Genomic DNA, 49951 nt, shown 5'->3' with positions numbered 1-49951 from the left:
ATACGAGATACTGGTAGGTGACTGGAGTTCAGACGTGTGCTCTTCCGATCTAGTAGATCTTGTCAGTAAGCTTTTTCCCAGTAAGTTCGATTTTTGAAGCATTGATAAGAATTACATGATCACCAGTATCAACATGTGGTGTATAAGTTGGTTTATGTTTACCACGTAGAATTGATGCAACTTCACTAGCAAGACGACCAAGAGTTTTGCCTTCAGCATCAATCACGTACCATTTACGTTCGATATTGTTTGAATTCGCCATAAACGTTGTACGCATCAGTTTTCCCTCCTAATAATTCCATTCATAATCATTTTTTGGTTTATCTATTCGACACAATAAGTTCCGGGGCTTATCGTGGTTTTAATAATAATACCATATGCTATAATATAACTTTGACAGTCCAATGTCAAGCGAATGTTACACCTGGTTTAGTTGTTTTAAAATCTTTTTTTATATGAGTTTGGCTTTACAACGCGCCCTCGCGGTTCCTCAATTGTTTTTTCCAAAATTTTAATAAAAAACTTTCCACAAATATAAACCTTGGGGAGGCGCTGTTTTTCCGGCAGCTGATCTGTTTTTTTCTTTAAGAACAGATGGCATGGAATCGGGGTCTCTTTCCCCTGAGCCAACTTCAAGCAGTGTGCCGGCCAGGATGCGGACCATATTATATAAGAATCCGGTGCCTCTAAAGCGGAAGATGAGCATATCCTCTTTTTCGTGCACCTCTATCTCCTGTAGTTCCCTGACCTTATCCTCCACTTCCGTCTTAGCGGAGCAGAAGCTTGTAAAATCATGTGTCCCTATTAAATCCGCTGCCGCTTGTTTGATAGCATCCGTATTTAAGGGATAGGGGTACTGATAGGCATAAGGCCGTTTAAAAGGGTCTCTCCTGGATGAGCGATGCACGAAGAAACGATATTCCTTCCCTTTCGCATCAAAACGGACATGAAAGTCATCAGGCACTGTCTCAGCCCCTACTATGGCCACCTCATCCGGCAGCAGGGAATTAAGGGCGATTTCCCATTTTTCAATAGGAATATTCAAAGGGGAATCGAAATGGATCACCTGGCCCTTTGCATGGACACCCGCATCAGTTCTGCCTGAGGCTGTGACCTTGATGTCTTCTCCTTTATGAAGCTTCTTTAAGGCCCTCTCCAGCTCTCCTTGAACAGTCCGCTTGCCAGGCTGCACCTGATAGCCTGCGAAATGGGTGCCGTCATACGTTATAATACATTTAAATCTTTGCATAAGGTCACCTCATTACGCCCTCAGCAGGATTAACACCAGAGTCAGGACTGCAAGCATTGCCAGCATTGCCGTATCCTTCAGACCCCAGTTAAGCTGCCTGTATTTCGTTCTGCCTTCTCCGCCTCTATAGCCGCGTGACTCCATCGCTACAGCAAGCTCCTCAGCCCGTTTAAACGAACTGACAAACAAAGGGATTAAGAGAGGAATAATGGCTTTAATACGTTCTTTAATCGGGCCGCTTGAAAAATCGACTCCCCTGGCTGTCTGAGCTTTCATGATTTTATCCGTTTCCTGCATAAGTGTCGGGATAAAGCGTAGAGAAATAGACATCATTAACGCCAGTTCATGCACCGGAAACTTGATTTTATTCAATGGAGCCAGCAGGCTTTCCAGACCATCCGTTATTTCAATCGGAGTCGTTGTCAAAGTCAGAATGGAAGTCATCAGAATGAGCAGGAAGAAGCGCAATGATATGAAAATCCCCTGTCTCAAACCTTCCTCATAGATTGTAATCCATCCAAAACGGAAGAGGACTTCACCCTCTTTTGTCAAAAACAAGTGAAGGAATAATGTAAAAATAACAAGCAGAAGGACCGGCTTTAGCCCTGTATAAATAAACCGGATTGGCACCTTCGATAAAGCAATCATCAAAAAGGTGTAAACCGTCAGTAAGCCGTATGTCAGCATATTATTTGCCAGGAAGACAATGCACACGAATAAGAAAATAAGGACTAGCTTAGAACGGGGATCCATCCTGTGCAGGACAGACTCTGCCGGAACATAGCGCCCAAAAATCATTTTATCCATCATTTTGGCGTCCCCCTTTTCATCGCAGCAGCAATCTCATCCGTCAGCTCATCCATGGTCAGACATGTCTTAGAGAAACGGATGTTAAGTGATTTTTCCATTTTAAGCTGAAAACGGACAACCTCCGGAACATCGAGGCCAAGCTTCAGCAAGCCTTCCGGAGAAGAAAAGATTTCTTTAGGCGTTCCTTTTCTGTACACTTCACCGTTGTGCATGATGACAATCTGATCAGCATAGCGGGAGGCGTCCTCCATACTATGTGTCACGAGCACTGTCGATAGCCCTCTTGTACCATGCAGGCTGTAGAACATATCCATGATTTCTTTTCTGCCCCGAGGGTCAAGCCCTGCAGTAGGCTCATCCAGGACAATGACATCAGGCTCCATTGCCAGCACTCCGGCTATCGCCACCCGTCTCATTTGGCCGCCTGACAGGTCAAATGGGGACTTGTGTAAAATTTCCTCCGGCAGGCCAACCTGGCTTATGGCCGCTCTTGCTCTTTTTTTGGCTTCCTCTTCTGACACTCCGAAGTTCATCGGACCAAAGCATATATCTTTCTCGACCGTTTCCTCAAACAGCTGATGCTCAGGAAATTGAAACACGATGCCGACCCTTTGGCGGATTTCCTTCAGGGTTTTTTGTTTCTTTTGCGAGGTGATCAGACGCTCTCCAATCACTACCTGGCCTTCTGTCGGTTTAAGCAGGGCATTTAAATGCTGGAGTACAGTCGATTTGCCTGATCCGGTATGCCCGATGATTGCCAGAAACGTGCCTGATGGAATATCAATGGAAACATCCTTTATGGCGAGACGTTCAAATGGCGTATTGACCTGATACCGGTATTCTACATTTTGGAGTGAGATGTCCATAATTCTTCCACCAACTCTTCTTCAGATAAATAATGCCTTGATAGCTGCAATCCTTTTTCTCTTAATATCTTGCTTAGCTTCACAGGAAAAGGAATATCCAGGCCCAGCTTTACAAGCTCTTCATCCATTTGAAAGATTTCCTCAGGTGAGCCTTCCCGATATAACTGTCCTCTGTTCATAACCACGATGCGATCAGCCTTTGCAGCTTCCTCCAAATCATGTGTGATGGAGATGACTGTCATATGATAGTCCTGCTTCAGCTCTCTGACGGTTTCAAGCACCTCTTCACGCCCTCTTGGATCAAGCATGGAGGTTGACTCGTCCAGAATTATAATGTCCGGCCTTAGGGCGATGACGCCGGCAATGGCCACCCTTTGTTTCTGGCCGCCAGATAGATGGTGCGGCTCTTGATTAAGAAATTGTTCCATTTTGACTTTCTCCAGTGATTGCGCAACACGCTGAACCATGTCATTTCTTTCAATTCCATGGTTTTCTAAACCAAAAGCCACATCATCCTGTACAGTCGTTCCGACAAACTGGTTATCCGGATTCTGAAAAACCATGCCGATCTTCTTTCTGGTTTCCCAGAGGGTCTCTTCGGTCAATGGAATTCCGCCTACTGCAATACTGCCTTTCAGAGGAAAGTGCAGGCCATTCAGCAGTTTGGCCAGTGTTGATTTCCCCGAACCATTATGGCCAACAATAGCAAGCCATTCCCCTTTCAATATATTGAAAGAGACATTGTGCAGCGCATATCCAGCCTCTGCATCGTACTTAAACGAAACATCTTTCAATTCTACCAGCGGCTCGTTCATGTGAAGTCCTCCTCTCAGCTCTGCTTCTCTATTTCAGCTCTGCTCTAATATTTTTATCCTAATGAAAAAACCCGCCATTCTTGGCGAGCTTTAAATAGTTCGATAATAGGTTATGTTACCGGATAGCAAGCGCTGAATGATACCATTCTCCCACACTTGTAATACACAACAACATCTGGATTTCTGCTATCTAAGCTTATCGGATGCCTATTATGCCTCCCTATTAAAAGCTCATACTGACGCAGTATGGTGGTTGGTTCTTGCTATTGTATGACTGTTCAGAGACCTCGATTTCCTTATGGTTTATGAACTAACAGAATTTAAAAAAGCCTGCACCTCTTTCCGTCAGGCAGTAAAACTGCCGGGCGCAAATCTTCTTTCCGGAAGAGGTGCATGAGCTAGACAAGACAGTGTACCAGGTGAGGGGGAATCTATTACTCAACCATCCCTGTTTAATAGCTGTACATGCTCATCGTAACGCTCGTTCTTGGCCTGATATGGGCGTTTCTAACATATTAAGGAAACAGCCGGTCTTATAGAAAAAGGGCAAAGAACAAGTTCAATGAAACCGTCCCGCGCCCTTTCCTTAAAAAATTATACTAACTCGATGATTACCATTGGCGCACCGTCTCCACGACGAGGTCCAAGCTTCATAATACGAGTGTATCCGCCTTGGCGCTCTTCATAACGAGTTGCGATGTCGCTGAATAATTTTTGAACTGCATCCTGGTCAGTTTCAGCGTTGGCTACCTCATTGCGAACAAAAGCAGCTGCTTGACGGCGTGCATGCAAGTCGCCGCGCTTTCCAAGAGTGATCATTTTCTCAACAACTGAACGAAGTTCTTTTGCACGAGCTTCAGTTGTTTCGATGCGCTCATTGATGATTAGATCTGTTGCTAAGTCACGCAGCATAGCTTTACGTTGTGAGCTAGTGCGTCCTAACTTTCTGTATCCCATGAAAGTTTCCCTCCTTTGTTGAAGTCATTCAATCTGCTGAAAGCAAACATATAAAGATGATGGATCAATTCACATCAATCAATCGTCTTTACGTAAGCCCAGTCCAAGATCTTCTAATTTATGCTTTACTTCCTCAAGTGACTTTCTGCCCAAGTTACGGACCTTCATCATATCCTCTTCAGTCTTATTGGCTAATTCCTGAACAGTATTGATGCCAGCGCGCTTTAAGCAGTTGTAAGAACGTACAGATAAGTCAAGTTCTTCAATTGTCATCTCAAGTACTTTTTCTTTTTGGTCTTCTTCTTTTTCAACCATGATTTCGGCATTTTGAGCTTCATCAGTTAAACCGACAAAGATATTCAAATGCTCAGTTAAGATCTTCGCTCCAAGTGCAACCGCATCTTGAGGACCTGTACTTCCGTCAGTCCAAACATCGAATGTTAACTTATCATAGTTAGTCATTTGACCCACACGTGTATTCTCTACCTGATAAGAAATGCGAGATACTGGAGTGTAGATGGAATCGATAGGAATCACACCGATTGGCTGATCTTCTCTCTTGTTTTGGTCAGCTGGTGTATAGCCTCGTCCGCGTCTTGCAGTTAAACGCATGCGCAGGTGGGCATTCGAACCTAGGGTAGCAATATGAAGATCCGGATTAAGGATTTCAACATCGCTGTCATGAGTTACGTCAGCTGCCTTCACTACACCTTCACCCTGAACATCGATTTCCAATGTTTTTTCTTCATCAGAGTAGATTTTAAGTGCTAGTTTTTTAATGTTTAAAATGATAGATGTTACATCTTCTACGACGCCTTCAATTGTTGAGAACTCATGAAGTACCCCATCAATTTGTATCGATGTGACAGCGGCACCTGGGAGTGAGGATAAAAGGATACGACGTAAGGAGTTACCCAAAGTTGTACCATATCCACGCTCAAGTGGCTCGACGACGAACTTGCCGTATTTGGCATCATCGCTGATCTCAACCGTTTCGATTTTTGGTTTTTCTATTTCGATCATCAAAATATACCCTCCTTCAAAACGTCGAAACCCCGGCTAGCAATCTCTAACCGAAATTCCCCCATGTATACGTTCCCGTTTTGTGCACAACAACTGGAATAATTGTTCTGTATAACTAAAAATTTAGTATCATATCCCATTATAGACAAGGATACAAATTCTATACAGAAAAATTATACACGGCGGCGTTTTGGTGGACGACATCCGTTATGAGGAACAGGAGTTACGTCTCTGATAGCAGTAACTTCTAGACCAGCAGCTTGAAGAGCACGGATAGCAGCTTCACGTCCTGCACCAGGTCCTTTAACAGTTACTTCAAGGGATTTCATACCGTGTTCCTGAGAAGTTTTAGCTGCAGTTTCAGCTGCCATTTGCGCTGCGAATGGAGTAGATTTACGAGAACCTTTGAATCCAAGAGCTCCAGCACTTGACCAGGAAACAGCATTTCCATGAACATCAGTGATAGTTACGATTGTGTTATTGAAAGTAGAACGGATATGTGCAATACCTTGTTCAATATTCTTTTTCACACGACGCTTACGTGTATTAGTTTTACGAGCCATTTAAAGTTACCTCCTTTACCGATTATTTCTTCTTGTTCGCTACAGTCTTACGAGGACCTTTGCGAGTACGAGCGTTGTTTTTAGTGTTTTGTCCGCGAACCGGTAAACCACGGCGATGACGTAGACCGCGATAGCTTCCGATCTCCATTAGACGTTTGATGTTAAGTGATACCTCACGGCGAAGGTCCCCTTCAACTTTCAATTTGTCGATGATGTCACGGATTTTGTTAAGTTCATCTTCTGTAAGATCACGAACACGAGTGTCTTCAGAAACACCAGCTTCAGCCAAAACTTTTTGAGCTGTAGATTTACCAATACCAAAGATATAAGTTAATGAGATTACTACACGTTTTTCACGTGGAACATCTACACCAGCAATACGTGCCATTGTATAAGCGCACCTCCTTCAAATTAACCTTGTTTTTGTTTATGTTTAGGGTTTTCACAGATAACCATTACTTTTCCACGTCTGCGGATAACTTTACACTTTTCGCAGATTGGTTTAACTGATGGTCTTACTTTCATTATCCTAACCTCCTTAATAGTACGGAGTGCAATGATTATTTAAAACGATATGTGATTCTACCGCGTGTTAAATCATATGGAGATAGCTCAACTGTTACTTTATCTCCAGGTAAAATGCGGATGAAGTGCATACGGATCTTACCGGATACATGAGCTAGCACTGTATGACCATTTTCTAATTCTACCTTAAACATTGCATTTGGCAAAGTATCAACAACTGTGCCTTCTATTTCAATTACATCGTCTTTCGCCATTGAACGATTCTCCCTTCTTCATGTCATATACGAATTCATTTGCATACTTTGCAAGCGCAAAGCGCAACTTTCCGTTTGTTACACGGCCGGTCTCCTTGAGACTGGTCTGAACTTCTGGAGAGATATAATTAAGCAATTGCAGATGCTGAATGTTCTTTTTCTTCGGGCAATCGAATTTCTTCCTGCCGCCGTCAGCAAGCATAACAAACCTTTCATCCATCAACCTTATAATTATAGCATATTAACCAGCGTCACGCCCGCTTTTGATCAAAACAATTTGACCAGGCTGCGGATTCGTATCAGAACCAACCAATGGAATCACCTGCACCTTAGGCTTTTGTTAATATTTCATAACCGGATTCAGTGATCGCTATTGTATGCTCAAAATGGGCACACCTTTTACCGTCAACAGTCACAACTGTCCAGTTATCGGTTAAGGTTTTAACATAACGACTTCCTGCATTCACCATAGGTTCAATAGCAAGTACCATACCCGGCTTTAAGCGCGGCCCTCTGTTAGGCGGTCCATAATGAGGAATTTGAGGATCCTCATGTAAGTCTTGCCCTACTCCATGGCCGACATACTCGCGTACAATGGAAAAGCCATTAGATTCCGCATACGTTTGGATAGCATGGGAGATGTTCGACAAGCGCTCACCCGGTTTTGCTTCTTCAAGACCTTTATATAATGATTCCTCTGTAACATCCATCAGACGCTCGGAGTCCTCATCAATTTGGCCAATAGCATAAGTCCAGGCTGAGTCACCATGATAACCGTTATATTTAGCACCGATATCAATGCTGATTATATCACCGTTATTTAAAACTCGAGCACCAGGAATCCCATGAACAAGTTCATCATTAACTGAAGCACAAATGCTGCCGCGGAAACCATTATACCCTTTAAAAGACGGGATTGCATCGTGTTTACGGATAAACTGATCAGCAATATCATCCAGTTCGCGGGTTGTGATGCCGGGTACAATATGTTTCTTCAGCTCCTGGTGTGTAAGTGCTACGATCCTGCCGGCCTCACGCATTATATCAAGTTCACGCGGGGTTTTGCAAATGATCATTGTAAGCCCCCGAGCAAAGCATCAAGATCAGAAAATACTTTATTAATATCTTGCTGACCATCAATATTGCGCAGATATCCTTTCGTTTCGTAGAAATCGAGCAACGGTTTTGTCTGTTTAATATTGACGTCAAGTCTATTCTGAACAGTAGCTTCATTATCATCAGCACGCTGATACAGCTCACCGCCGCAGCGATCGCACACTCCGTCCTTCGCTGGTGGATTGAATACTAAATGATAAGTAGCTCCGCAGTCTTTACAGATACGGCGTCCGGTAAGACGTTCCATTAGAATGCTCTGATCAACATCAATATTAATGACATAATCAATTTTCTTATTCAAATCAGAAAGGATGTTTTCAAGGGCATCTGCTTGGGCAACTGTTCTTGGGAACCCATCCAGCAAAAAGCCTTTTTCGCAATCATCCTTGCTTAAACGTTCACGGACAATGCCGATTGTTACTTCATCAGGAACAAGCTCGCCTTTATCCATGAATGATTTTGCTTTAAGGCCTAGGTCCGTTTCGTCTTTAATAGCCGCACGGAACATATCTCCAGTAGAGATATGAGGGATGCCGTATTTTTGGACGATCTTCTCGGCTTGTGTACCTTTTCCGGCACCAGGGAGCCCCATTAAAACTAAATTCACGTCAATTTCCCCCTAGTCTCTAAATGGTATAAGGGAACATGCTGTCCCCTACAACCAAGTTATTTAATGAAACCTTTATAATGACGCTTAACGAGCTGTGCTTCAAGCTGCTTCATCGTTTCAAGTGCAACACCGACAACGATCAGCAGGCTTGTGCCTCCAATTTGCGCAGATTCAGGCAATCCGGCGATATTAATGAAGAATACCGGCAGGATTGAAATGACTGTCAGGAAGAGCGCACCGACCAATGTTAAACGGTATAAGACGCGAGTTAAATATTCCTGCGTGTTATTTCCTGGACGGATGCCCGGGATATAACCGCCCTGCTTCTTCAGGTTTTCCGCAACTTGTTCCGGATTTACCTGAATGAAAGCATAGAAATAAGTAAAAGCAATGATTAATGCACTATAAATGACCATTCCGATTGGAGACGTGTAGTCAAATATTCTTTGAATCCATAGCGTTACATCATTCTGCTCGAAGAAACCAGCAATGGTTCTTGGCGTGATAATGAATGAAATCGCAAAGATTACTGGAATTACACCAGCTGCATTAACTTTTAAAGGAAGATGAGTTGATTGTCCGCCAGCAGAATTTTTTCCTGCTGTTACACGCTTAGCGTATTGAATAGGAATCTTTCTTAATGCCTGTTGGATGAAGATCGTTCCCACAACAATAGCAATGACTGCAACCAGAATAAGCACGACTGTCACAATGCGAAGGAATAGCTGCTCTCCTGCATTTTCAAATTGCTGAGCATAGATCTGGTTAACCGTTGAAGGAATACCAGCTGCGATACCAGCAAAGATAATGATGGAAATGCCATTGCCTACACCTTTTGATGTAATCTGCTCACCAAGCCACATTAAAAATGCAGTTCCGGCAGTCAAAACTACAGCAATCAATAGATAAGAGGTAATTCCCGGATTCTCAATCAGCATTCCGCCTGCTAGGTTATTAAACCCATAAGACATACCGAGAGCCTGGATAAAACCAAGCACGATAGTAAAGTAACGGGTAAACTGAGCTAACTTACGGCGTCCAACCTCACCCTGCTTTGACCATTCCGTAAACTTGGGAACAACATCCATCTGCAGAAGCTGCACAATAATGGATGCCGTAATGTACGGCATGATGCCCATCGCAAGAATCGAGAAGTTTAGGAGCGCCCCGCCGCCGAATGTATTCAGAACACCGAATACATTAAGTTCATCCTGGGCTTTTAATAGATCTGCATTTACGCCCGGTACAGGGATAAATGTACCGATGCGAAATACAATCAGCATTAAAAGGGTGAAAATAATCTTTCGTCTTATATCACCCACACGCATAAAATTGGAGATTGTCTGAAACATTAAATCACCTCAGTTTGACCGCCGGCAGCTTCGATAGCTTCCTTCGCAGCAGAGGAGAATTTATGAGCTTTAACTGTAAGCTTTTTCTCAACTTTGCCTTTTGCAAGAATCTTGATTCCTGCTTTTTCGTTGCTTACTACACCAGTTTCGATAAGAAGCTCAGGAGTTACTTCTGCTCCATCTTCGAAACGGTTTAAAGCATCAAGGTTCACAACCGCGTATTCTTTACGGTTGATGTTAGTGAAACCGCGCTTAGGCAAGCGTTGGAATAAAGGTGTTTGACCACCCTCGAATCCAGGACGGACACCGCCGCCAGAACGAGCGTTTTGACCTTTATGACCCTTACCAGCAGTTTTACCATTACCGGAACCGATACCACGGCCTTTGCGTTTGCGTTCCCCACGAGAACCTTCTGCAGGCTTTAATTCATGAAGTTTCATGTTGGCACCTCCTTATTTGTAGAAGAATAGAATTATTTTTCTTTTACCACAACAAGGTGAGCAACTTTGTTGATCATTCCGCGGATAGCAGGATTATCTTGATGCTCAACTGTTTGGTGCATTTTGCGTAAGCCAAGAGCCTTAACTGTTTCGCGCTGGTCTTGCGGGCGACCAATCACGCTGCGAGTGAGGGTTACTTCTAGTTTATTCGCCATTTGATATCCCTCCTTATCCTAACAGTTCTTCTACTGATTTACCACGTAATTTCGCTACGTCCTCAGCACGTTTTAATTGAGTTAAACCGTTCAAAGTGGCGCGAACCATGTTGATTGGTGTGTTAGTACCTAAAGATTTAGATAAGATATCACCAACACCAGCTAATTCCAGAACCGCACGAACAGGACCTCCGGCGATTACTCCAGTACCTTCAGAAGCAGGCTTAAGAAGGATTTCTCCAGCACCGAAGTGACCGATTACCTGGTGAGGAATTGTAGTTCCAACCATAGGTACTTCGACTAAGTTTTTCTTAGCATCTTCAATAGCTTTGCGGATTGCTTCAGGAACTTCCTGTGCTTTACCTGTACCAAAGCCAACGTGACCGTTTTTGTCACCTACTACTACAAGAGCAGAGAAACGAAAACGACGTCCACCTTTAACAACCTTTGCTACACGATTAACCGTAACTACGCGCTCTTCAAGTTCAAGTTTGTTCGGATCAATACGACGCATCTTTTTGTGTCCCTCCTTTGTCTATTAAAATTCTAAACCATTTTCACGTGCTGCATCAGCTAATGCTTGAACACGTCCATGATATAGATAGCCACCACGATCGAAAACGACAGCTTTAACGCCTTTTTCGACTGCGCGCTTTGCAACTAATTCTCCGACCTTAACTGCTGCATCAACGTTGCCAGTTGCATCAAGGTTTACTTCTTTATCTTGTGTAGAAGCACTTGCTACAGTAACTCCGTTTACATCATCAATAAGTTGAGCATAAATGTGCTTGTTTGAACGATACACATTTAAACGAGGACGAGCCGCAGTTCCAGAAAGTTTCGCACGCACACGAGCATGTCTTTTCTTACGAACTGCATTTTTATCAGCCTTCGTAATCATTTCGGTCACTCCTTTCGTTTACCTAAGCGGCATTACTTACCAGTTTTACCTTCTTTACGACGAACATATTCGCCTTCATAGCGGATACCTTTACCTTTGTAAGGCTCTGGAGGACGAACATCACGGATGTTGGCAGCCAATGCGCCAACACGCTCTTTGCTAGTACCTTTAACAATGATCTTTGTGTTAGATGGCACTTCAACTTCAATACCTTCTTCAGGCTCGATTTCAACAGGATGAGAGTAACCAACGTTTAAAACAAGCTTTTTGCCTTGTTTTTGAGCACGGTAACCGACACCGATAAGCTCTAGTCCTCTTTCGAATCCTTTTGACACACCTTCAACCATGTTAGCTAGAAGTGCGCGAGTAGTTCCGTGCAATGCGCGGTGTTCTTTCGCATCAGATGGACGGGAAACGTTGATTACGTTCTCCTCCACCTTGATTTCGATATCCTGGTTGAATGAACGGGAAAGTTCACCTTTAGGACCCTTCACAGTAACAGTGTTATTGTCATTAGTAACAGTAACACCAGATGGAATTTCGATTGGTTTTTTACCTATACGAGACATTTAATTGCACCTCCATTCATGAAAAACTCTATTACCAAACGTATGCTAATACTTCTCCGCCGACTTGTTTAGCGCGGGCTTCTTTATCAGTGATAACTCCTTGAGAAGTAGAAACTAGTGCGATTCCAAGACCGTTAAGTACGCGAGGTACTTCATCAGCCTTTGCGTATACACGAAGACCAGGCTTACTGATACGCTTAAGACCAGTGATAACGCGTTCGTTGTTTGAACCGTATTTTAAGAAAATGCGGATGATGCCTTGCTTGTTATCCTCGATAAGCTCAACATCACGTACAAAACCTTCACGCTTTAAGATCTCTGCAATTTCTTTCTTGATGTTAGAAGCAGGAACTTCTAATTTTTCGTGACGAACCATATTCGCATTACGGATGCGAGTTAGCAAGTCTGCAATTGGATCTGTCATGACCATTGTTTTTACCTCCTTCCCATGCTTGGGGTTTACCAGCTAGCTTTTTTCACGCCAGGAATTTGTCCTTTATATGCTAATTCACGGAAACAAATACGACAAAGCTTAAATTTACGGTATACAGAATGTGGACGTCCGCAGCGTTCGCAGCGAGTGTACTCCTGTACCTTGTGTTTAGGCGTGCGTTTTTGCTTCGCAATCATTGACTTTTTAGCCACGTTTTCGCCTCCCTCTATTTAGCGATTACTTTTGGAATGGCATTCCAAATTGAGTTAAAAGTTCACGAGCTTCTTCATCAGTGTTAGCTGTAGTTACGATAACGATATCCATACCACGAACTTTGCTTACTTTATCGTAATCAATCTCAGGGAAGATCAACTGTTCTTTGACACCTAGAGTATAGTTACCACGGCCGTCAAATGACTTCTTAGAGATACCGCGGAAGTCACGTACACGTGGAAGAGATACAGATACTAACTTATCAAAGAACTCATACATGCGCTCTCCACGAAGAGTAACTTTCGCGCCGATTGGCATACCTTCACGAAGACGGAAGCCAGCGATAGATTTCTTAGCGCGAGTGATAACCGGCTTTTGACCAGTGATCAATGTTAATTCCTCAACAGCTTTATCTAGTGCTTTAGCGTTTTGAACAGCGTCACCAACACCCATGTTGATAACGATTTTTTCAAGCTTAGGTGCTTGCATAACTGATTTATAGTTAAACTTGCTCATTAGAGCAGGAGTAATTTCTTTTGAATGCTTTTCTTTTAGGCGGTTCATCCATTGTACCTCCCTTCTTCTTTGAACTATTTATCTAGAACTTCACCGGATTTTTTTGCAACACGTACTTTTTTGCCATCAACCGTTTTATAGCCTACACGAGTTGGTTCACCAGATTTAGGATCGACAGGCATAACGTTTGATACATGAACAGGTGCCTCTTGGCTGATGATTCCGCCTTGCGGGTTCATCTGAGAAGGCTTAGAGTGTTTCTTTACAATGTTAACTCCTTCAACAAGCACTCGGCTTTGTTTAGGGAACGCTGCAAGAATAACGCCCGTTTTGCCTTTATCCTTACCAGAGATGACCATAACTTTGTCACCTTTTTTCACATGCATCTGTGCGCACCTCCTTAAAGGCAATTTAATTTGTTATTTATAATACTTCTGGAGCTAAAGATACAATTTTCATGAAGTTGTTTTCACGTAGTTCACGGGCAACTGGTCCGAAGATACGAGTTCCGCGTGGTCCTTTGTCATCACGAATAATTACACATGCGTTTTCATCGAAACGAATGTAAGTACCGTCATTACGGCGTACACCGCTCTTAGTACGAACAACTACCGCTTTAACAACATCACCTTTTTTAACAACGCCACCTGGTGTTGCTTGTTTCACTGTACAAACGATAACATCACCGATGTTAGCAGTCTTGCGGCCAGAGCCACCAAGAACTTTAATTGTAAGTACTTCACGAGCACCAGAGTTGTCAGCAACTTTTAAACGTGATTCTTGTTGAATCATGTGTGTAACCTCCCTTCGGGATAAACCTTATTCCGAACAATTAGATAATAACTGCTTTTTCAACTACTTCTACAAGACGGAAGCGTTTAGTCGCAGATAGTGGACGAGTTTCCATAATACGAACGATATCGCCAGTTTTTGCTTGGTTTTGCTCATCATGAGCTTTGAACTTTTTAGAGTACTTAACGCGTTTACCGTAAAGTGGATGCTTTTTGTAAGTTTCGACAAGAACCGTTACTGTCTTATCCATTTTGTCAGAAACGACGCGTCCAGTGTAAACTTTGCGTTGGTTGCGTTCACTCATTGTGCGAACCTCCTCTCAATATCACTTGCTAAAGCCGATTTCTCTTTCACGAATAACAGTTTTCATGCGGGCAATCGCTTTGCGTACTTCACGAATGCGAGCTGTGTTTTCAAGTTGTCCAGTCGCCAATTGAAAGCGAAGGTTGAAAAGCTCTTCTTTTAATGATTTTACTTTTTGTTCAATTTCGGCAGTGGTAAGGTCACGAATTTCATTAGCTTTCATTTGATTCACCACCAATTTCTTCTCGTTTTACAAACTTGCACTTAACTGGAAGTTTGTGTGATGCAAGACGTAATGCTTCACGAGCGATCTCTTCAGATACACCAGCGATTTCGAACATTACTTTACCAGGCTTAACAACTGCAACCCATCCTTCTGGAGCCCCTTTACCGGAACCCATGCGGACTTCTAGAGGCTTTGCAGTGTAAGGCTTATGCGGGAAAATTTGAATCCAAACCTTACCGCCACGTTTCATGTAACGAGTCATTGCAATACGTGCAGATTCAATTTGACGGTTAGTGATCCAAGAAGCTTCAAGAGCTTGAAGGCCATATTCACCGAAGTTTACTTCAGTTCCGCCTTTTGATTGACCACGCATTTTTCCGCGGTGTACACGACGATATTTAACGCGCTTTGGCAATAACATATTATTTGCCTCCTTCCCCAGTTTTCTTCTTAGTAGGAAGGACCTCTCCACGATAGATCCATACTTTTACGCCCAATTTACCGTAAGTTGTATCAGCTTCAGCTGTAGCATAATCGATATCAGCACGAAGAGTATGAAGTGGAACTGTTCCTTCGCTGTATGATTCTGAACGAGCGATATCAGCACCGCCTAAACGACCAGATACCATTGTTTTGATACCCTTAGCGCCAGCGCGCATTGCACGTTGAATAGTTTGTTTTTGAGCACGACGGAAAGATACGCGGTTTTCTAATTGACGAGCAATGTTTTCCGCAACCAATTTCGCATCAATATCTGCTCTTTTAATTTCAAGAATGTTGATATGAACACGCTTGCCAGTTAATGAGTTAAGTGACTTGCGAAGTGCTTCAACCTCAGTACCACCTTTACCGATAACCATTCCTGGTTTCGCAGTGTGGATAGTGATGTTCAGGCGATTAGCAGCACGTTCGATTTCTACTTTAGAAACAGAAGCATCGCTTAAGCGCTTTGTGATGTACTCACGAACCTTAAGGTCTTCGTGTAAAAGATCAGCATAGTCTTTGCCTGCGTACCATTTTGACTCCCAATCACGGATGACACCGACACGCAAACCGACTGGATTTACTTTTTGACCCACTGATTATCCCTCCTTCTTTTCTGATAAAACGATAGTAATATGGCTAGTGCGCTTGTTGATTTGGCTTGCACGGCCCATAGCGCGAGGACGGAAACGTTTTAAAGTTGGTCCTTCGTCTACGAATGCTTGAGCAACTACCAGATTGTTAACGTCCATTTCGTAGTTGTGCTCAGCGTTAGCTAGTGCAGATTTTAAAACTTTCTCTACGATTGGAGAAGCAGCTTTAGGTGTAAGGTTTAAAATCGCTACTGCTTCGCCTACTTGCTTTCCTCGAATTAAATCTACGACTAAACGAGCTTTACGAGGAGCAATACGAACTGTTCTTGCAACAGCTTTAGCTTGCATTAGAATGCCCTCCTCTCATTAACGTCTTGTTTTCTTATCATCATTGCCATGGCCTTTGTACGCACGAGTTGGAGCAAATTCTCCAAGCTTGTGGCCTACCATGTCTTCAGTGATGTATACAGGCACATGTTTACGACCATCATAAACTGCGATTGTGTGTCCGATGAATTGTGGGAAGATCGTAGAACGGCGAGACCAAGTTTTTGTAACTTGCTTGCTTTCTGTTTCGTTAAGCTTTTCGATCTTTGTCATTAAATGTTCATCAACAAAAGGTCCTTTTTTTAAGCTGCGACCCATGATTGAACCTCCCTTCGTGATTGCTCTACGGTTCTAATTTGGAACCGTAGTACAATCCCGTTATTTTTTACGACGACGTACGATAAATTTGTCTGATTTGTTGTTTTTCTTGCGTGTCTTGTAACCAAGTGTTGGTTTGCCCCAAGGAGTCATTGGAGACTTACGTCCGATTGGCGCACGTCCTTCACCACCACCGTGTGGGTGATCGTTAGGGTTCATTACAGATCCACGTACAGTTGGGCGCTTGCCTAACCAGCGTGAACGACCTGCTTTACCAATGTTAATAAGTTCGTGCTGCTCGTTGCCAACCTGACCTACAGTTGCACGGCACTCAGCAAGAATCATGCGAACTTCACCAGAGTTTAAACGAACTAATACATACTTGCCTTCTTTACCAAGAACTTGTGCAGAAGTACCAGCAGAACGTACTAATTGTCCGCCTTTGCCAGGTTTTAATTCGATGTTGTGGATTACAGTACCCACTGGAATGTTAGCTAGTGGAAGTGCATTACCCACTTTGATATCTGCTTCAGGACCAGACATTACTTCCATGCCCACCTGTAAGTTCTTAGGTGCAAGGATGTAACGCTTTTCTCCATCTACATAGTTAATTAGTGCAATATTTGCAGAGCGGTTTGGATCATATTCGATTGTGGCAACGCGTCCTGGAATGCCATCTTTGTTACGTTTAAAATCGATGATACGATATTGACGTTTATGACCGCCGCCTTGATGACGAACTGTCAACTTACCTTGGTTGTTACGGCCGCCTTTTCTCTTTAAAGGAGCAAGTAAAGACTTTTCTGGTTGGTTAGTCGTGATTTCTGCGAAATCAGAAACCGTCATGCCGCGACGACCATTAGAGGTAGGTTTATACTTTTTAATCGCCATTTCGTTTCCCTCCTCTTCTAGTTATAGTAATTAAGCTTCAAATAGCTCGATTTCTTGGCTTTCAGCTGTTAATTTAACGATTGCTTTACGGCGTTTGTTAGTGTAACCGCCGAATTTGCCCATACGCTTGAACTTGCCTTTGTAGTTCATGATGTTAACTTTCTCAACTTTTACGCCAAAGATTTGCTCAACAGCGTCTTTAACTTGAGTCTTGTTAGCTCGTACGTCAACTTCGAACGTATATTTTTTATCAGCCATAATATCAGTAGAACGTTCAGTGATTACGGGGCGCTTAATGATTTCGCGTGCATCCATTATGCAAGCACCTCCTCTACTTTTTCAACCGCTGCTTTCGTCATGATAAGCTTATCATGGTTTAAAACATCTAAAACAGTGATTCCAGAAGCAGACACAACTGTTACACCAGGAATGTTACGAGCAGATAGTGCTACGTTCTCATCTAGGTCAGCAGTTACGATAAGTGCTTTAGAATCAACAGAAAGACCAGTTAATACACCTTTAAAGTCTTTAGTTTTAGGAGCTTCGAAAGCAAGGCCTTCTAATACTAGGATGTTTTCTTCTAACACTTTAGAAGATAACGCAGATTTGATTGCCAGACGGCGAACCTTTTTAGGTAGTTTGTAGCTGTAGCTGCGTGGTACAGGACCAAATACAGTACCGCCTCCGCGCCATTGTGGTGAACGGATAGAACCTTGACGTGCACGGCCTGTGCCTTTTTGGCGCCATGGCTTACGTCCTCCGCCCGCTACTTCAGAACGAATTTTAGTTTTATGAGTCCCTTGACGTAATGAAGCTCTTTGCATAACAACAGCTTCGAATAATACGTGCTGGTTGGGCTCGATACCAAAGATCGCATCATTAAGTTCGATATCACCAACTTTAGATCCGCTTTGGTTAAACAATGCTACTTTCGGCATTCTGTTTTCCTCCTTTCCGGTTTAATTATTATGCTTTTACCGCACTTTTGATTTTTACTAATGCTTTTCTTGCACCAGGTACATTACCTTTGATCAAAAGAAGGTTGCGTTCAACATCAACTTTTACGATTTCAAGGTTTTGTACAGTCACTTGCTCTCCACCCATACGTCCAGGCAATAATTTACCTTTGAATACACGGTTTGGAGCTACAGGACCCATTGAACCAGGGCGACGGTGGTAACGAGAACCGTGAGCCATAGGCCCGCGAGATTGTCCGTGGCGCTTAATGGCACCCTGGAAACCTTTACCTTTTGAAATTCCTGTTACATCAACAGTATCGCCTTCTGCGAAAATATCAACTTTGACTTCTTGACCAACTTCATATTGCCCTAAATCAGCTCCGCGGAATTCACGTACGAAGCGCTTAGGAGCAGTGTTTGCTTTAGCAACATGCCCTTTTTCAGGTTTGTTGGACAACTTGTCGCGCTTGTCTTCAAATCCAATCTGGATTGCTTCGTATCCATCAGTTTCAACTGATTTCTTCTGAAGAACAACGTTAGCTGCTGCCTCAACAACTGTTACCGGGATAAGATCACCGTTTTCAGCAAATACTTGAGTCATACCAATCTTTCTTCCTAAGATTCCTTTGGTCATTTCAGTCACACCTCCTAAGTTTCTTATAATTATTTATTGATTAAAGTTTGATTTCGATATCTACACCAGACGGTAAGTCTAAACGCATTAGAGAATCAACCGTTTGTGGTGTTGGGTTAACGATGTCGATTAGACGTTTATGCGTACGCATTTCGAACTGTTCACGAGAGTCTTTGTACTTGTGAACCGCACGTAGGATTGTGTAAATAGACTTTTCAGTTGGTAATGGAATCGGACCAGAAACAGCCGCACCAGAACGTTTTGCAGTCTCAACAATCTTTTCTGCTGATTGATCAAGAATTCTGTGATCATACGCTTTTAAACGAATACGAATTTTTTGTTTTGCCATTATTTTCCCTCCTTTTCGCCTATTTTAATATAGACATTCTCCGTGAAAATTTCCCACACACTCGCCATGGCAAAGCGGCCGGGTGTGTCAGCAACCTTTCACATCATCGCAGTCAAAGACCAACATTGTCTATTATACAGAAACAATAAATGAAATGCAACATGTATATGTTATTTCTTTATGTTTCGCACACTTTTACTATTATAACTGCTGATTATAAAGTTTTCAATAGTATAGGAAGAAGTCTAAATATTTGCTTTAGGTACTTGGAATCTGCAGAGGGAGGATTGTTAGAAAAGGTAATTATATATAGAAGAAAGTAGATTGAAATAAAGAAATTTGTTTCATTTAAATTGGTTCAACCGCCACAGCTAGATGTGTTCAGATGAAAGGGATTTGGCAAGTTCGTTCTTTTTCTTCGGTCAGAGTGCCAAGTTGCACTATGATCAAAAAAGTGTCGTGCTATTAGGTTACCAGCGCACATACATATTTGTTATTCCGGCTTTTACAGAAATACAACTCTGCGCTCAGCGCTAAAAGACAAAAAAAAACAGATGGGTCGTCACCCATCTGTTTTTAATAATTGAGATTACTCTTGGATTGTAGCAACTACGCCAGCGCCTACAGTACGTCCACCCTCACGGATAGAGAACTTAGTACCTTCTTCGATAGCGATTGGAGCGATTAGTTCTACAGTCATTTCGATGTTATCTCCAGGCATAACCATTTCTACGCCTTCAGGAAGATTACAGATACCAGTTACATCAGTTGTACGGAAGTAGAACTGAGGACGGTAGTTTGTGAAGAATGGAGTGTGACGTCCACCTTCTTCTTTTGAAAGAACGTATACTTCAGCTTTGAACTTAGTGTGTGGAGTGATTGAACCTGGCTTAGCAAGTACTTGTCCACGTTGGATATCTTCACGTGCTACACCACGAAGTAGGGCACCAATATTGTCTCCAGCTTCTGCATAGTCAAGAAGCTTACGGAACATTTCTACACCAGTTACAGTTGTTGATTTTGGCTCTTCAGCAAGACCGATGATTTCAATAACGTCACCGACTTTAACTTGTCCACGCTCAACACGTCCTGTAGCAACAGTACCACGGCCAGTGATTGAGAATACGTCCTCAACAGGCATCATGAATGGCTTGTCAGTGTCACGAGTTGGAGTTGGGATGTACTCATCAACAGCAGCCATAAGCTCTTCGATTTTAGCTTCCCACTCAGGCTCTCCTTCAAGTGCTTTAAGAGCAGAACCTTTAACAACTGGGATATCATCGCCAGGGAATTCATACTCAGAAAGAAGATCGCGAACTTCCATTTCAACTAGCTCTAGAAGCTCTTCGTCATCAACCATGTCACACTTGTTCATGAATACAACAAGGAATGGAACACCAACCTGACGAGAAAGTAGGATGTGCTCACGAGTTTGTGGCATTGGGCCGTCAGCAGCAGAAACAACTAGGATTCCGCCGTCCATTTGAGCAGCACCAGTGATCATGTTCTTAACATAGTCAGCGTGACCTGGGCAGTCAACGTGTGCATAGTGACGGCTTTCAGTCTCATACTCAACGTGTGCAGTTGAGATTGTGATTCCACGCTCGCGCTCTTCAGGAGCCGCGTCGATTTGATCGTATCCGCGTGCTTCACCGCCGCCCTTCTTAGAAAGAACTGTTGTGATAGCTGCAGTTAAAGTAGTTTTACCATGGTCAACGTGTCCGATAGTACCGATGTTAACATGGGGTTTTGAACGGTCAAATTTAGCTTTTGCCATTTGAAAAATCCTCCTTTAGATTATAAAAGTTAAGTATTTTATGCTGCGGAGAGGTTTCCCTTCCCACAGCGCGTTTTGCCTACAATAGTAGTTATACTTTATTAAAAAGGTAAAATCAATTATTCACCTTTATTTTTTTTAATGATTTCTTCAGAAATTGATTTTGGTACTTCTTCATAGTGGTCGAAGTGCATTGAGAATGTACCGCGGCCTTGCGTATTAGAACGCAATGCAGTTGCGTAGCCAAACATTTCTGAAAGTGGAACCATTGCACGAACTACTTGAGCGTTACCGCGTGCTTCCATACCTTCAACGCGTCCACGGCGTGATGTAACATCACCCATGATATCACCCATGTATTCTTCAGGGATTACTACTTCAACTTTCATAACCGGCTCAAGAATTACAGGATTACATTTTGACGCAGCATTTTTAAGTGCCATAGAGGCAGCAATTTTAAATGCCATTTCAGAAGAGTCGACATCATGGTAAGAACCATCAAATAGTCTAGCTTTGATATCTACTAATGGGAATCCAGCAAGTACTCCTCTGTCGAGAGCATCTTCAAGACCAGCTTGAACTGCAGGGATGTATTCACGCGGAACAACACCACCGACAATGCCGTTTTCGAATTCGAAGCCTTTACCTTCTTCATTTGGAGCAAATTCGATCCATACATGACCGAATTGTCCGCGTCCACCGGATTGACGGGCAAATTTACCTTCAACCTGGGCTGAAGAACGGAAAGTTTCGCGGTATGCAACCTGAGGTGCACCTACGTTTGCTTCCACTTTAAATTCACGTCTCATACGGTCAACTAGAATATCAAGGTGAAGCTCACCCATACCGGCGATAATAACCTGTCCAGTTTCCTGGTCAGTATGTGCGCGGAATGTAGGATCTTCTTCTTGAAGTTTTTGCAGAGCAGTAGTCATTTTATCTTGGTCAGCCTTAGATTTCGGCTCGATAGATAATGAGATAACTGGTTCTGGGAACTCCATAGACTCAAGAATAACAAGATTCTTTTCATCACATAGTGTATCTCCAGTACTAGTATCTTTAAGACCAACAGCTGCTGCAATATCTCCAGCGTGAACTACTGAAATCTCTTCACGAGAGTTAGCGTGCATTTGCAGGATACGACCTACACGCTCACGCTTCCCTTTAGTAGAGTTCTGTACATAAGAACCTGAGTTCAATGTACCAGAGTAAACACGGAAGAATGTAAGTTTACCGACGTAAGGGTCAGTCATAACTTTAAACGCAAGAGCTGAGAAAGGTGCATCATCGCTAGAAGGACGTGTAACCTCTTCTTCCGAATCAGGAAGTGTACCTTTAATAGCTGGTACATCCAATGGAGAAGGAAGATAATCGATTACTGCATCCAGCATCTTTTGAACACCTTTATTTTTGAAAGCAGACCCACAGATTACAGGATAGAACTCAACGTTTACTGTACCTTGACGAATAGCTGCTTTTAGCTCTTCGTTAGTGATTTCTTCACCGCCAAGGTATTTCTCCATTAATTCTTCATCAAGTTCAGCAACCGCTTCAATTAACTTTTCACGGTATTCTTCAGCTTGATCCATGTATTCTTCTGGGATATCACGCTCTTCGATATCAGTACCAAGGTCGTTACCGTAGAACGTAGCTTTCATTGTGATAAGATCGATGATGCCTTCGAACTGATCTTCAGCACCGATTGGTAATTGGATTGCTGCTGCATTAGCTTGAAGACGATCATGAAGAGTCTTCAATGAGTACAAGAAGTCAGCACCGATTTTATCCATTTTGTTTACGAATACCACACGTGGTACTCCGTAAGTAGTAGCCTGGCGCCAAACTGTTTCAGTTTGAGGCTCAACGCCTGATTGTGCATCCAGTACAGCAACCGCACCATCAAGAACACGAAGTGAACGCTCAACTTCAACTGTGAAGTCTACGTGTCCAGGAGTGTCAATGATGTTTACGCGGTGGCCTTTCCACTGTGCAGTTGTCGCAGCAGAAGTGATTGTGATTCCACGCTCTTGCTCCTGCTCCATCCAGTCCATCTGTGAAGCACCTTCGTGTGTTTCACCGATTTTGTGGATACGGCCAGTGTAGTAAAGTACACGCTCAGTTGTTGTTGTTTTACCGGCATCAATGTGAGCCATGATACCGATATTGCGAGTATTTTCTAAGGAGAACTCTCTAGCCATTGGGTCTTTCTCCTTCCTAGTATGAGTGTTATTTTAGTTGTACTGTATATCTTACCAGCGGTAGTGAGCAAACGCTTTGTTCGCTTCTGCCATTTTGTGTGTATCTTCACGCTTCTTAACAGATGCACCAGTGTTGTTAGCTGCATCAAGGATTTCGTTAGCTAAACGCTCTTCCATTGTCTTTTCTCCGCGAAGACGCGCATAGTTTACTAACCAGCGAAGACCAAGAGTAGTACGGCGGTCAGGACGCACCTCAACTGGTACTTGGTAGTTAGCTCCACCTACACGGCGTGCTCTTACTTCAAGTACAGGCATGATGTTTTTAAGCGCCTGATCGAAAACTTCCATTGGCTCTTTGCCAGTGCGCTCGCTGATGATATCGAACGCAGAGTAAAGAATAGCTTGAGATTTACCTCTCTTACCATCGATCATCATTTTGTTGATCAGACGGCTAACTAGCTTTGAGTTGTAAATCGGATCCGGCAATACGTCTCTTTTTGCTACAGGACCTTTACGTGGCATGGATTGTTCCTCCTTTCAAAGATGGTTGTCTATTAATTAGAATTATTTTTTAGCTGCTTTTGGACGCTTAGCACCGTATTTAGAACGGCCTTGCATACGGTTGTTAACACCAGCAGTATCTAAAGCGCCGCGCACGATGTGGTAACGCACACCCGGTAAGTCTTTTACACGTCCTCCACGGATAAGAACAACGCTGTGCTCTTGAAGGTTGTGTCCGATACCAGGAATGTAAGCATTAACCTCGATACCGTTTGTTAAACGAACACGAGCATATTTACGTAATGCAGAGTTCGGTTTCTTAGGAGTCATTGTACCAACACGAGTACAAACACCACGCTTTTGAGGTGAAGCTACGTTTGTTTGAGCTTTCTTGAAGCTATTGTAGCCTTTGTTAAGAGCTGGTGAATTTGACTTCTCTGACTTAGTTTGACGAGGCTTGCGCACTAATTGGTTAATAGTAGGCATTTGATTTTTCCTCCCTTCGAATTTGTTTAAGCCCACACATCCAGGTGGTTCATTTTGATGCAAAAACAAAGTTCTTGCAGATACCAATCTACAAAAACAGTTTTTAAAAAGATATGGCAACAGCTGCTGCCCCAACTTCGATTCCGCATGCTTTACCGAGCTTTCTCATCGATTCCACATACACAATCGGAACGTTCATCTCATTCGCTGTACTAACCACTTTAGCTGTAACCCTAGGATCAGCATCACTGGCGACTACGACTTCATCGATGGTTCCCAGTTTAAGAGCTTTGACTGTTTGCTTTGTTCCTACAATAAAACTTTTTGCCTGCAATACTTTATCATAAGACATTTACGACATCCTCCAAAGTATCCGGTGAATAGGAGCACCTTTGCTATAGTACCATCTTCATTTTTCGATGTCAACAAGCAAAATGATTTTTATTTCTTTTATTCACTTTAAAATGCGGTACTTGCTGGTAAATAAGCAAGCACCGCAATGAATACATTATTCTACAGTAACAGTATCTTCGGCAGTTTCCTCGTTTGTATAAGGCTCTGCCCTTCTGTATCGTTGCATACCTGTTCCGGCTGGGACAAGTTTACCAATAATTACATTTTCTTTCAGGCCAAGAAGCTCATCACGCTTGCCTTTAATCGCTGCATCGGTAAGAACTCTTGTCGTCTCCTGGAAGGATGCTGCTGATAAGAATGAATCTGTTTCAAGAGATGCTTTTGTGATACCAAGCAGAACCGGACGTCCTGTTGCAGGCATTTTTCCAGCAAGAAGGGCTTTCTCATTGGCATCTGTAAATTGATGGATATCAAGCAGAGTACCTGGAAGTACATCTGTTTCTGCTGCATCAATTACACGCACTTTGCGAAGCATCTGGCGGACCATTACCTCGATGTGCTTATCGCCAATTTCAACACCCTGCATGCGGTATACCTTCTGAACTTCACGCAGCAAGTATTCTTGAACAGCTGTTACATCTTTCACCTTAATTAACTCTTTAGGGTCAATTGAACCTTCAGTTAGTTCCTGTCCACGCACTACTTCGTCGTTTACAGCTACTTTTAAGCGGGCTGTATAAGGTGCTGTATAAGTCTTGGACTCCACTTCACCCTGAACAACAATTTCATGCTGACGGTCGCGGCCTTCATTGATGCCAACTACCACACCATCAATTTCTGAAATGACTGCCTGACCTTTAGGGTTACGCGCTTCAAAAATTTCCTGAATACGAGGTAAACCTTGAGTGATATCGTCTCCTGCTACCCCACCGGTATGGAAAGTACGCATCGTTAACTGTGTACCTGGTTCACCGATAGACTGGGCAGCAATGATACCTACTGCTTCACCAACTTCCACTTCTTGACCAGTAGCTAAGTTACGGCCGTAGCATTTCTTACATACACCATGACGAGTGTTACAAGTGAATGCAGAACGGATCCACACTTCTTCAATGCCGGATGAGACAATCTCAGTGGCGATATCTTCAGTGATCAGGCCGTTTTCAGGTACAATCACTTCTTTTGTTTCAGGGTGCTTGATATTTCTTCTTGCATATCGGCCAATCAGACGCTCTTCCAGCGCTTCAATGACTTCAGTGCCATCCTTAAGGGATGCAATCAGCAATCCGCGGTCAGTTCCGCAATCATCATCACGAACAATGACATCCTGCGCAACGTCAACAAGGCGGCGAGTCAGGTAACCTGAGTCAGCCGTTTTAAGAGCTGTATCAGCAAGACCTTTACGGGCACCGTGTGTAGAAATAAAGTACTCGAGTACAGTTAAGCCTTCACGGAAACTTGATTTAATCGGTAATTCAATGATCCGTCCAGCCGGGTTGGCCATGAGTCCGCGCATACCAGCTAACTGAGTGAAGTTGGACGCGTTACCACGGGCACCGGAGTCACTCATCATGAAGATTGGGTTGGATTTATCCAATGACTTCATCAATTTTGCCTGGATATTATCTTTCGCTGCACTCCAGATTGAAATAACACGATCATAACGCTCGTCTTCGGTAATAAGACCGCGTCGGAACTGTTTCATGACATTATCAACCTTGCCCTGTGCTTCCTGGATAATTTCCTGCTTCTCCCTTAATACCACGATATCAGCAACACCGACTGTGATACCGGCTTTTGTGGAGTGCCTGAATCCAAGGTTTTTCATGCGGTCAAGCATTTTGGACGTTTCAGTGATTTTGAAGCGTTTAAAGACTTCCGCAATAATGTTTCCAAGGATTTTTTTCTTAAACGGATCTACAAGAGGCATTTCCTTGATAACAGCAGCTACATCAGTAGCAGGCTCTACAAAATATTTCGCAGGAGTTTCAATCTCAAGGTTTTCTTTTGTAGGCTCGTTAATGAACGGGAATGTCTCAGGCAGAATTTCGTTGAAAATAAGCTTACCAACCGTAGTCAATAAAAGCTTTTTATTTTGTTCTTCAGTAAATGTCTGATTATTTAAGGATCCAGCATGGACAGCTACTCTTGTATGCAAGTGCACATAGCCATTCTGATAGGCAAGCAGTGCTTCGCTTGTATCTTTAAAAATCATGCCTTCGCCAACAGCGTTCGCTCTTTCAAGGGTCAGGTAGTAGTTACCTAATACCATATCCTGTGAAGGAGTAACAACTGGCTTACCGTCTTTCGGATTCAGAATGTTCTGTGCTGCAAGCATCAGCAAGCGGGCTTCTGCCTGTGCTTCTGCTGAAAGCGGCACGTGAACAGCCATTTGGTCACCGTCAAAGTCTGCGTTGTAAGCAGTACATACAAGCGGGTGAAGACGAATAGCGCGTCCTTCAACTAATGTCGGTTCGAATGCCTGTATTCCGAGTCTGTGAAGAGTTGGGGCACGGTTAAGCAATACAGGGTGCTCTTTAATAACACTCTCAAGAACATCCCAAACTTCCGGCTGCACTCTTTCGATCTTGCGTTTTGCAGACTTGATGTTGTGAGCTAAGCCCTTTTCCACCAATTCCTTCATAACGAATGGCTTGAATAATTCCAATGCCATTTCTTTCGGAAGTCCGCACTGGTACATTTTTAAGTTTGGTCCTACGACGATAACCGAACGGCCGGAATAGTCAACACGCTTACCAAGCAAGTTTTGGCGGAAACGGCCCTGTTTCCCTTTAAGCATATGTGACAGGGATTTTAATGGACGGTTTCCTGGTCCTGTTACCGGTCTTCCGCGGCGGCCGTTATCGATTAGCGCATCTACAGCTTCCTGAAGCATGCGCTTTTCGTTTTGAACAATAATGCTTGGAGCACCAAGGTCCAATAAACGCTTTAAGCGGTTGTTGCGGTTGATTACACGGCGGTACAGATCATTTAAGTCGGAAGTGGCAAAACGTCCGCCGTCCAGCTGTACCATCGGACGAAGCTCTGGAGGAATAACCGGAAGAACATCCAGAATCATCCAAGATGGTTCATTTCCGGAGCCCCGGAAAGCTTCAAGAACTTCCAGGCGCTTGATGGCACGAGTGCGTCGCTGGCCCTGGGCAGTTTTCAGTTCCTCTTTAAGGGTATCTACTTCTTTATTGAGGTCTATGTCAGAAAGAAGTTTCTTAATGGATTCAGCACCCATGGATGCCTGGAACTTGTTTCCGTACTTTTCGCGGTATGCACGGTATTCTTTTTCAGAAAGCAGCTGCTTCTTTTCAAGAGCCGTATCGCCTGGATCCGTTACAACATAAGAAGCGAAGTAAATAACTTCCTCAAGTGCACGCGGAGACATGTCCAGCACAAGACCCATACGGCTTGGGATGCCTTTGAAGTACCAAATGTGGGATACAGGGGCTGCAAGTTCAATGTGGCCCATTCTTTCACGGCGCACTTTTGCACGTGTTACTTCAACGCCGCATCGATCACAGACAACGCCTTTGTATCGAACACGCTTATACTTTCCGCAGTGACATTCCCAGTCTTTCGTCGGTCCGAAAATGCGTTCGCAGAATAGACCGTCCTTTTCAGGTTTTAATGTACGATAGTTGATCGTTTCAGGCTTCTTAACCTCACCATGTGACCAAGAGCGTATCTTATCCGGTGAAGCAAGACCTATTTTCATATACTCGAAATTGTTTACATCTAGCAAGGGGCCTACCTCCCTTTTGATCTCCGGGTTTTACCCTTATTGCTCAAACAGCAAAAGTGCCAATAATATCCCCAGCAGCCTCCGCCATTTGGCGGAGCGCCCAGGGATTAAGGAATTTATATTAAATTATTCTTTCGTAACTGCTTGCTCTTCGTTTTGCGTTTCCGGAGCGATTGTCAATGATTCAGCCTGCTGAACATCATCTTCGTCTTCCAGATCGCGCATTTCAATTTCTTCTTCATCGCCAGAAAGGATCTTAACATCCATACCTAAACTTTGAAGTTCTTTGATTAGTACCTTGAATGACTCCGGCACGCCTGGTTCAGGAACATTCTCGCCTTTGACGATTGATTCATAAGTCTTAACACGTCCAACGACGTCATCGGACTTAACCGTTAAGATTTCCTGAAGTGTATAGGCAGCACCGTATGCTTCAAGTGCCCAAACCTCCATCTCACCGAAACGCTGTCCGCCGAACTGAGCTTTACCGCCCAATGGCTGCTGCGTAACAAGAGAATAAGGTCCTGTTGAACGGGCATGGAGCTTATCGTCAACCATGTGCGCCAGTTTGATCATATACATGACACCAACTGAGACACGGTTGTCAAACGGCTCGCCTGAACGTCCATCATAAAGAACAGTTTTTGCATCGCGCGCCATGCCTGCTTCTTCGATCGTTGCCCACACATCTTCCTCACGGGCACCATCGAATACAGGAGATGCTACGTGAATGCCCAGTGCTCTGGCAGCCATACCAAGGTGAAGCTCAAGCACCTGTCCGATGTTCATACGAGATGGAACCCCAAGAGGGTTTAACATGATGTCTACTGGAGTGCCATCCGGCAGGTAAGGCATATCTTCTTCCGGTAAAATACGGGAGATAACACCTTTGTTGCCGTGGCGTCCGGCCATCTTGTCCCCTTCAGAGATTTTACGCTTCTGAACGATATATACACGTACAAGCTGGTTTACACCTGGAGGAAGTTCATCTCCGTCTTCCCTGTTAAACACTTTAACATCCAGTACGATACCGCCTCCGCCGTGTGGAACACGAAGGGAAGTATCGCGGACTTCACGTGCTTTTTCACCAAAGATTGCGTGCAATAGCCTTTCTTCAGCCGTCAGTTCCGTTACCCCTTTAGGAGTCACTTTACCAACAAGAAGGTCGCCATCTTTTACTTCCGCACCTGTGCGGATAATTCCGCGTTCGTCCAGATTGCGCAGTGCATCTTCCCCAACGTTAGGGATATCTCTTGTGATCTCTTCAGGTCCAAGCTTTGTATCGCGTGATTCTGATTCATATTCTTCAATATGGATAGATGTATAAACATCATCTTTTACAAGGCGCTCACTCATAATGATCGCATCCTCGTAGTTATATCCATCCCATGTCATGAACGCGACAAGAACATTGCGTCCAAGCGCCAGTTCACCAAGTTCCATAGAAGGTCCGTCAGCAAGGATTTCTCCTTTTGTTACACGGTTGCCTACAGCAACGATTGGGCGCTGGTTGTAGCAAGTTCCCTGGTTGGAACGGATGAACTTAAGCATTCTGTATTTATCAAGATCGCCTTTAACTTCCTGGCCATCCACGTTTTGAATGCGGCGAACCCAAACTTCGCGCGCTTCTACATGCTCAACAATTCCCTCATGCTTACAGATGACTGCAGCACCTGAGTCTTTACCTGATACATATTCCATACCAGTACCAACTCTTGGCGCTTCCGGCTGCATCAAAGGCACAGCCTGACGCTGCATGTTCGCTCCCATTAGGGCACGGTTGGAGTCATCGTTTTCCAGGAATGGAATACATGCCGTCGCAGCAGAAACTACCTGTTTAGGCGATACATCCATGTAGTCAACACGGTCGCGTTTCACAACTGTGTTTTCCCCTTTGAAACGGGCTACTACTTCTTCGTCAAGGAATGAACCATCGTCACCAAGAAGTGCATTCGCCTGGGCCACTACATAGTTATCCTCTTCATCAGCTGTCAGATAGTCAATGCGCGATGTAACTTTCCCTGTTTCAGGGTCAATTCGGCGATATGGTGTTTCGATAAATCCGAAACGGTTTACCTTCGCAAATGAAGATAGGGAGTTAATCAAACCGATGTTTGGTCCCTCCGGCGTTTCAATCGGACACATACGCCCATAGTGAGAGTAGTGAACGTCACGTACTTCGAAGCCTGCACGTTCACGTGTCAGACCACCTGGTCCTAACGCAGAAAGACGGCGTTTATGTGTCAGCTCAGCAAGCGGATTTGTCTGGTCCATGAACTGGGACAACTGTGAGCTTCCAAAGAACTCTTTAATTGACGCAATAACAGGGCGGATATTAATCAGCTGCTGAGGTGTAATGGTATTTGTATCCTGGATGGACATTCTCTCGCGGACCACTCGCTCCATACGGGAAAGACCGATACGGAACTGGTTCTGCAATAGTTCTCCGACTGAACGAAGACGTCTGTTTCCAAGATGGTCGATATCATCTGTATCTCCTACAGAATGCAGAAGGTTAAAGAAATAACTGATTGATGCAATGATGTCAGAAGGTGAAATGTTTTTCACTGCTTCTTCAACGTAGGCATTGCCGATTACATTGATGACTTTTTCGCCATCTTCATTAGGCGCGTAAATCTTAATAGACTGAAGCAAGACTTCATCATCTACTACTCCGCCCAAAAGGCTTACGGTTTTAAAGCCGATATCCTTCTCAAGGTTAGGAATGATCCGGTCTAATGTGCGGCGGTCAAGCGTAACGCCTTTTTCCGCAATGATTTCGCCAGTTTCTGGATCCACAAGCGTTTCAGCCAGTTTTTGACCGAACAGGCGATTTTTGATATGAAGCTTCTTATTGATCTTATAGCGTCCAACATTCGCCAGGTCATAGCGCTTTGGATCAAAAAATCTTGAGACAAGCAAGCTTTTCGCATTTTCGACCGTTGGCGGTTCGCCCGGACGAAGGCGCTCATAAATTTCAAGTAGCGCTTTCTCTGTACTTTCAGTATTATCTTTTTCAAGAGTGTTGCGAATGTACTCGTTGTCTCCAATCAAATCGATGATCTCTTGATCAGAGCCGAACCCAAGTGCACGCAAAAGAACCGTAACGGGCAGTTTCCGAGTACGATCTATTCTGACGTATACGACGTCTTTGGCATCTGTTTCATACTCAAGCCATGCGCCGCGGTTCGGGATTACGGTTGCTGTAAAGCCTTTTTTCCCGTTTTTATCAAGCTTTCCACTGAAATATACGCTCGGTGAACGTACTAACTGGGATACAATGACACGCTCCGCTCCGTTAATAACGAACGTACCTGTCTCTGTCATAAGCGGGAAGTCACCCATAAAGACATCCTGGTCTTTAACTTCGCCTGTTTCTTTGTTTACAAGACGCACTTTCACACGTAAAGGTGCAGAATATGTAACATCTCGTTCTTTCGATTCCTCAACGGAATATTTTGGTTCGCCAAGGCTGTAATCAATAAATTCAAGCGACAAATTACCAGTAAAGTCTTCAATCGGAGAAATATCATGGAACATTTCTCGTAAACCCTCATCAAGAAACCATTGATAAGAAGAGGTTTGGATTTCGATTAGATTTGGTAATTCTAAAACTTCACTGATTCGTGCGTAACTTCTACGTTGGCGGTGTCGTCCATACTGAACTAGTTGACCTGTCAACTGATTCACCCCTCAAATCAAGCGTTATTGTTGCTAATAGCAATTTATATCATCTTATAAGAAAAGCTAGAGAGCGCCTGCCTATCGGCGACAAGCTTTAGACCCGAAACCGATGGCGCAAAGAGCAGCCGGCGAAGCGGCTTAGAAGCCGGGCTTTTCCCGAAAAGTGCAGGGACATTAGCCAAACCTCCATTCTTATAAGACAAAAAGAAAAAGGGTTTTCACTTCAAAAACCACATTTTCACAATACGACTATTATTTTGTTAGCATTCCCATTAAAACCAAATTTATACAACTATTAGATAAATTTAGTTATAAATAGAAATATAATATGTTGGCATTTTACAATACTATCATAGCAAAAAAGTCAAGTCAATCTTTTTTTGCTCTTAAAATAAAATAGCCTTTTTTCTTTTCTGCCGTCTCCACTTCGCCGAATAACTCTGTCAGCTTATCGATGGCAGAAGGCGCACCCTGCTTTTTCTGGATAACAACCCATAGTTCTCCTCCAGAAATCAGCGAATTAAAACTTTGTTCAAAAATATCATGAACAACCTTTTTCCCGGCACGGATTGGCGGGTTTGTCAGAATGGCAGCAAACTTATTGCCTTTTGTATTCTCAAGCCGGTCACTTTCATAGATTTGCACATTTTTAATGCCGTTCAGTTCAGCATTTTCCTTCGCAAGACCAAGCGCCCTCTCATTCACATCAATCATATGAACAGTCCGTTCAGGCATCAGCTTTGCTGCAGTCAGCCCAATGGGCCCGTATCCGCAGCCGACATCAAGAATGTTTCCTTCAGCTTCCGGCTGTTTAAAAGTCTCAATTAATAATCTTGAACCGAAATCCACTTCACCTTTTGAAAAAACACCATTATCTGTTTTAAAGCGGAATGAATACTCCTTTAGAGTATAGCTCCAGGTTTTAGGGCTGCTTTCAACTTTTTGCGTTTGGGAATAGTAGTGTTCAGACATGAAATCACCTCCAGGGAGAAATATATAAGAAGAAAATAGGAGAATCACATTTAAGTGGTTTCGAAGGAATTATATAGGATTGCCCGCTAAAAAGCAAAAAAGTTAAAGTTCTGATGTATATTTGATTTCAAAATAAAAAGCCCGCTTAAGCAGCGGGCTTTTCATAAATGATATTACTTAACTTCAACGCCAGCTCCAACTTCTTCAAGCTTAGCTTTAACTTCTTCAGCTTCTTCTTTAGAAACGCCTTCTTTAATAGCTTTTGGAGTGTTGTCAACAAGTTCTTTTGCTTCTTTAAGTCCAAGACCTGTGATTTCACGTACCACTTTGATAACTTTGATTTTTTGGTCGCCTGCAGAAGCAAGAACAACGTCAAATTCAGTTTTCTCAGCAGCAGCGTCTCCACCAGCAGCTCCGCCCATTACAGCTACAGGAGCAGCAGCAGTTACACCAAATTCTTCTTCAATTGCTTTTACTAAGTCGTTTAGTTCTAAAACAGTCATAGATTTAACTGCTTCAATGATTTGTTCTTTAGTCATGATAATGTTTCCTCCTTATTTGTGGTTTGAATCTATTAGTTTAACGCCAGAATTAACTTACGCGCCTTGTTCTTCTTTTTGATCTGCAACAGCTTTTGCAGCAAGAGCAAGATTGCGGATAGGTGCTTGAAGTACGCTGAGTAGCATAGACAGCAAGCCTTCGCGTGATGGTAGTTCAGCAAGAGCTTTGACATCTTCTACTGAAGCGACATTTCCTTCGATTACACCCGCTTTAATTTCAAGTGCTTCATGCTTTTTCGCGAAATCGTTTAGGATTTTCGCTGGAGCAACTACATCTTCTGTGCTGAACGCGATTGCGTTAGGTCCAGTTAAAGCTTCGTTTAAACCGGAAAGTTCAGCAGCTTCAGCAGCACGGCGAGTCATTGAATTCTTGTATACTTTGAATTCTACGCCAGCTTCACGAAGCTGTTTACGAAGTTCAGTAACTTCAGCAACAGTAAGACCACGGTAGTCAACAACAACTGTTGATAAACTTGATTTAAGCTTATCAGCAATTTCTTCTACGATTTGTTTCTTTTGTTCGATAATGCTGCTCATCCTTACACCTCCTGTAGAATTTCTACATTCATACCGTCCAATAAAAAACCTCCACGACTTTGCAGACATGGAGGAAGTATACAATAGCAAGAAAAAGCAATTCTATCGTAATACCTCGGCAGGAAATTAAGCTGGTAAGCACCTGCTGTCTACGGCACAAATGTTATTATATTTTAACAACAAAATACATATTACAGCATGTATTTTAGAATGTCAATTGTTATTATTTTACTGCAACAGATGAAGGATCTACTTTTACGCCAGGTCCCATAGTAGAAGTAACAGAAACGTTCTTCATGTAAGTTCCTTTAGCAGCAGCAGGCTTCACTTTCATCATTGTATCGAAAATAGTGTTGAAGTTTTCAACAAGCTTTTCGTCTTCGAAAGATACTTTACCGATTGGCACGTGGATGTTTCCAGCTTTGTCAACACGGTATTCAACTTTACCTGCTTTGATTTCGTTAACTGCTTTTTGAACGTCAAAAGTAACTGTGCCAGTCTTAGGGTTTGGCATTAAGCCTTTAGGTCCTAATACACGGCCAAGTTTACCAACTTCACCCATCATGTCAGGTGTAGCAACGATTACATCAAAATCGAACCAGCCTTGGCTGATTTTGTTGATGTATTCAGAATCACCTACGAAATCTGCTCCAGCAGCTTCTGCTTCTTTCGCCTTTTCACCCTTAGCGAAAACAAGAACGCGCTGAGTTTTACCAGTTCCGTTTGGAAGAACAACTGCTCCGCGGATTTGCTGGTCAGCTTTCTTAGGGTCAACTCCTAGACGGAATGCTACCTCAACAGTTGCATCAAATTTTGCAAAATTAGTTTTCTTCGCAAGTTCAATTGCTTCAGCAATTGGGTAAGCTTTTGAAGAATCAACAAGCTTCGCAGCCTCTGCGTACTTCTTACCTTTTTTAGCCATTTTTATTTCCTCCTTGATTGTGGTTTTAGCGGAATAACCTCCCACGATTAAAAGCGGAGGCGCCTCGGTCGAAGGCGCCTGCGCTAGACAGAACAAAGGTTGCGAGTGAAACAAAATTCAGCGTCGCAACCTCATCCCTAAATCTGCTTCATGCATGGATCAGTCTTCGATAACGATACCCATGCTGCGTGCAGTACCTTCAACCATACGCATTGCAGCTTCTACACTTGCAGCGTTTAGATCAGGCATCTTTGTTTCAGCAATCTCGCGTACCTTGTCACGCTTGACTGTTGCTACTTTATTACGGTTTGGTTCACCAGAACCAGACTCGATTCCAGCCGCTTTCTTAAGAAGAACTGCAGCAGGAGGAGTTTTCGTAATAAATGTAAATGAACGGTCTTCAAAAACCGTGATTTCAACAGGAATGATTAAGCCAGCTTGTTCAGCTGTGCGAGCGTTAAATTCCTTACAGAATCCCATGATGTTAACACCTGCTTGACCTAGTGCCGGTCCTACTGGTGGTGCAGGGTTTGCTTTACCTGCAGGGATTTGCAGCTTTACAAGTTTGATTACTTTTTTAGCCACGAGACACACCTCCTTAAAGTCCGTGATGTGGTAATAGGGAAATTTCCCTCCCACTCAACTTATAGTCTTTATATTAAGATAAAGAACTTTTAACTATTGTCCAGTCTCTTTGACCGAGACATACTGACCTTTGAAATATTATCACTTTTCAAAGGCAATTTCAAGTTTTTTTACAAAGATATATAAAAGTACTTTCACAGCAGGCTGCTTCTTACAGTTTTTCAATCTGTGAAAAATCAAGTTCAACCGGAGTATCACGGCCAAACATGTTAACAAGCACTTTAATCTTCGCCTTATCTTTATCAATATCTTCAATGGTGCCTGTGAAGTTCGCAAACGGACCTTCTTTCACCTGAACTGTTTCGCCGATCTCAAAGTTGATATCAAAGCGGGCTTCTTCAACACCCATGTGCTTAAGAATGTTCGTCACTTCTTCCGGCAAAAGCGGAGTCGGCTTTGAGCCTGAACCTGCTGAACCTACGAATCCAGTTACACCCGGAGTATTTCTTACTACATACCAGGAATCATCCGTCATCACGATTTCTACTAGTACATAACCAGGGAAGACTTTGCGCTTCACAACTTTTTTCTTGCCATTTTTCAATTCTGTTTCCTCTTCTTCCGGAACTACCACCCGGAAGATCTTATCTTGCATTCCCATCGATTCAACACGCTTCTCCAGATTGGCTTTGACTTTATTTTCATAGCCGGAGTACGTATGAACAACATACCAATTCTTTTCCATTTATGAGGACTTGTTCGTCCTTCCCTCCCTGTATTCAACAATTTATTATTTTTGACCAAATTAAAAAACCCGTTTCCGGGCTTTGCAAATGTTTCCTGTGTTATTCTCCATTATACCATGGAAACTCAGGGGTTATTCAAGAATTAAACGAATCAATTCAGAAATTCCCAGGTCAATCACTGCAAAAAACAGAGCGAAGAACGTAACTGTAGCAAGAACGGTAACAGTATAGTTTGTCAGCTCTTTGCGTTTAGGCCAGCTGACCTTTTTCATTTCCCGGCCAACTTCACGGAAAAAATTCACGATGCGCTGCATTTCGTAACCCCCAACTTTCAAGAGATATATCCTTTAACAAAAAGCGAAAGCGGCTTCAAAACCAGACCAATCTTCCTGTCTGCATAAAACGCTCTGGCTTCAGACTATTAAAAGAGCAAACTTCTTATCTATATAATCACTTTGTTTCTTTATGGATCGTATGAGCGCTGCATGCACTGCAGAACTTCTTCAGTTCCAGCCTTGCAGAATCATTTTTGCCTGCAGTGGAATAATTTCTGGAACCACATACAGAGCAAGCCAAAATTACCTTTTTAGTCATATTTCCACCTACTAAGTCACATTACGCCCTTAAAACTTTAACACGCACCCCAAAACATGTCAATAACTGCAAAAAAAGCAAGGTGTTGGGAAATTCTGTCTACAGGGAAAATTCACGCACTTCCAAATATCTTTCCAGCTTTCTCTTCACCCGCTGCAGGGCATTGTCAATCGATTTTACATGGCGGTTCAGTTCTTCGGAAATTTCCTGATAAGACTGCCCATCCAAATAAAGGGCAAGCACCTTTCGTTCAAGGTCACTCAGAAGCTCGGACATCTTCACTTCAATGTGATCAAATTCTTCCTGGTTGATAATCAGCTCTTCAGGATCCATTACCTTTGCCCCAGAGATTACATCCATAAGCGTCCTGTCCGATTCCTCATCATAAATAGGCTTGTCCAAAGATACATAAGAGTTCAGCGGAATATGCTTTTGGCGGGTCGCTGTCTTGATGGCGGTTATAATTTGCCTGGTGATGCACAGCTCGGCAAACGCTTTAAATGAGGACAGCTTGTCCTCTTTAAAATCCCGGATCGCCTTGTATAAGCCGATCATTCCCTCTTGTACAATATCTTCTTTATCTGCGCCAATCAAAAAATAGGATCTTGCTTTTGCCCGGACAAAATTGCGGTACTTATGAATCAGATAATCCAGCGCCTCACTCTCGCCCTTATGCACGAGCTCAACTATTTCTTCGTCCTCAAGCTGGATAAAGTCTATAAGATTTTCGTCGATTGTCTTGAAGTCAGCACTCACTAGGATCCCCCCGACCGTACAAGCATGGTTAGAAACATTATACAGCACGGTTTTTTCAAGCGTCAACCGCTCATTGGCCTCCTCTGCGCCATTTTTCAAAAATTTCTGCCACTTCATCACTGAGAGGTATCTTGGATACAGGCTTTTTCTGCTGAATTTTTTTTACTTTTTTTTCGATGCTGCTTTCAATTAAATTCATTTCATTGAGCAGCTCCCTTGCTGATTTTCTTAGGGCTCCCTGGCCAAATATAACCCATTGCTCTGTGAAATCGGAGGTTGCCACATGAACTTGGGTTTTAATATTGCTGAGATCGATAGCTAATTTTTCAATGCGTTCATCGGCCGTTTCATTATTTCTTGTAAAAATAACTTCAACCTTTGAATCCTTAAACTTTTTTTCCGTGCCCTTTACATAATGGGCATCAAACACGACAATCACTCTGTACCCGGAATATCCCTGGTACTCGGCCATTTTTTCAATCAGGCGGTCTCTGGCTGACGATAAATCCTTGTTTTTGAGCTCCCTGAGTTCTGGCCAAGCACCAATTATGTTGTATCCGTCAACAAGAAGGATGTCCATTTCTATCCCTCAAGCGGGTGCCGTTTCCGATAAACCTCATACATGAGCAGCGCAGCAGCAACTGATGCGTTAAGGGAAGTAACGTGTCCAGCCATTGGCAGGTTAATGAGGAAATCACATTTATCGCGAATCAGGCGGCCCATCCCTTTACCTTCGCTTCCAATTACAAGGCCTAAAGGCATCGTTCCATCCATCTGACGGAAATCTTGTTTCCCTTTTGCATCTGTACCGGCGATCCAGACGCCTCTTTCTTTTAATTCATCAATCGTTCTGGCCATATTGGTAACACGGACAACCGGGATATACTCGATCGCTCCTGTTGATGCTTTGGCTACTGTTGCCGTCAGCCCGACGGCTCTTCTCTTCGGAATAATGATCCCGTGTGCCCCGACTGCATCGGCCGTTCTCATGATGGACCCAAGATTATGCGGATCTTCTATTTCATCCAGCAGCAAGAAGAAAGCTGCTTCGTTTTTCTTTTCTGCGGCAGCAAACAAATCATCGATTTCTGCATATTGATAAGCAGCAACCTGTGCGATGACGCCCTGATGATTCCCCTCTGCCATCCCATCTATTTTTTTCTTGGGAACGAACTGGACCAGTACCCCGGCTGACTTCGCCAAACCGATTACCTGCTGCATCTGCCCGCTCTGCGAACCTTCTGCAATAAAAATCTTATTAATATCCCTCTCTGACTTTAATGCTTCAATAACGGGATTTTTACCGATGATAAAATCCTGGCTCATTTTGCCGCTCCTCCTTTCCTTTTCTCAACTAAATGTATGGATTCCAGAATCAGTTCTTCCATCCGCTCCTGTCTTTTTGACAAAAACAGATAGCCGATGAGAGATTCAAAAGCTGTGCTGTATCTGTATGTTTGGACATCTGTATTTTTCGGCACCGAACCGGACTTTGCGTTTCGTCCCCTGCGGACTACGGCCAGTTCTTCCTCCGTCAGCCGTTCAGAGTCAATTAATTCATGAATGATTAAGGACTGGGCTTTTGCAGAAACATACCGGGTTGCCTCCTTATGGAGAAAATGAGGCCGTACCCGTCCATTTTGAAGAAGATGGTGGCGTATGTAGGTTTCAAATACCGCATCCCCCATATACGCCAAGGCAAGACTATTCAATTGTTTTTCATCTACTGTGTTTTCATAGTGAAGCATTGCCTAGCCTCTTTTCCATCTGATTCCCTGCGGTGTATCTTCAAGGATAATATTCATTTCTTTCAGCTGATCGCGGATTTTGTCTGCCAGTTCGAAATTTCGCTCTTTTCTGGCCAGCTGCCTCTGCTCAATCAGCTGTTCGATTTCTTCATCCAGAAGGTCAGCATTTGTTTCTTCAAGAGAAAGGCCCAATACATCAAACAGCGTTTCGAATTCTTTCGTGAAAGCATCAATCACTTCAACTGATGTGTTTTTCTCCATCAGATAATAATTCGCAAGCTTAGACAGTTCGAACAGTATAGATACGGCATTGGCTGTATTGAAATCATCATCCATATCATGTATGAACTGTTTATGAAGACCTGAAATTTTATCCAGCCACTCCTGATTATTATCAGTCAGGTTCACACTTGCTTCTTTGCGGTGCTGCAAATTGTGATAAGACGTTTTAATGCGCTCCAGCCCTGTACGGGTATTTTCCAGAAGCTCATCACTGTAGTTGATTGGATGTCTGTAATGTACGGACAGCATGAAAAATCTTAGTACCTGCGGGTCATGCTTTTGGATAATGTCATGAACCAGAACGAAGTTCCCCAGTGATTTAGACATTTTTTCGTTATCGATATTAATATAGCCATTGTGCATCCAATAGCGGGCAAAGGTTTCTCCTGTCAATGCTTCCGACTGGGCGATCTCATTTTCATGATGCGGGAAAGCCAGATCCTGTCCGCCGGCATGGATATCAATCGTGTCCCCCAGATATTTCTTTGCCATAGCCGAGCATTCAATATGCCATCCCGGCCTTCCTTGCCCCCAAGGGCTCTCCCACGCGATCTCCCCTTCCTTCGCTGCTTTCCAAAGAACAAAGTCAAGAGAATCCTGTTTCTTTTCCCCGACGGCAATACGGGCACCGACCCGAAGCTCATCAATGGACTGATGGGACAGTTTTCCATACTCATCGAACTTACGGGTATGGTAATAGACATCCCCTTCTGATTCATACGCGAAGCCTTTATCAATCAATGTCTGGATAAACTCAATAATAATATCGATGCTTTCTGTCACCCTCGGGTGGACATCAGCCCTTCTGCAGCCCAGTGCAGATACGTCTTCGAAGTAGGCATTAATGAATCGTTCCGCGATACTTGGAACGTCTGTTCCCAGTTCATTGGCCACGCGGATCAGCTTATCATCCACATCAGTAAAGTTTGAGACATACTGAACATCGAAGCCGCGGAATTCAAGATATCTGCGTACTGTATCAAATACAATCGGCGGGCGCGCATTCCCTATATGGATATAGTTATAAACGGTGGGACCGCACACATACATTTTCACTTTTCCCTCTTCTATGGGAATAAAATCTTCTTTTTGACGGGTAAGTGTATTATAGATTTGAATGGCCATGAACCTGGCTCCTTTCTTTCCTCAACGTTTCGACTTCGCCTTTTAATTCCTGCAGCTCCTTCTCCAGTTCCTTAAACCGGTCTGCAATTGGATCGGGAAGATCACAATGATTTAAATCCTTGCTAATTTTCACACCATCCCGGACTTTCACTCTTCCTGGAATGCCGACTACTGTTGAATTGGGCGGAACCTCATGAAGGACAACTGAGCCGGCACCTATCTTAGAATTCTCCCCAATTGTAATGGATCCCAAAACCTTCGCACCGGTCGCAATCAGCGCATTGTCCTTAATAGTAGGATGCCGCTTGCCTTTTTCCTTCCCGGTTCCCCCCAGTGTCACACCCTGGAAAACAGTTACGTTATCGCCGATTTCACAAGTTTCCCCGATGACAACCCCCATGCCATGGTCGATGAAAAAGCGCCTGCCGATCTTTGCTCCCGGGTGAATTTCAATTCCTGTGAAAAAGCGGCTGATCTGGGAAACAACTCTTGCAAGAAAATAAAACTTCCGCTTAAAAAGCGCGTGGGCCACGCGGTGCGACCAGACAGCATGCAATCCTGAGTACGTTAAAACTACTTCCAAATAACTTCTTGCTGCCGGATCCTGTTCAAATACCACTTCGATATCTTCCTTCATTCTTGCAAACATAGTTCATTTCCCCTCCCGACATAGGTATCAATCTCTATTTTTATTTTTCTAAACCTTTTCCCCTATAACATTTCTCTGCCCATAAAAGCAGGTTTTAAATATAAAAAAGCGCCTCTGCCCAATCGGACAGAGACGCTTTATGCGCGGTTCCACTCTGTTTAGGCTTCAGAAGCCTCAACTTTACTTGTTAACGGATAAGTTCCGCTCAAATCTACTAGGAAGCAGGGGGCATCCGTTCAAATTGAGGCTCTGAGGCGCACTTCAGAAAAAGGAGAGGCTTAAACCACTTTCAGCCGGTGATGGTTCTCTCTAAAAAAGCATCTTTTTTCTTACTTTTCCTCTTCAACACTTTTCGATATAGAATAATTTACTTAATACTATATTACATTTTCTCCAAGATGTTAACCAATAATGCTCATTAATCGAGTTTTTACTTTTTCTTTTCCTAAAAGCTCGATTGCCTGCGGCAGATCCGGCCCATGGGTTTGGCCAGTAGTAGCTGAACGGATTGGCATGAACAGTTTCTTGCCCTTGTGGCCTGTTGACTTTTGCACAGCCTTCATGGCCGCTTTAATTCCATCCGCTTTGAACTCTGCCATATTGTCAATTTCCTGCAGGAACGCAGACAGCACTTCAGGAACTTGCTCTTCAGCCAGAACTTCATTCGCTTCTTCATCAACTGTCATTTCTTCTGTAAAGAACAGCTCTGAAAGCTCAGCAATTTGAGCGCCAAAGCTCATTTTTTCCTGGTAAAGAGTAATCAGGCTTCTAACCCAATCTTCATTTTCCTGCTGCCAGTTTTCACTGATCTTCCCTGCCTTTACCAGATGAGGGGCTGAAATGGCCACCAGACGGTCCTGATCAAGCTTTTTCATGTACTGATTATTCATCCATTCAAGCTTCTGCTTATCGAAAAGGGCAGGGGATTTTGATAATCTGCTTTCATCAAAGATATCAATGAATTCTTCTTTGGAGAAGATTTCTTCCTCGCCTGCAGGAGACCAGCCAAGCAAAGCAATAAAGTTAAAGAGCGCTTCCGGCAGGTAGCCGAGCTCTTCATACTGTTCAATGAACTGGATAATTGTTTCGTCCCGCTTGCTCAGTTTTTTGCGGCTTTCATTGACAATCAGCGTCATATGGCCAAACGTCGGAATGTCCCAGCCTAATGCTTCGTATATCATCTGCTGTTTGGGCGTATTGGAGATATGGTCATCCCCGCGCAGGACATGAGATATTTTCATAAGGTGGTCATCTACTGCTACAGCAAAGTTATAAGTAGGAGTGCCATCCTTTTTGACAATGACAAAATCACCAAAGCCATCAGACTCGAATGACACTTCGCCTTTTACCATGTCATTGAATGTCAATTCCCTGCCTTTTGGCACTAGAAAGCGGATGCTGGGCTTTCTGCCTTCTGCTTCCAGTGCAGCTCTTTCATCCTCTGTCAGATGACGGCATTTCCCTGAGTAAGCAGGAGTGTCGCCTTTTGAAGATTGAGCTTCACGCTCAGCTTCCAGCTCCTCTTCCGTACAATAGCATTTATAGGCATGCCCTTTGTCGAGCAATTCCTTGTAGTATGTTTCATAGATATGATTTCTTTCAGATTGGCGGTATGGGCCATATTCGCCTTCCTGGTCGATGCTTTCGTCCCAATCCATGCCAAGCCATTTTAAATAGTGAAGCTGGCTTTCTTCACCGCCTTCAATATTCCGCTTCTTATCTGTATCCTCAATGCGGATGATGAATTTTCCGCCTTTGCTTCTTGCAAACAAATAGTTGAAAAGCGCCGTTCTTGCATTTCCGATATGCAAATGTCCAGTCGGACTCGGAGCATAACGGACGCGGATTTCATTTGACATACTAACTGCCTCCTTAAAAATCTAAATCTGTTGAGTTTTTCGTCTCACCAGTAGACTGCATAAGCTATATTTTATCACTCAGATTTTTCTTCTGAAAGGTAATTTTACTGGTTCTCTTTCTTTTTCAGCAAAACAGCGGCCTGGGAAGCGATTCCCTCTCCCCGTCCTGTAAATCCAAGTTTTTCTGTAGTTGTTGCTTTCACATTGATATTTTCTTTTTCGGTTTCAAGAAGCTCTGCAATCCGCTCCTGCATTTTTCCGATATGAGGAGCCATTTTCGGCTTCTGGGCAATGATGGTGCAGTCTGCATTGACCAGCTCATATCCTTTTTCTTTTACGATTCCCCACACATGCGCAAGCAGCTTCGCAGAATCGGCATCCTTGAATTCAGGATCGGTATCAGGAAAATGCCGCCCAATGTCTCCTTCCCCAATTGCCCCAAGGCAGGCATCGGCCACTGTATGCAGCAGGACATCTGCATCCGAATGCCCCAGCAGCCCTTTCTCATATGGTATTTCAATACCCCCGATAATCAGCGGGCGTCCTTCTGCAAACTGATGAACATCAAAACCTTGTCCAATCCGAAACATGATACAATCTCCTTTACATATGGCTTCTTTTCTTTATAATTGCTTCCGCAAAATAAATATCTTCTGGCGTAGTCAGCTTAATATTATCGTAACTTCCCTCTACAATCACCACTTCATTGCCTAACCGCTCCACGAGGCTGGCATCATCTGTTCCTAAAAAACCGTCTTCCTCGGCCTTGCGGTGTGCATCAAGCAGAGAAGAGAGACGAAAGGCCTGCGGTGTTTGAACAGCCCACAGACAGGAGCGTTCAAGTGTTTCTGTAATCAAATTTCCGTCGGCTTTTTTTACGGTATCCTTCAGCGGCACTGCCAGAACAGCCGCTCCTTTTTCCCGGGCTGCTTTCACTAGCGGCACCAGTAACTCCCGGGTAATAAAAGGGCGGGCAGCGTCATGAACCAGCACCACATCCTCACCTGAAGCTGCTTTGGCCGCATTATAGACGCTATGCTGCCTTTCCTTCCCGCCTTCTACCATAGCAGTCACTTTCGTAATATGATACTTTTTTAACAGAACCTGCATTTCTTCCTCATCCTGAGGATTAATCGCCAAAAAAATGCCTGTGCACTCCGGGTCACTTTCAAAAACTCTTAACGTATGTATAAACACAGGGACATTCCCGATTTCCAGGAGAAGCTTATTCTTTCCCGCTCCCATTCTTTTCCCCTGCCCGGCTGCAGGGAGAATCACTTGATAATTCATATAATGGCTCCTATCTCCTAAGAAAAGCGCAAGCGCCTTGTCCACCCCCGACAAGCACAAGACGAGACTTTTGAAAAGTCGACCTTTGCTTTTTTGGGAGGATCGGCTTGTGACCTCGAGGGGGCAGGCGCTGGAGCTAGACAATTCTCGAAGTTCAATGTTATTTCTTACCTTCCTAAAAAAGCAGGAAAAAGGCAGGGAAAACAATCTCCCTGCACGCTCTGTCCTACTTTCTATCATACATTATAAGGCTTTTTCCAAAAGCTTGGGTTTTGCAAAAATCATTCTTCCGGCTGAAGTCTGCAGTACACTTGTGACAAGAACATCAATATGTTTGCCAATATAATTTCTGCCTTCTTCCACAACGATCATCGTTCCGTCATCCAGATAAGCAATCCCCTGATTCTGTTCCTTGCCGTCCTTAATAACCTGTACCTTCATTTCTTCTCCTGGAAGCACAACGGGTTTGACGGCGTTGGCCAGGTCATTAATATTGAGGACTGCTACTTTTTGCAGTTCACAAACCTTGTTTAAGTTAAAATCATTGGTCACAACGACACCATTCGTTAGCTTAGCCAGCTTCACTAGCTTGCTGTCCACCTCTTGGATTTCTTCAAAATCGCCTTCATAGATTTCTACATTAATGGAAAGTTCTTTTTGAATCCGATTTAAAATATCCAATCCTCTTCTGCCGCGGTTGCGCTTTAATACATCTGATGAATCAGCAATATGCTGCAGTTCTTCCAGTACAAACTGCGGAATGACAATCGTGCCTTCCAAAAAGCCTGTCTGGCAAATATCAGCAATGCGGCCATCGATGATAACGCTTGTATCAAGGATCTTAAGTGATTTTTTAGGTGCAGCTTCAGGCTCAATCTCTTCTTCACTGCTCTTCTTCTTCTTGCTTGAAAATAGACTTAAAAGTTCATCCCGCTTTTTAAAGCCAACCTGAAACCCAAGATAGCCAAACAGCAGCGTCAGCACAATCGGAGCTACGGTATTCAGAATCGGGACCTCAATCGCATTTAGGGCATATCCGATTAAAAAAGCAATGACTAATCCAAAAACCAGGCCGACACTTCCAAAAATAATATCTGTTATAGGTACTTTTACCAGTGATTCTTCTGCCCATCTCACGAAATTGACGACATGATCAACCGCCCAAAAAGTTAAAAGATAAAAAATAATAGCACCTAAAATGGCGGACACATATGGATTATTTAAAAGAGGAATGTCATCTAAACTGATTAATTTTAATAAGTCAGGAATCAAAAATATACCCAGCGTTACTCCGATAATAAGGAAGCATGCCTGTACAATACGTTTTAACATTCCTTCACCTCCTTTTAATCATTATAAACAAATTCACAAAATTGAAACCTTGAATCTGGGAGATTTTCAATTTTATCCTTAAAATTATTTCACGATAGTAAAACAACGCACTTAAATCTGCTTAAATTTTTACTTTTACACACTTTAAGGGTAGCACCATTGGCAATAAACTGTCAAATAATTAACTTACCATTTTAGCATAACCAATTACATAGTTCAATGGTCTCTTTATAGCTGACGGTCCGCAAAAACCTGCTCTTTTATGAGCTTAAGTCCCTCTTTTATTTTTCTGGCCCTTACTTCCCCGATTCCTTCTACTTCATCGAGCTCCTCTACTGTGGCTGTGATGATATTTGGAAATTCTTCAAACCGATTAATCAGATTATCGATAATAATTGGTGGGAGTCGGGGAACTTTATTCAGCATGCGGTAGCCGCGCGGGCATTTGAATTCTTCCGTATGAATATACCCGTTGTAGCCAAGAAGCTTGAGAATGACAGAGTCTTCGAGCATTTCTCCTTTTGAAAGCTCCTGAAGCTTAATAAGTGCATCCCTGGAGTCGATGTCCCTTGATTGAGCATAGTCTTTTATAATCCATTCTGCTTCCCGTTCAAGCTCCATCAGCAGTTCGTTCATCTGAAGCCGAATCAGCCTTCCCTCTGTGCCCAGTTCGCTTAAATAGGTGAGGAGCTCGTTTTTAATGCGCAGAACCATTTCGATATTATGAAAAACATGAAGGATATCGCTGTATGTAACAAGCTCTTCAAATTCCAGGATGCTCAGGTTGCCGATACTCTGTTCAAGAACGACCTTATATTTTTCAAGCGTCTGCACGGCAACATTCGCCTTGGTTAAAATGACGCCAATATCACGCAGAGCATAACGGGAATGTCCTTTATAAAGGGTAATGACATTGCGCCTCTGGGAAATGGCAATCACTAATGCGCCTGTTTGCCGGGCAACCCGTTCTGCCGTCCGGTGCCGCATACCCGTTTCGGTAGAAGGCACACCCGGATCAGGAGCCAGCTGGGCGTTAGCTATTAGAATCTTATTTCCTTCTTCATTTAAGATAATGGCTCCATCCATCTTGGCAAGCTCATACAAATAGCTAGGCGAGAACGGGCAATTAATTTGGAATCCTCCATCAACAAGGTTACTAAGCTTTTCTTTTGATCCCAAAACAATCAGCCCGCCTGTATTGGCGCGAAGAACATTATCAATCCCTTCCCTGATAGGCGTACCAGGAGCCATGAACCGAAGGATTTCACTCATCGTTTTTTCGCTCATTTTTTTAGTCTCCATCTTTATCCCCCTAACGCAGCCTTTAATGCTTCACCGACGGAGCTTACTCCGATTAGTTCAATTCCTCCCGGTGCGCTCCAGCCGCCAAGATTGTTCGCCGGCAGGATAACCCGCTCAAAGCCCAGCTTGGCTGCCTCCTGCACTCTTTGTTCTATTCTTGATACTCTCCTGACCTCACCTGTGAGGCCTACTTCACCGATAATGCAGTCTGTTGCCATTGTTGGCTTATCCCGAAAGCTTGACGCAATGCTCACAGCAATGGCCAAATCAATTGCCGGTTCATCAAGCTTCACTCCGCCAGCGACCTTTAGGTAGGCATCCTGATTTTGCAGGAGCATCCCGACTCGTTTTTCCAATACCGCCATCAGGAGCGGAACCCGGTTATGATCAATTCCTGTCGCCATTCGCCTTGGGTTTCCAAAGCTTGTCGGGGAAATCAGCGCCTGAATTTCAACCAGAACTGGCCTTGTTCCTTCCATGGATGCCACGACGGTTGAACCTGCAGCTCCCTGTGATCGCTCTTCCAGGAAAATTTCTGACGGGTTTGCCACTTCCTCAAGCCCAAGTTCCTTCATTTCAAAAATGCCCATTTCGTTTGTTGATCCGAACCTGTTTTTAACCGCACGCAAAATCCTGTATGTATGATGGCGTTCACCTTCAAAGTACAAAACGGTATCTACCATATGCTCGAGAAGTCTTGGACCCGCAATGGAACCTTCCTTTGTAACATGCCCTACGATAAAAATGGCAATTCCCTTCGTTTTGCCGATGCGCATTAGCTCAGCAGTACATTCCCGAACCTGAGAAACGCTGCCCGGCGCCGATGTCACTTCCGGATGAAAGATCGTCTGAATTGAGTCAATAATGACAAAGTCAGGATTCACTGAATCAATCGTTCTGCTGATTTCATCAAGGCTGGTTTCCGAATAAACGAGCAGGCTGTCAGAAGAAACACCTAAACGGTCAGCCCTCAGCTTCGTCTGGCGCATGGATTCTTCCCCTGATATATAGAGAACAGAATGCTTCCTGTTCGCCAGCTGTGATGACACTTGAAGAAGAAGCGTTGATTTCCCTATGCCCGGATCTCCTCCAATAAGAACAAGGGAGCCTCTTACAATTCCGCCACCAAGGACACGGTTTAATTCTTTTAAATCGGTATGTATGCGGGGTTCGCTGACTGTTTCAATGGATGTAATCGGTGTTGCTTTCGCCGCTATGGCCGATCCCTGTGAATGAGCAAAAGCACCTCTTCTCGTTGAAGCAGGCTTCTCCACCTCTTCCACCATTGTATTCCATTGTCCGCACCCCGGACATTTTCCCATCCATTTAGGTGACTCATAGCCGCATTCCTGACACATGAATTTCGTTTTTCTTTTAGCCATACTTCTTCCCCTCTCTGTACATTCATTCCAGCCGCATTAAAGGAAATCTTAATATTACCGGCCTTGCGTGAAAGAACCAGCGATGACAGAAGTACGGTTAACTTCCTATTCCCTTTTTTAACGGGTCTTAAAATGTTTTTGTCCAGTTATCTTTTTCTATCTTAAAATTAACATAAATCGGCAGAATAAACCTCTTTAAAGGCTGCCAGCATGATATGTCTGAAAGAGTGCAAAAAGGTACACGTATAACAGGGACGTGTACCTTTTTGCTGTGTAAAATCTTTTGATGCTATTAAAGCGGGAAAGCCATCGAGCAGAATTAAGTCTGAACGTAACGTCCTGCAGGATTAATCAAACAATCAGCGGGAATTAAGTCCCCACTGATTGAAGTCATCTTATTTCTGAAGATTTGGCGTCCCGCTTGGTTCAGCCGTTTTCACTACAAACTCTCCATCTTTCACATCGATTACCACGCTTTGCCCGGTTAGAACCGTTCCTTTTAACAGTTCTTCGGATAAGCGATCTTCAATATGCTTTTGAATCGCCCTGCGGAGCGGACGTGCTCCGTATTCTGGATCATAGCCTTCTACCGAGATTTTTTCTTTGGCTGCATCCGTCAATTCCAGTGTTATATCCTGTTCCTTCAATCGTTTCGTTAAGGTGTCAGACATAAGTGTAACGATTTCCTGAAGATGCTTTTTCTCCAATGCATGGAAAACGATGATTTCATCGATACGGTTCAGGAATTCCGGACGGAAGGACTTCTTCATTTCTTCCATTACTTTTCCTTTCATATCTTTGTAATCCTGTTCACCATCCTGGATGTTAAAGCCAACGTATTTGTTCCGCTTAAGTGCTTCTGCACCTACATTGGATGTCATAATCAGAACGGTATTGCGGAAATCGACGGTTCTGCCCTTAGAATCTGTTAATCTTCCGTCTTCCAATACCTGTAAAAGAATGTTGAATACATCAGGATGAGCCTTTTCAATTTCATCCAGAAGCACAACAGAATATGGTTTTCTGCGGACCTTTTCGGTTAACTGTCCGCCTTCTTCATATCCTACATAACCCGGAGGCGAACCTACCAGACGGGATGTAGAGTGCTTCTCCATGTATTCTGACATATCGATGCGGATCATCGCATCCTCGTCACCGAACATCGCTTCAGCTAATGCACGGGCTAACTCTGTTTTACCTACCCCTGTCGGCCCAAGGAATACAAACGAGCCAGATCGGAAGAGCGTCGTGTAG

The 49951-nt window shown here is 43.5% G+C and carries 62 protein-coding genes, 2 pseudogenes and 2 other annotated features; all 64 genes and pseudogenes read right to left on the bottom strand.

From position 1 onward, the window contains the following. Positions 1 to 52: 52 nt before the first annotated feature. A pseudogene (gene rplM / locus ACEQ1T_RS05215) lies at positions 53 to 277 on the bottom strand (50S ribosomal protein L13); the annotation flags it as partial. A gap of 234 nt (positions 278 to 511) precedes the next feature. Then, complete coding sequence (truA, locus tag ACEQ1T_RS05210) at positions 512 to 1249, bottom strand: tRNA pseudouridine(38-40) synthase TruA (RefSeq protein WP_370221951.1); 738 nt, start codon at positions 1247 to 1249, stop codon at positions 512 to 514. 12 nt (positions 1250 to 1261) lie between these two features. After that, positions 1262 to 2059 carry an energy-coupling factor transporter transmembrane protein EcfT gene (locus tag ACEQ1T_RS05205; protein WP_206845677.1) on the bottom strand — a complete coding sequence of 266 codons (798 nt, stop codon included), beginning with the start codon at positions 2057 to 2059 and terminating at the stop codon, positions 1262 to 1264. After that, a complete protein-coding gene (locus tag ACEQ1T_RS05200) occupies positions 2056 to 2925 on the bottom strand; it encodes an energy-coupling factor ABC transporter ATP-binding protein (protein ID WP_206845679.1) in 870 nt (289 codons plus the stop codon). Before ACEQ1T_RS05200 ends, ACEQ1T_RS05205 begins: the two co-directional genes overlap by 4 nt. Beyond that, entirely contained in the window at positions 2901 to 3740 is an 840-nt protein-coding gene (locus ACEQ1T_RS05195; RefSeq protein ID WP_370221950.1) for an energy-coupling factor ABC transporter ATP-binding protein, read from the bottom strand. Before ACEQ1T_RS05195 ends, ACEQ1T_RS05200 begins: the two co-directional genes overlap by 25 nt. A gap of 594 nt (positions 3741 to 4334) precedes the next feature. Beyond that, the gene (rplQ, locus tag ACEQ1T_RS05190) at positions 4335 to 4697 is read right to left on the bottom strand and encodes a 50S ribosomal protein L17 (RefSeq protein WP_009336608.1); all 363 of its coding nucleotides are present in this window, start codon (positions 4695 to 4697) and stop codon (positions 4335 to 4337) included. A gap of 78 nt (positions 4698 to 4775) precedes the next feature. Then, on the bottom strand, positions 4776 to 5720 hold the full coding sequence (locus ACEQ1T_RS05185) for a DNA-directed RNA polymerase subunit alpha (RefSeq protein WP_009336607.1): 945 nt from the start codon (positions 5718 to 5720) through the stop codon (positions 4776 to 4778). Positions 5721 to 5893: 173 nt separating this feature from the next. Further along, a complete protein-coding gene (rpsK, locus tag ACEQ1T_RS05180) occupies positions 5894 to 6283 on the bottom strand; it encodes a 30S ribosomal protein S11 (protein ID WP_009336606.1) in 390 nt (129 codons plus the stop codon). A 22-nt stretch (positions 6284 to 6305) separates the two neighbouring features. Next, complete coding sequence (gene rpsM, locus ACEQ1T_RS05175; protein WP_009336605.1) at positions 6306 to 6671, bottom strand: 30S ribosomal protein S13; 366 nt, start codon at positions 6669 to 6671, stop codon at positions 6306 to 6308. A 23-nt stretch (positions 6672 to 6694) separates the two neighbouring features. Further along, entirely contained in the window at positions 6695 to 6808 is a 114-nt protein-coding gene (rpmJ, locus tag ACEQ1T_RS05170; RefSeq protein ID WP_000868344.1) for a 50S ribosomal protein L36, read from the bottom strand. Between the two features lie 35 nt (positions 6809 to 6843). Further along, a complete protein-coding gene (gene infA, locus ACEQ1T_RS05165) occupies positions 6844 to 7062 on the bottom strand; it encodes a translation initiation factor IF-1 (RefSeq protein WP_009336604.1) in 219 nt (72 codons plus the stop codon). Then, a pseudogene (locus tag ACEQ1T_RS05160) lies at positions 7040 to 7375 on the bottom strand (RNA-binding protein). Before ACEQ1T_RS05160 ends, infA begins: the two are co-directional and overlap by 23 nt. Positions 7376 to 7391: 16 nt before the next feature. Continuing rightward, positions 7392 to 8138, bottom strand: coding sequence for a type I methionyl aminopeptidase (gene map / locus ACEQ1T_RS05155; RefSeq protein WP_206845686.1), 747 nt, complete (start codon positions 8136 to 8138; stop codon positions 7392 to 7394). Beyond that, complete coding sequence (locus ACEQ1T_RS05150) at positions 8135 to 8785, bottom strand: adenylate kinase (RefSeq protein ID WP_009336601.1); 651 nt, start codon at positions 8783 to 8785, stop codon at positions 8135 to 8137. The genes map and ACEQ1T_RS05150 overlap by 4 nt, the downstream gene beginning before the upstream one ends. Before the next feature lie 59 nt (positions 8786 to 8844). Further along, a complete protein-coding gene (gene secY / locus ACEQ1T_RS05145) occupies positions 8845 to 10140 on the bottom strand; it encodes a preprotein translocase subunit SecY (protein WP_009336600.1) in 1296 nt (431 codons plus the stop codon). Next, complete coding sequence (gene rplO, locus ACEQ1T_RS05140) at positions 10140 to 10580, bottom strand: 50S ribosomal protein L15 (RefSeq protein ID WP_206845687.1); 441 nt, start codon at positions 10578 to 10580, stop codon at positions 10140 to 10142. Before rplO ends, secY begins: the two co-directional genes overlap by 1 nt. A gap of 32 nt (positions 10581 to 10612) precedes the next feature. Further along, positions 10613 to 10795 (bottom strand): 50S ribosomal protein L30, encoded by a 183-nt coding sequence (gene rpmD, locus ACEQ1T_RS05135; protein ID WP_009336598.1) that lies wholly within the window; start codon positions 10793 to 10795, stop codon positions 10613 to 10615. Between the two features lie 13 nt (positions 10796 to 10808). Beyond that, positions 10809 to 11309, bottom strand: coding sequence for a 30S ribosomal protein S5 (rpsE, locus tag ACEQ1T_RS05130; protein ID WP_009336597.1), 501 nt, complete (start codon positions 11307 to 11309; stop codon positions 10809 to 10811). Positions 11310 to 11333: 24 nt separating this feature from the next. After that, on the bottom strand, positions 11334 to 11696 hold the full coding sequence (gene rplR, locus ACEQ1T_RS05125) for a 50S ribosomal protein L18 (RefSeq protein WP_035332285.1): 363 nt from the start codon (positions 11694 to 11696) through the stop codon (positions 11334 to 11336). A gap of 32 nt (positions 11697 to 11728) precedes the next feature. Next, entirely contained in the window at positions 11729 to 12265 is a 537-nt protein-coding gene (rplF, locus tag ACEQ1T_RS05120; protein WP_206845689.1) for a 50S ribosomal protein L6, read from the bottom strand. A 31-nt stretch (positions 12266 to 12296) separates the two neighbouring features. Further along, entirely contained in the window at positions 12297 to 12695 is a 399-nt protein-coding gene (gene rpsH, locus ACEQ1T_RS05115) for a 30S ribosomal protein S8 (RefSeq protein ID WP_035332289.1), read from the bottom strand. A gap of 29 nt (positions 12696 to 12724) precedes the next feature. Then, entirely contained in the window at positions 12725 to 12910 is a 186-nt protein-coding gene (gene rpsN / locus ACEQ1T_RS05110) for a 30S ribosomal protein S14 (protein ID WP_009336593.1), read from the bottom strand. Between the two features lie 25 nt (positions 12911 to 12935). Next, positions 12936 to 13475, bottom strand: a complete 540-nt coding sequence (gene rplE, locus ACEQ1T_RS05105; protein ID WP_009336592.1) for a 50S ribosomal protein L5 — start codon at positions 13473 to 13475, stop codon at positions 12936 to 12938. 26 nt (positions 13476 to 13501) lie between these two features. Beyond that, a complete protein-coding gene (rplX, locus tag ACEQ1T_RS05100) occupies positions 13502 to 13813 on the bottom strand; it encodes a 50S ribosomal protein L24 (protein ID WP_009336591.1) in 312 nt (103 codons plus the stop codon). Between the two features lie 37 nt (positions 13814 to 13850). Further along, positions 13851 to 14219: a 50S ribosomal protein L14 gene (rplN, locus tag ACEQ1T_RS05095; protein WP_009336590.1), complete on the bottom strand. Its 369-nt coding sequence runs from the start codon at positions 14217 to 14219 to the stop codon at positions 13851 to 13853. 40 nt (positions 14220 to 14259) lie between these two features. Then, positions 14260 to 14523, bottom strand: a complete 264-nt coding sequence (gene rpsQ, locus ACEQ1T_RS05090; RefSeq protein ID WP_009336589.1) for a 30S ribosomal protein S17 — start codon at positions 14521 to 14523, stop codon at positions 14260 to 14262. A 21-nt stretch (positions 14524 to 14544) separates the two neighbouring features. Continuing rightward, positions 14545 to 14745 carry a 50S ribosomal protein L29 gene (rpmC, locus tag ACEQ1T_RS05085; protein WP_009336588.1) on the bottom strand — a complete coding sequence of 67 codons (201 nt, stop codon included), beginning with the start codon at positions 14743 to 14745 and terminating at the stop codon, positions 14545 to 14547. Continuing rightward, positions 14735 to 15169 carry a 50S ribosomal protein L16 gene (gene rplP, locus ACEQ1T_RS05080; protein WP_009336587.1) on the bottom strand — a complete coding sequence of 145 codons (435 nt, stop codon included), beginning with the start codon at positions 15167 to 15169 and terminating at the stop codon, positions 14735 to 14737. The genes rpmC and rplP overlap by 11 nt, the downstream gene beginning before the upstream one ends. A gap of 1 nt (position 15170) precedes the next feature. Further along, on the bottom strand, positions 15171 to 15827 hold the full coding sequence (gene rpsC, locus ACEQ1T_RS05075; RefSeq protein WP_009336585.1) for a 30S ribosomal protein S3: 657 nt from the start codon (positions 15825 to 15827) through the stop codon (positions 15171 to 15173). A 3-nt stretch (positions 15828 to 15830) separates the two neighbouring features. After that, positions 15831 to 16172, bottom strand: coding sequence for a 50S ribosomal protein L22 (rplV, locus tag ACEQ1T_RS05070; RefSeq protein WP_009336582.1), 342 nt, complete (start codon positions 16170 to 16172; stop codon positions 15831 to 15833). An 18-nt stretch (positions 16173 to 16190) separates the two neighbouring features. Further along, a complete protein-coding gene (rpsS, locus tag ACEQ1T_RS05065) occupies positions 16191 to 16469 on the bottom strand; it encodes a 30S ribosomal protein S19 (protein WP_009336580.1) in 279 nt (92 codons plus the stop codon). Positions 16470 to 16529: 60 nt separating this feature from the next. After that, a complete protein-coding gene (gene rplB / locus ACEQ1T_RS05060; RefSeq protein ID WP_206845691.1) occupies positions 16530 to 17360 on the bottom strand; it encodes a 50S ribosomal protein L2 in 831 nt (276 codons plus the stop codon). A gap of 30 nt (positions 17361 to 17390) precedes the next feature. Then, the gene (gene rplW, locus ACEQ1T_RS05055) at positions 17391 to 17675 is read right to left on the bottom strand and encodes a 50S ribosomal protein L23 (protein WP_009336576.1); all 285 of its coding nucleotides are present in this window, start codon (positions 17673 to 17675) and stop codon (positions 17391 to 17393) included. Continuing rightward, positions 17675 to 18298, bottom strand: coding sequence for a 50S ribosomal protein L4 (rplD, locus tag ACEQ1T_RS05050; protein WP_035332298.1), 624 nt, complete (start codon positions 18296 to 18298; stop codon positions 17675 to 17677). The genes rplW and rplD overlap by 1 nt, the downstream gene beginning before the upstream one ends. Before the next feature lie 28 nt (positions 18299 to 18326). After that, positions 18327 to 18953 carry a 50S ribosomal protein L3 gene (rplC, locus tag ACEQ1T_RS05045; protein WP_035332300.1) on the bottom strand — a complete coding sequence of 209 codons (627 nt, stop codon included), beginning with the start codon at positions 18951 to 18953 and terminating at the stop codon, positions 18327 to 18329. Between the two features lie 40 nt (positions 18954 to 18993). After that, entirely contained in the window at positions 18994 to 19302 is a 309-nt protein-coding gene (gene rpsJ / locus ACEQ1T_RS05040) for a 30S ribosomal protein S10 (protein ID WP_009336571.1), read from the bottom strand. Between the two features lie 589 nt (positions 19303 to 19891). Then, positions 19892 to 21079, bottom strand: coding sequence for an elongation factor Tu (gene tuf / locus ACEQ1T_RS05035; RefSeq protein WP_206845692.1), 1188 nt, complete (start codon positions 21077 to 21079; stop codon positions 19892 to 19894). 119 nt (positions 21080 to 21198) lie between these two features. Further along, a complete protein-coding gene (gene fusA / locus ACEQ1T_RS05030; RefSeq protein WP_206845693.1) occupies positions 21199 to 23277 on the bottom strand; it encodes an elongation factor G in 2079 nt (692 codons plus the stop codon). A 51-nt stretch (positions 23278 to 23328) separates the two neighbouring features. Continuing rightward, positions 23329 to 23799, bottom strand: coding sequence for a 30S ribosomal protein S7 (gene rpsG, locus ACEQ1T_RS05025; RefSeq protein WP_009336565.1), 471 nt, complete (start codon positions 23797 to 23799; stop codon positions 23329 to 23331). 42 nt (positions 23800 to 23841) lie between these two features. Continuing rightward, the gene (rpsL, locus tag ACEQ1T_RS05020) at positions 23842 to 24264 is read right to left on the bottom strand and encodes a 30S ribosomal protein S12 (protein WP_009336562.1); all 423 of its coding nucleotides are present in this window, start codon (positions 24262 to 24264) and stop codon (positions 23842 to 23844) included. 103 nt (positions 24265 to 24367) lie between these two features. Then, positions 24368 to 24616, bottom strand: coding sequence for a 50S ribosomal protein L7ae-like protein (locus ACEQ1T_RS05015; RefSeq protein ID WP_370221947.1), 249 nt, complete (start codon positions 24614 to 24616; stop codon positions 24368 to 24370). 156 nt (positions 24617 to 24772) lie between these two features. Then, a complete protein-coding gene (gene rpoC, locus ACEQ1T_RS05010; protein ID WP_206845695.1) occupies positions 24773 to 28372 on the bottom strand; it encodes a DNA-directed RNA polymerase subunit beta' in 3600 nt (1199 codons plus the stop codon). 126 nt (positions 28373 to 28498) lie between these two features. Further along, entirely contained in the window at positions 28499 to 32053 is a 3555-nt protein-coding gene (gene rpoB / locus ACEQ1T_RS05005) for a DNA-directed RNA polymerase subunit beta (protein WP_206845696.1), read from the bottom strand. 372 nt (positions 32054 to 32425) lie between these two features. Further along, entirely contained in the window at positions 32426 to 33028 is a 603-nt protein-coding gene (locus tag ACEQ1T_RS05000; RefSeq protein ID WP_370221946.1) for a class I SAM-dependent methyltransferase, read from the bottom strand. A 173-nt stretch (positions 33029 to 33201) separates the two neighbouring features. Then, on the bottom strand, positions 33202 to 33567 hold the full coding sequence (gene rplL, locus ACEQ1T_RS04995; protein WP_370221945.1) for a 50S ribosomal protein L7/L12: 366 nt from the start codon (positions 33565 to 33567) through the stop codon (positions 33202 to 33204). Between the two features lie 57 nt (positions 33568 to 33624). Further along, a complete protein-coding gene (rplJ, locus tag ACEQ1T_RS04990; RefSeq protein ID WP_206845699.1) occupies positions 33625 to 34125 on the bottom strand; it encodes a 50S ribosomal protein L10 in 501 nt (166 codons plus the stop codon). A gap of 33 nt (positions 34126 to 34158) precedes the next feature. Then, positions 34159 to 34298, bottom strand: a sequence feature (ribosomal protein L10 leader region). A 50-nt stretch (positions 34299 to 34348) separates the two neighbouring features. Beyond that, positions 34349 to 35092 (bottom strand): 50S ribosomal protein L1, encoded by a 744-nt coding sequence (gene rplA, locus ACEQ1T_RS04985; RefSeq protein ID WP_319805559.1) that lies wholly within the window; start codon positions 35090 to 35092, stop codon positions 34349 to 34351. 114 nt (positions 35093 to 35206) lie between these two features. Next, positions 35207 to 35632: a 50S ribosomal protein L11 gene (gene rplK / locus ACEQ1T_RS04980; RefSeq protein ID WP_009336545.1), complete on the bottom strand. Its 426-nt coding sequence runs from the start codon at positions 35630 to 35632 to the stop codon at positions 35207 to 35209. Positions 35633 to 35843: 211 nt separating this feature from the next. Further along, positions 35844 to 36377, bottom strand: a complete 534-nt coding sequence (gene nusG, locus ACEQ1T_RS04975) for a transcription termination/antitermination protein NusG (RefSeq protein ID WP_009336543.1) — start codon at positions 36375 to 36377, stop codon at positions 35844 to 35846. Positions 36378 to 36509: 132 nt separating this feature from the next. Beyond that, positions 36510 to 36692 carry a preprotein translocase subunit SecE gene (gene secE, locus ACEQ1T_RS04970; RefSeq protein ID WP_009336541.1) on the bottom strand — a complete coding sequence of 61 codons (183 nt, stop codon included), beginning with the start codon at positions 36690 to 36692 and terminating at the stop codon, positions 36510 to 36512. A gap of 136 nt (positions 36693 to 36828) precedes the next feature. After that, entirely contained in the window at positions 36829 to 36972 is a 144-nt protein-coding gene (gene rpmG, locus ACEQ1T_RS04965) for a 50S ribosomal protein L33 (protein ID WP_206845700.1), read from the bottom strand. Between the two features lie 99 nt (positions 36973 to 37071). Further along, a complete protein-coding gene (gene sigH, locus ACEQ1T_RS04960; RefSeq protein WP_009336536.1) occupies positions 37072 to 37728 on the bottom strand; it encodes an RNA polymerase sporulation sigma factor SigH in 657 nt (218 codons plus the stop codon). A 70-nt stretch (positions 37729 to 37798) separates the two neighbouring features. Then, positions 37799 to 38308 (bottom strand): NYN domain-containing protein, encoded by a 510-nt coding sequence (locus ACEQ1T_RS04955; protein WP_206845701.1) that lies wholly within the window; start codon positions 38306 to 38308, stop codon positions 37799 to 37801. A 2-nt stretch (positions 38309 to 38310) separates the two neighbouring features. Beyond that, complete coding sequence (gene rlmB, locus ACEQ1T_RS04950) at positions 38311 to 39054, bottom strand: 23S rRNA (guanosine(2251)-2'-O)-methyltransferase RlmB (RefSeq protein ID WP_009336532.1); 744 nt, start codon at positions 39052 to 39054, stop codon at positions 38311 to 38313. After that, positions 39051 to 39476, bottom strand: coding sequence for a Mini-ribonuclease 3 (locus tag ACEQ1T_RS04945; RefSeq protein WP_206845702.1), 426 nt, complete (start codon positions 39474 to 39476; stop codon positions 39051 to 39053). The genes rlmB and ACEQ1T_RS04945 overlap by 4 nt, the downstream gene beginning before the upstream one ends. Positions 39477 to 39479: 3 nt before the next feature. After that, positions 39480 to 40883: a cysteine--tRNA ligase gene (gene cysS / locus ACEQ1T_RS04940; RefSeq protein WP_370221943.1), complete on the bottom strand. Its 1404-nt coding sequence runs from the start codon at positions 40881 to 40883 to the stop codon at positions 39480 to 39482. Further along, positions 40864 to 41532, bottom strand: coding sequence for a serine O-acetyltransferase (cysE, locus tag ACEQ1T_RS04935; RefSeq protein WP_370221941.1), 669 nt, complete (start codon positions 41530 to 41532; stop codon positions 40864 to 40866). The genes cysS and cysE overlap by 20 nt, the downstream gene beginning before the upstream one ends. A gap of 125 nt (positions 41533 to 41657) precedes the next feature. Further along, positions 41658 to 41887: a binding site (T-box leader), on the bottom strand. A gap of 46 nt (positions 41888 to 41933) precedes the next feature. Further along, entirely contained in the window at positions 41934 to 43391 is a 1458-nt protein-coding gene (gene gltX, locus ACEQ1T_RS04930) for a glutamate--tRNA ligase (RefSeq protein WP_206845706.1), read from the bottom strand. A gap of 104 nt (positions 43392 to 43495) precedes the next feature. Then, positions 43496 to 43981 carry a 2-C-methyl-D-erythritol 2,4-cyclodiphosphate synthase gene (gene ispF / locus ACEQ1T_RS04925; RefSeq protein ID WP_370221940.1) on the bottom strand — a complete coding sequence of 162 codons (486 nt, stop codon included), beginning with the start codon at positions 43979 to 43981 and terminating at the stop codon, positions 43496 to 43498. Between the two features lie 13 nt (positions 43982 to 43994). Then, complete coding sequence (gene ispD, locus ACEQ1T_RS04920; RefSeq protein ID WP_206845708.1) at positions 43995 to 44681, bottom strand: 2-C-methyl-D-erythritol 4-phosphate cytidylyltransferase; 687 nt, start codon at positions 44679 to 44681, stop codon at positions 43995 to 43997. Positions 44682 to 44924: 243 nt separating this feature from the next. Next, positions 44925 to 46013 carry a PIN/TRAM domain-containing protein gene (locus tag ACEQ1T_RS04915; RefSeq protein WP_206845709.1) on the bottom strand — a complete coding sequence of 363 codons (1089 nt, stop codon included), beginning with the start codon at positions 46011 to 46013 and terminating at the stop codon, positions 44925 to 44927. Between the two features lie 228 nt (positions 46014 to 46241). Beyond that, positions 46242 to 47315, bottom strand: coding sequence for a DNA integrity scanning diadenylate cyclase DisA (disA, locus tag ACEQ1T_RS04910; protein WP_370221938.1), 1074 nt, complete (start codon positions 47313 to 47315; stop codon positions 46242 to 46244). 2 nt (positions 47316 to 47317) lie between these two features. Next, a complete protein-coding gene (gene radA, locus ACEQ1T_RS04905) occupies positions 47318 to 48697 on the bottom strand; it encodes a DNA repair protein RadA (RefSeq protein ID WP_370221937.1) in 1380 nt (459 codons plus the stop codon). 395 nt (positions 48698 to 49092) lie between these two features. Next, the coding region (locus tag ACEQ1T_RS04900) for an AAA family ATPase (RefSeq protein WP_372530238.1) at positions 49093 to 49951 on the bottom strand (859 nt) is incomplete at its 5' end.

This window comes from Cytobacillus sp., assembly GCF_964223445.1.
Lineage (GTDB): Bacteria > Bacillota > Bacilli > Bacillales > Cytobacillaceae > Cytobacillus.
This window is presented reverse-complemented; position numbering and strand designations above follow the sequence as displayed.

Excerpts from the sequence above, each read along its gene's own strand:
- truA (WP_370221951.1), bottom strand. The coding sequence starts at position 1,249 with ATGCAAAGATTTAAATGTATTATAACGTATGACGGCACCCATTTCGCA.
- ACEQ1T_RS05205 (WP_206845677.1), bottom strand. The coding sequence starts at position 2,059 with ATGATGGATAAAATGATTTTTGGGCGCTATGTTCCGGCAGAGTCTGTC.
- ACEQ1T_RS05200 (WP_206845679.1), bottom strand. The coding sequence starts at position 2,925 with ATGGACATCTCACTCCAAAATGTAGAATACCGGTATCAGGTCAATACG.
- ACEQ1T_RS05195 (WP_370221950.1), bottom strand. The coding sequence starts at position 3,740 with ATGAACGAGCCGCTGGTAGAATTGAAAGATGTTTCGTTTAAGTACGAT.
- rplQ (WP_009336608.1), bottom strand. The coding sequence starts at position 4,697 with ATGGGATACAGAAAGTTAGGACGCACTAGCTCACAACGTAAAGCTATG.
- ACEQ1T_RS05185 (WP_009336607.1), bottom strand. The coding sequence starts at position 5,720 with ATGATCGAAATAGAAAAACCAAAAATCGAAACGGTTGAGATCAGCGAT.
- rpsK (WP_009336606.1), bottom strand. The coding sequence starts at position 6,283 with ATGGCTCGTAAAACTAATACACGTAAGCGTCGTGTGAAAAAGAATATT.
- rpsM (WP_009336605.1), bottom strand. The coding sequence starts at position 6,671 with ATGGCACGTATTGCTGGTGTAGATGTTCCACGTGAAAAACGTGTAGTA.
- rpmJ (WP_000868344.1), bottom strand. The coding sequence starts at position 6,808 with ATGAAAGTAAGACCATCAGTTAAACCAATCTGCGAAAAGTGTAAAGTT.
- infA (WP_009336604.1), bottom strand. The coding sequence starts at position 7,062 with ATGGCGAAAGACGATGTAATTGAAATAGAAGGCACAGTTGTTGATACT.
- map (WP_206845686.1), bottom strand. The coding sequence starts at position 8,138 with ATGATCATTTGCAAAACCCCGCGTGAACTTGATATAATGCGTGAGGCC.
- secY (WP_009336600.1), bottom strand. The coding sequence starts at position 10,140 with ATGTTTCAGACAATCTCCAATTTTATGCGTGTGGGTGATATAAGACGA.
- rplO (WP_206845687.1), bottom strand. The coding sequence starts at position 10,580 with ATGAAACTTCATGAATTAAAGCCTGCAGAAGGTTCTCGTGGGGAACGC.
- rpmD (WP_009336598.1), bottom strand. The coding sequence starts at position 10,795 with ATGGCGAATAAACTAGAAGTAACCCTCACTCGCAGCGTGATTGGTCGC.
- rpsE (WP_009336597.1), bottom strand. The coding sequence starts at position 11,309 with ATGCGTCGTATTGATCCGAACAAACTTGAACTTGAAGAGCGCGTAGTT.
- rplR (WP_035332285.1), bottom strand. The coding sequence starts at position 11,696 with ATGATTACGAAGGCTGATAAAAATGCAGTTCGTAAGAAAAGACATGCT.
- rplF (WP_206845689.1), bottom strand. The coding sequence starts at position 12,265 with ATGTCTCGTATAGGTAAAAAACCAATCGAAATTCCATCTGGTGTTACT.
- rpsH (WP_035332289.1), bottom strand. The coding sequence starts at position 12,695 with ATGGTCATGACAGATCCAATTGCAGACTTGCTAACTCGCATCCGTAAT.
- rplE (WP_009336592.1), bottom strand. The coding sequence starts at position 13,475 with ATGAACCGCCTAAAAGAAAAGCATTCAAAAGAAATTACTCCTGCTCTA.
- rplX (WP_009336591.1), bottom strand. The coding sequence starts at position 13,813 with ATGCATGTGAAAAAAGGTGACAAAGTTATGGTCATCTCTGGTAAGGAT.
- rplN (WP_009336590.1), bottom strand. The coding sequence starts at position 14,219 with ATGATTCAACAAGAATCACGTTTAAAAGTTGCTGACAACTCTGGTGCT.
- rpsQ (WP_009336589.1), bottom strand. The coding sequence starts at position 14,523 with ATGAGTGAACGCAACCAACGCAAAGTTTACACTGGACGCGTCGTTTCT.
- rpmC (WP_009336588.1), bottom strand. The coding sequence starts at position 14,745 with ATGAAAGCTAATGAAATTCGTGACCTTACCACTGCCGAAATTGAACAA.
- rplP (WP_009336587.1), bottom strand. The coding sequence starts at position 15,169 with ATGTTATTGCCAAAGCGCGTTAAATATCGTCGTGTACACCGCGGAAAA.
- rplV (WP_009336582.1), bottom strand. The coding sequence starts at position 16,172 with ATGCAAGCTAAAGCTGTTGCAAGAACAGTTCGTATTGCTCCTCGTAAA.
- rpsS (WP_009336580.1), bottom strand. The coding sequence starts at position 16,469 with ATGGGTCGCAGCTTAAAAAAAGGACCTTTTGTTGATGAACATTTAATG.
- rplB (WP_206845691.1), bottom strand. The coding sequence starts at position 17,360 with ATGGCGATTAAAAAGTATAAACCTACCTCTAATGGTCGTCGCGGCATG.
- rplW (WP_009336576.1), bottom strand. The coding sequence starts at position 17,675 with ATGGATGCACGCGAAATCATTAAGCGCCCCGTAATCACTGAACGTTCT.
- rplD (WP_035332298.1), bottom strand. The coding sequence starts at position 18,298 with ATGCCGAAAGTAGCATTGTTTAACCAAAGCGGATCTAAAGTTGGTGAT.
- rplC (WP_035332300.1), bottom strand. The coding sequence starts at position 18,953 with ATGACCAAAGGAATCTTAGGAAGAAAGATTGGTATGACTCAAGTATTT.
- rpsJ (WP_009336571.1), bottom strand. The coding sequence starts at position 19,302 with ATGGCAAAACAAAAAATTCGTATTCGTTTAAAAGCGTATGATCACAGA.
- tuf (WP_206845692.1), bottom strand. The coding sequence starts at position 21,079 with ATGGCAAAAGCTAAATTTGACCGTTCAAAACCCCATGTTAACATCGGT.
- fusA (WP_206845693.1), bottom strand. The coding sequence starts at position 23,277 with ATGGCTAGAGAGTTCTCCTTAGAAAATACTCGCAATATCGGTATCATG.
- rpsG (WP_009336565.1), bottom strand. The coding sequence starts at position 23,799 with ATGCCACGTAAAGGTCCTGTAGCAAAAAGAGACGTATTGCCGGATCCG.
- rpsL (WP_009336562.1), bottom strand. The coding sequence starts at position 24,264 with ATGCCTACTATTAACCAATTAGTGCGCAAGCCTCGTCAAACTAAGTCA.
- ACEQ1T_RS05015 (WP_370221947.1), bottom strand. The coding sequence starts at position 24,616 with ATGTCTTATGATAAAGTATTGCAGGCAAAAAGTTTTATTGTAGGAACA.
- ACEQ1T_RS05000 (WP_370221946.1), bottom strand. The coding sequence starts at position 33,028 with ATGTCTGAACACTACTATTCCCAAACGCAAAAAGTTGAAAGCAGCCCT.
- rplL (WP_370221945.1), bottom strand. The coding sequence starts at position 33,567 with ATGACTAAAGAACAAATCATTGAAGCAGTTAAATCTATGACTGTTTTA.
- rplJ (WP_206845699.1), bottom strand. The coding sequence starts at position 34,125 with ATGAGCAGCATTATCGAACAAAAGAAACAAATCGTAGAAGAAATTGCT.
- nusG (WP_009336543.1), bottom strand. The coding sequence starts at position 36,377 with ATGGAAAAGAATTGGTATGTTGTTCATACGTACTCCGGCTATGAAAAT.
- secE (WP_009336541.1), bottom strand. The coding sequence starts at position 36,692 with ATGCAGCGCATCGTGAATTTTTTCCGTGAAGTTGGCCGGGAAATGAAA.
- rpmG (WP_206845700.1), bottom strand. The coding sequence starts at position 36,972 with ATGACTAAAAAGGTAATTTTGGCTTGCTCTGTATGTGGTTCCAGAAAT.
- ACEQ1T_RS04955 (WP_206845701.1), bottom strand. The coding sequence starts at position 38,308 with ATGGACATCCTTCTTGTTGACGGATACAACATAATTGGTGCTTGGCCA.
- rlmB (WP_009336532.1), bottom strand. The coding sequence starts at position 39,054 with ATGAGCCAGGATTTTATCATCGGTAAAAATCCCGTTATTGAAGCATTA.
- ACEQ1T_RS04945 (WP_206845702.1), bottom strand. The coding sequence starts at position 39,476 with ATGCTTCACTATGAAAACACAGTAGATGAAAAACAATTGAATAGTCTT.
- cysS (WP_370221943.1), bottom strand. The coding sequence starts at position 40,883 with ATGGCCATTCAAATCTATAATACACTTACCCGTCAAAAAGAAGATTTT.
- cysE (WP_370221941.1), bottom strand. The coding sequence starts at position 41,532 with ATGTTTGCAAGAATGAAGGAAGATATCGAAGTGGTATTTGAACAGGAT.
- gltX (WP_206845706.1), bottom strand. The coding sequence starts at position 43,391 with ATGTCAAATGAAATCCGCGTCCGTTATGCTCCGAGTCCGACTGGACAT.
- ispF (WP_370221940.1), bottom strand. The coding sequence starts at position 43,981 with ATGTTTCGGATTGGACAAGGTTTTGATGTTCATCAGTTTGCAGAAGGA.
- ispD (WP_206845708.1), bottom strand. The coding sequence starts at position 44,681 with ATGAATTATCAAGTGATTCTCCCTGCAGCCGGGCAGGGGAAAAGAATG.
- ACEQ1T_RS04915 (WP_206845709.1), bottom strand. The coding sequence starts at position 46,013 with ATGTTAAAACGTATTGTACAGGCATGCTTCCTTATTATCGGAGTAACG.
- disA (WP_370221938.1), bottom strand. The coding sequence starts at position 47,315 with ATGGAGACTAAAAAAATGAGCGAAAAAACGATGAGTGAAATCCTTCGG.
- radA (WP_370221937.1), bottom strand. The coding sequence starts at position 48,697 with ATGGCTAAAAGAAAAACGAAATTCATGTGTCAGGAATGCGGCTATGAG.